Origin of the sequence: Silvania sp. (genome assembly GCF_051656365.1) — a bacterium.
GTDB lineage: Bacteria > Pseudomonadota > Gammaproteobacteria > Enterobacterales > Enterobacteriaceae > Enterobacter > Enterobacter hatchlandensis.
Genome location: NZ_JBOGBT010000052.1, coordinates 1 through 45,231, shown reverse-complemented (window position 1 = coordinate 45,231; position 45,231 = coordinate 1). Strand labels below are relative to the sequence as shown.

The window sequence follows — 45,231 nt, the reverse complement described above, 5'->3', positions numbered from 1 at the left end:
TACTGGGTGTGTCCAAGGCGAATGTCCTCTTAGCGTAATCGTGCGCGCATGTTACGCCAGCAGTCACGGCGGCGTCAACACGCAAGGGAACGCTGAAGAGCATTAAATCCCCTTCAACGTATAAGCCTGGCAGATTATTAAAAAATAGTGATATTTTTCTGAATGTTAAACGGTTTCCAGTCGCGCATAAGCCGCCACCAGCCATTTGATCCCCTGCCCCTGGAACGCCACCTGCAGGCGGCTGTGCTCACCGCTGCCTTCCAGATTCACGATGGTGCCTTCGCCAAATTTGGCATGACGAACGCGCTGGCCGAGCTTATAACCGGTGTCGTTTTCTGAGATTGGCGCACCGAGGCGCTGATGGCTAACCGGACGGCTAATGCTGGCCCGCAGGCGCACTTCTTCCACACAGGCTTCCGGCAGTTCACCGACAAAACGCGACGGACGATGGTAAACCTCTTTGCCGTACAGACGGCGGGTTTCGGCGTAGGTGAGGGTCAACTTTTGCATGGCGCGGGTCACGCCCACGTAGGCCAGCCGACGCTCCTCTTCCAGACGACCGCCTTCATCCAGCGACATCTGGCTCGGGAACATCCCCTCTTCCATCCCGACGATAAACACCTGCGGGAACTCCAGCCCTTTGGCCGAGTGCAGGGTCATCAGCTGGACCGCGTCCTGCCAGGTGTCGGCCTGCCCTTCGCCCGCTTCCAGCGCGGCATGGGACAGGAACGCCTGTAGCGGCATCAGGTCTTCTTCTTCATCGTTGTAGCTGAACTGACGCGTTGCCGTCACCAGCTCCTCTAAGTTCTCGATACGGGTCTGGCCTTTTTCGCCCTTCTCCTGCTCGTACATCAGGCGCAGGCCGGAGTCTTTAATCACCCGGTCGGTCTGAACGTGCAGCGGCATATCGGCCGTCTCCTGCGCCAGGGCTTCAATCAGCTCCAGGAAACGCTGCAGCGCGCTGGCTGCGCGCCCGGCGAGGGCTTTCTCCTGCAGCAGCTCGCGGCAGGCCTGCCACAGCGTCAGCTGCCTGTCGCGGGAAGTCTGGCGCACCACGTCAAGGGTACGATCGCCGATGCCGCGGGTCGGGGTGTTCACCACGCGCTCAAACGCGGCGTCATCGTTACGGTTGGCAATCAGGCGCAGATACGACAGCGCGTCTTTGATCTCCTGGCGTTCGAAGAAGCGCATTCCGCCATAAATGCGGTACGGCATGCTCACCTGCAGTAGCGCCTCTTCCAGCACGCGCGACTGGGCGTTGCTGCGGTACAGGATGGCGCACTGTTCAAGCGCGCCGCCGTTGTCCTGCCAGGTCTTGATGCGGTTCACCACAAAGCGGGCTTCATCCAGCTCATTGAACGCGCAGTAAAGGGAGATCGGTTCCCCGTCGACGCCGTCGGTCCACAGCTTTTTACCCAGACGACCGCTGTTGTTTTCGATCAGGGCGTTCGCCGCGCTGAGGATGTTGTTGGTCGAGCGGTAGTTTTGCTCCAGGCGGATGGTCTCGGCACCAGGGAAATCATTCAGGAAGCGCTGGATGTTCTCGACCTGCGCCCCGCGCCAGCCGTAGATGGACTGATCGTCGTCGCCGACGATCATCACCTTGCTGGAATCCCCCGCCAGCAGGCGGATCCACGCGTACTGAATGTTGTTGGTATCCTGGAATTCGTCCACCAGGATATTGGTAAAACGTTCGCGGTAGTGCTGCAGAATGTGCGGCTTGTTGAGCCACAGCTCGTGGGCACGCAGCAGAAGTTCGGCAAAATCCACCAGCCCGGCGCGATCGCAGGCTTCCTGATAGGCCTGATAGACCTTCTGCCAGGTCTGCTCTATCGGGTTGCCAAAGCTCTGGATATGATGCGGGCGCAGCCCTTCGTCTTTCTGGCCGTTGATGTACCACATCGCCTGGCGCGGCGGCCACTGCTTCTCATCGAGGTTCATGGCCTTGATCAGCCGCTTCAGCAGGCGGAGCTGATCTTCGCTGTCGAGGATCTGGAAGTCCTGCGGCAGGTTAGCATCCATATGGTGCGCACGCAGCAGGCGGTGCGCCAGCCCGTGGAAGGTACCCACCCACATGCCGCCCTGGCTGCTACCCATCAGTTGGGCGATACGGTGGCGCATCTCTGCCGCCGCTTTGTTAGTGAACGTGACCGCCATAATGGAGTACGGCGAGCAGTTTTCCACGCTCTGCAGCCACGCGATACGGTGCACCAGCACGCGCGTCTTACCACTGCCTGCCCCTGCCAGCACCAGCATATTGGTTCGCGTTGCGGCAACCGCGTCACGCTGTTTGTCATTAAGGCTGTCGAGCAGGTAAGAAACGTCCATTGGCACCGCCAGAAGTCATCTGCCCGGTTGCGGTTTGCAGGCCGGGCATACTGTTAATTTATACAATACTACTGGTGATTATATCAGCGTGGTGAGGGATGCCAACCGCGAAATTTCAACGTGTGGCAGCAGGCGGCTGTCGTGGGTCTGCATCAGATCGGCGTTTTCCGGTTTGATCCAGCAGGCCTGCATACCGCAGCGGATCGCCCCGGCGACATCGGTGGTCAGGTCATCGCCGACGTGCAGGATTTCACCCAGCGGCAGGCCGAGCTTGTCGGCGGCCAGATGGTACATGTCGTTAAAGGGCTTGGAACGGCCGTGGGGACCCGCGCGCAGGACGAAATCAAAGTAGTCGCCCAAACCGAACAGCTCTGGCTGGGCGTTACCGTTGGTGATCGCCACCAGTGGCCACTTCGCGGCCAGCTTCGCCAGCGTGTCGTGAGTCTCCTGCGGCACGTCGATACGGCTGCGCCAGGTGGCGAAGTGCGCCATGGACGCCTCTGCGCCTAGCGCGGCCTCAGCGGCGGTGAGACCGGCATTCAGCATCGCCTGCTCCACGGCACGACGGCGCCATTCGGTGACGTCATGATAGATTTCCGGCTCGGTTTGCCGTAACGCCTGACGCAGGCGGTGAAACTCTTTGTTCTCCAGCGCGTTTAACGCCGGATGGTAGTTTTGCACAAACGCCAGCGCTTCCCGCTCGGTACGCAGGATCACCTCGCGGTTGTCGTAAAGGGTGTCATCAAGGTCGAACGTCAGTGCAGAGATTTGGCCTAATGGACGATAAAAACGCATTATTTCCCCCGTTTGGCGCGTGGATGCGCCGCGTCGTACACCGAGGCAAGGTGTTGAAAATCGAGATGGGTATAGATTTGGGTGGTCGATAAATTGGCGTGGCCCAGCAGCTCCTGCACCCCGCGCAGATCGCCGCTGGACTCGAGCATGTGCGTGGCGAACGAGTGGCGCAGCTTGTGGGGATGAACATGGCTGTTCAGCCCCTGCTTAATGCCCCACTCGGCAAAGCGTTTTTGCACATTACGCGCCGAGATACGTTTGCCCAGCTTCGACAGGAACAGGGCATTTTCTTCGGTGCCAAACAGCCCGCGCAGATCCAGCCAGTGCTCAATCCACACCACCGCATTGCGGCCAATCGGCAGGCGACGCTCTTTGCTGCCTTTGCCCATCACCCATACTTCGCCGGTCTCCAGATCGAGATGTTTGATATCAAGGTTTACCAGCTCCGAAAGACGCAGCCCGGCACCGTACATCACTTCCAGCATCGCCCGATCGCGCACCGCCAGCGGATCGTTCAGATCGATATCCAGCAGGCGGTTAACGTCATCAACATCGATATTTTTTGGCAGATGGCGCGGCGCTTTAGGTGCCGCGATCCCTTTGGCCGGGTTCGCCTTGAGCTCGCCCTGGCTGACCATCCAGTCGAAGAGGCTGCGTAATGCGGAGAGCCGCAGCGCCAGGCTGGCAGGGCCGAGCCCTTTACGGCGGCTACGCACGGCAAACGCCCGCACGGTGGCGGCATCGCAGTGTTGCCAGCTGCTCAGGTTCATCTCAGCGGCCAGCTGCATGATCGCATCAAGCTGGCGCTGATAGTTCAGTAAGGTGACTGGGCTGAGCTGGCGTTCCACGCCGAGGTAGCGCAGAAAACGCGTCACCGTCGGCGCAAGGAGATCGCTCATACGCGCTCAATCCAGCGTTCCAGCAGCTCGGGCAGCATCTGCGCGATTTCCTGGAGTAACTGCGTCCCTTGTCCCTGCTGATAATGCTGCGGATCGCGGCTGGAAAATAGCATGACGCCGAGATCGCCTTCGCGCCCCATCAGCGACATCGCCACCGAGCCGATGGCTTTCGCTTCCGGCAGAACCACCAGCAGCTCAGGTCCGTTTAGTGGCCCAAGATAGTGATTCTCAGGACCCAGACGCTGAATACGCAGCGGCTCAAACGCCTGACGCTGCAATGCCAGGTGAGTAAACCCGGACGGCGCACCAATGCGCCAGCGATCCGGGAACAGGCGAATCGTTGCGCCCGCCAGCCCCAGCTCCTTACCCCAGCGATGAAAGCGCATCAGAAACTCATCCAGACTGCTGGCTGAGGCCAGCCGCGATTGCAGGTTCAGCAGGCGATAAAACAGGCCTTCATTACTGCTGGCCTGCTCCATCAGCAGCGAGATGTTCTCTTCAAGATGGTTGATGTGATTGCGCGAGCGCGCCATATGCCATTCGACCAGCGATACCGTTCCGCGAATCGGATGCGGCACGCGCATCTCTTCCACCACCCGGGCATTACGAATAAAAAACTCAGGATGGCGCAGCAGATAATCGACAACCGCCCGGTCGTCCATTGCCGTCAGCGTCTCCTGCAGTTCTTCTCCTGGTTGTTTCATAGATGGATAAACCCGTCATAAACTTGTGTTGCCGGGCCAGTCATATACAGCGGCTGACCCGGGCCTTTCCAGGCGATATCAAGACGTCCGCCCGGTAAATCCACGCGCACCTCTTCCGCCAGTAAACCCTGCGCGATCCCGACGGCGACGGCTGCACAGGCGCCGCTACCGCAGGCCTGCGTCTCGCCCGCCCCGCGTTCAAATACGCGCAGGCGAATGTGTTCCCGGGTGAGCACCTGCATAAAGCCGATGTTGGCGCGTTCCGGGAAGCGCTCATGGCTTTCCAGTACCGGACCGAGGGTTTCGACAGGTGCCGTCGCCACATCTTCAACCTGGATCACGCAGTGCGGATTGCCCATCGAGACCACGCCGCACAAGACTGTCTGTTCGGCCACGCGCATGATATAGGTCTTTTCCGCTTTATTAGCGCGAAACGGCACCTGGGACGGCTCAAAGTTAGGTTCACCCATGTTTACCCGCACCAGCTCGTCGTCGGTGACGCTCAGGACCATGCGCCCGTTGGCGGTACTGACACGAATATCGCGTTTATTGGTGAGGCCTTTCAGACGCACAAAGCGGGCAAAACAGCGCGCGCCGTTGCCGCACTGGGACACTTCGCTGCCGTCGGCATTGAAGATGCGATAATGAAAATCGAGATCCGGATCGTAAGGTGGTTCAACCACCAGCAGCTGATCAAAGCCTACCCCCAGGTGCCGATCGGCCAGGCGGCGGATCAGCTCCGGAGAGAAGAAGACATTCTGCGTTACCGCGTCGACGACCATAAAATCATTGCCAAGGCCATGCATTTTAGAGAACTGCATTATTCACTCCATTGCGCGGATCAGAACGCTCGTCAGTAATTCACCTGGCTGGGACCGCCCGCATCGCCACGATCGTTACGACCCGGCACTGAGGTTTCCATGGTGCTTTCCGCTTTTTTGGTTGGCGGCGGCGCAGTTTTATCCGCTGGCGGGAAATAGAGCGGCCCTTTCAGACCACAGCCCGTCAGGCTAAACAGAGTGAGGAGAACGGCAAGCGTTCGAAAAACGTTTTTCATTATGGGTTGCCTGTAAGTTCGTGCTTTCTGTTTCTATCATCGCAGGAGAGGCCACAAAAGCAAGAGTTTGCCGCTAACCTGCAACGGGAATTATTTAGCGTTATACTGCCGCCATCACGAAAAACAGGAACAGAACCATGAATGACAGTGAATTCCATCGCCTTGCCGATAACCTGTGGCAGACCATCGAAGAACGCCTGGACGACTGGGATGGCGACAGCGACATCGACTGTGAAATTAACGGCGGTGTGCTGACCCTCAGTTTTGAGAACGGCAGCAAGATTATTATCAATCGTCAGGAGCCGCTGCATCAGGTGTGGCTGGCCACCAAACAGGGCGGCTACCATTTCAACCTGAAAGGCGACGCGTGGATTTGCGATCGCAGCGGTGAGGCATTCTGGGATCTGCTGGAGCAGGCGGCTACCCAGCAGTCAGGCGAAGCGGTCAGCTTCCGAGGTTAAAAAAACAAAAACCTTCTCTTAAAGAGAAGGTTTTTTCGTCTTTACACCCTCTCCCCGTGGGAGAGAGCCAGGGTGAGGGCATCAGACCGCTCTCATGAAAAATACTGCTGCAACAGCGGAGTAGCCTCCTGATTGGCAGGTGCGGCAGCGGTAATCGCCTGAGTGCGGAACGGTATCACCTGCGCCCGGCCATCGATCTTCACAATCTGATAGAACTGCGGCAGGTTGAAGTTAATAAAACTTGAACCGTAGGTGAAACGGTCATGCGAGGAAGAGTAGAAGCGGCTGACGTCGCGCACCAGGTCTTCTTTACTGCCTTCGCAGTGGTGATACACCTCGGCGCGGTTGGTCTCATCCAGAATATAGATATTGAAACCTGACTCGTCCCCCGCCTCTTCGAAGAAGAACTGAATAATCCCTTCGCTGGCAAAGCCATCCACCACCTGCGGCAGTTTGACGTGGTTGGTTTCAACCTGAACCGACAGACCGTGCAGCTTGTTGTGCGAAATAGCGCCATAGAACTCGATGGCGTTTTCCAGCTTCTGCACCGAAACGTTCAGACGTTCAAAGAACAGACCCCAGGTTTGCCCGGAGACGCGCAGCGCTTTGAAGCGTCCGGTTTCCTGACGGGTGCTGGAGAGGCGTAAATCGATGCACTCAGAGACCAGTTGCTGGACGCGGGTACGGATAAGACCGCGCAGATGCTGGCTGTAGCAGAACACTTCTACGCTGTCCGGTGGCGCCGCATCCTGATGCATCTTACCGAGGATGGTTTTCAACGCTTCGATCATCGCCTGCTCGCCGTTGAAGTGCAGGGTACGCACTTCATTCCACGAGTTGCGGTACAGAAGGTCCACGCTGCCCACCAGGCAGTTTTGCTGCTCACCAAAGCTGAATACATCCAGCTTGCGGAAATCGAAATGTACCACCTGATTGCGGAACGCCGCCGTTGGGTCATATTCCAGGTTAACGATGATCGCCAGGTGACGAATTTCACACGGGCTGTAGAGCGCTTTTGGCGTCGGCGCTGGCAGACGCAGCGGGAAGTGGTGCGATACATCGGCGACCATTTCCTGCAGTTTCGCAAGATCGACCACCTCGTTGCCTTTAATGAACAGGCGGGTACGGGAGGTCAGCAGGCCGTTAAACCAGGCCCACGCCACCAGCTTGTTCAGGTAACGGTTATACTCCAGCGGCTGATGGCTGACGATCGAATCCATATTCGGCGCGCGGTTGTAGAGATACCAACCGGTCCGGTTTGCACGACCTGGCGGAACATAGATGAAAGTCAGGTTCGGTTCGGACAGGTCCGGCGAAATCTGCGGGTTCACCAGAGTAACTTTACCCGGCAATGCTTCAAACGCGGCGTACAGCTTACGGGTCAACACCCCGATATCCTGCGGGCTGGCAGAGACGCTAAGGTTGTTACGGCGGGCAAAGCGGATCAGGTTTCGGTAGCTCTGCATCATGGCATCGAGCAGTTCGTTATGCGCTTCACGCACCTGATCGATTTTCCAGTTGGCGCGGTTATCGAGCATTGACAGACGCTCTTCGTCCCATCCCCACTCTTTTACTAACTGACTGAGCACTTCACGACGCCAGCCAACGCACGCGCGTTCACGGCTGAGCTTTTCACAGACTTTGAGATAGAAACATCGGCGAACCAGATCCAGACGGGTTGGATCGTCAATGGCTTTCAGGTATTCGGTAACGCGCTCGAGCATCATGCAGTAAGCATCGAGCCCGAAGGAGACGATTTCGCCGTCATGCAGACGCTGTTTGATGTCTTTCGCCAGCAGGCGAGGCGTCGGGTATTCCCACGAATAGGCTTCGAGCAGCAGGGTTTTCAGCACCGCTTTGTACGGTGAATCGATACTTTTATACAGCTGCCACAGGCTCGCGCCGAAATACTCTTCGGCGGACAGGGAGCTTAAGCCGCCCAGATCCAGCCACTCGTTCGGCGTCAGTACCCCCTGGGAGTAAAGCATCATGACGTAATCGTCGTAATGCTCTTCTTCATCGCACGGCACCATATTCCACAGAATACGCTTACCGGCCAGACGCACGGCGGTACGATAAAATTCATCCAGCAATAAGATGTGCTGCGTCGAACCGCAGTCTTCACCACCCAGACTGCCGCTTTCATTATGGCGGAAACGGTTTTCATCGATCAGGAAGAAGCTGACTTCCACGCCGAGCGACGCGGCCCAGCTCTCCAGCAGGCTGCACTTACGCTGCAACAGCTGGCGCTCTTCGTTATCGAGCCATGACTGATGACAGACCCAGATATCCAGATCGGAAGAACAGCTCTGCCCGACCGATGAGGTGCTGCCCATGGTATAGAGGCCGGTGATCGGCAGTTCGCCTTTTGGCGATTCCTGCGGCGGCATGCCACGGTAGAGTTCCAGCTCGTTCAGATAGTGCTGTTGGGTTTCATCAGGCGTGAAGATGCAGATGCCCTGGGGAACGTTACCATCAAGGTAACCCGGCATCAGCGGATGGTGATAATGCAGCAATGTCGGCAGTAGACTGTAAACCTGTTGGAAAGCAGGTCCCATGGCAGCAAGCGCGCGATCGACACGCAGTTGATTGATGGCATCCAGTCGCTGTTTCAGAGTCTCAATGTAGAGGTACAAGAGTATCGCCTGATGTTTAGAAGCTCTAATCTTCAGTCGGACCGAGGATTATGCATTCACAGAATTCAGAAATAGCTGTCAGCCTTTTCGCCCTTGTCTTTATGGTCTGAGAGACGAAAAAATGGTCTAAAACGTGATCAATCTAACACCTTGCCGATTGACCGTAAAGAAAGATGCGCTACATACAAGTGTAGCACCGTTCTGTACCTGTAAATTCCTGAATACGGCTGCAGGCAACTTGCGTCGCCGCCTTGTCCTGATTCCCTTCAACGTCCGTAAAACTGACAGTCCAGAGACAACAATGTTAGGATGGTCAGCAGACGATTAAGACGGTAACAAGCATGTTAGACAATGTTTTAAGAATTGCCACACGCCAAAGCCCACTTGCGCTCTGGCAGGCACAATATGTGAAGCAGCGCCTCGAAGCCTGCCATGCGGGTTTACGCGTTGAGCTGGTGCCGATGGTCACCCGCGGCGATGTGATTCTTGATACCCCGCTGGCGAAAGTCGGCGGTAAAGGCTTGTTTGTAAAAGAGCTGGAGATGGCGCTGCTTGAGGATCGCGCCGATATCGCGGTTCACTCAATGAAAGACGTGCCGGTTGATTTCCCCGAGGGGCTGGGACTGGTGACCATTTGCGAGCGTGAAGATCCCCGTGACGCCTTTGTTTCCAACCACTACGACTCGCTGGCGGCGCTGCCCCAGGGCAGCGTGGTTGGCACGTCAAGTTTACGCCGCCAGTGCCAGCTGGCCGAGTGTCGTCCTGACCTGATTATTCGCTCGCTACGCGGCAACGTCGGCACCCGCCTCAGCAAACTGGATAACGGTGAATATGATGCCATTATTCTGGCGGTTGCAGGCCTGAAGCGTCTGGGGCTGGAATCGCGAATTCGCGTGGCGCTCTCCCCCGAGCAGTCGCTGCCAGCCGTCGGCCAGGGTGCCGTCGGCATTGAGTGCCGCCTCGATGATACGCGCACCCATGCACTGCTGGCGCCCCTCAACCACCATGAAACGGCGATCCGTGTGCAGGCCGAGCGCGCCATGAACACGCGTCTGGAGGGGGGATGTCAGGTACCGATTGGCAGCTATGCTGAATTAATCGATGGCGAACTGTGGCTACGCGCGCTGGTTGGCGCTCCCGACGGTTCGCAGATGGTGCGTGGCGAACGTCGCGGTAAACCGCAGGATGCAGAAACGCTGGGCGTTTCGCTGGCGGAAGAGCTGCTCAACAATGGCGCCCGCGAAATCCTCGCTGACGTGTATAACGGAGAACCCCCGGCATGAGTATTCTTGTCACCCGCCCTTCTCCCGCTGGAGATCAGTTAGTGAGCCGTCTGCGCGCACTGGGGCAGGTGGCCTGGAGCTTTCCGCTGATTGAATTTTCCCCTGGCCGGGAGCTGCCGATGCTCGCCGGTCATCTTCGCGCGCTGCAGGCAGACGATCTGCTGTTTGCCCTGTCGCAACATGCCGTAGAGTTTGCCCACGCCCGGCTACAGCAGGACGGCCAGCGCTGGCCTGATGAGCCAGGCTATTTTGCTATTGGCCGGACCACCGCTCTGGCGCTGCATACCGAAAGCAGTCAGGATGTTCGTTATCCACTTGATCGGGAAATCAGCGAAGTCTTGCTACAATTACCTGAATTACAATCTGTTGCAGGGAAGCGCGCCCTGATTCTGCGCGGTAACAGTGGACGCGATCTGCTGGGCGATACGCTCCGTGAACGCGGGGCCGAAGTGATATTTTGTGAATGTTATCAACGTTGTAATAAGTACTATGACGGGGCGCAAGAGGCCATGCGCTGGCAGTCGCGCGGCGTCACCACCCTGGTGGTCACCAGCGGTGAAATGCTCCAACAACTCTGGTCGCTTATCCCGGAATGGTATCGTGAAAACTGGTTACTCCACTGTCGACTGCTGGTCGTCAGTGAGCGTCTGGCGAACCTCGCCCGGGAACTGGGCTGGCAAGATATTCGGATCGCTGATAACGCCGACAACGATGCGCTGCTGCGCGCATTACAATAACTCTCAAATGGGAAGCCATAATGACGGAACAAGAAAAATCCTCCGCCGTGGTTGAAGAGACCAGGGAGACTGTGGATGTCACGCCACAGCCAGAGACAACTGAGAAAAAACAGGGCAGCAACAAATCCAGCCTGGCGCTGAGCGCGATAGCGATCGCCATTGCGCTGGCCGCAGGCGTTGGCCTGTATGGCCTGGTGAAAAAACAAGCCACCAACCAAGCCACCACCAGCGATGCGCTGGTCACGCAGATAACCGCTCTGCAACAGTCTCAGCAGGCGCAAAAAGCGGAGCTGGACGCGATCATCAAACAGCAGGCCGCGCAGCTGACCGATGCCAGTCGCCAGCAGGCCGACCTGACCAAACAGCTGGATGAGATGCAGCAAAAAGTGGCGACCATTTCCGGCACAGATGCCAAAACCTGGCTGCTGGCGCAGGCTGATTTCCTGGTCAAACTGGCCGGGCGTAAGCTGTGGAGCGATCAGGATGTCACTACCGCCGCAGCCCTGCTGAAAAGCGCGGATGCCAGCCTCGGTGACATGAATGACCCTAGCCTGATCGCCGCCCGTCGTGCGCTGACCGAAGATATCGCCAGCCTGGCGACCGTCTCACAGGTGGATTACGACGGCATCATTCTGAAAGTGAACCAGCTGTCGAACCAGATCGATAACCTGCGCCTGGCAGATAATAACGACGACGACTCCCCGATGGATTCCGACAGCAGTGAGCTTTCCAGCTCACTGAGCGAATGGCGCATTAACCTGCAAAAAAGCTGGCAGAACTTTATGGACAGCTTTATTACCGTTCGCCGTCGCGATGAAACAGCCGTACCGCTGCTTGCCCCGAATCAGGATGTCTACCTGCGCGAGAACATTCGTTCCCGTCTGCTGGTGGCCGCGCAGGCGGTGCCACGCCATCAGGAAGAGACCTATAAACAGGCGCTGGATAACGTTTCGACCTGGGTACGCGCTTACTACGATACCGATGATGCCACCACCACGGCCTTCCTCGACGAAGTGGACAAGCTAAGCCAGCAAAACATCACCATGAACGTGCCGGATAAACTGGAAAGCCAGCCGATTATGGAAAAGCTGATGCAAACGCGAGTGCGTAACCTGTTGGCCCAGCCGGGCGTCGCGGCGGAACCTGCTGCTGAGGCACCGGCACCGGCGCCAGCACCGGCCCCTGACAGCGCACCACAAGGAGAGTAATCATGATTAAAGTCTTATTACTCTTCGCGCTGCTGATCGCCGGGATCGTGCTCGGCCCAATTCTGGCGGGTCATCAGGGCTATGTGCTGATCCAGACCGATAACTACAACATTGAAACCAGCGTCACCGGTTTAGCGATCATTCTGATCCTCGTGATGGTGGCTTTCCTGGCGATCGAGTGGATCCTGCGCCGTATTTTCCGCACCGGCGCGCATACCCGCAGCTGGTTTGTCGGCCGCAAGCGCCGCCGTGCGCGTAAGCAGACCGAACAGGCCCTGCTGAAGCTGGCCGAAGGCGATTATCAGCAGGTTGAAAAGCTGATGTCGAAGAATGCCGATCATGCCGAACAGCCGGTGGTAAATTATCTGCTGGCAGCAGAAGCAGCGCAGCAGCGTGGGGATGAAATCCGCGCCAATCAGCATCTGGAGCGCGCATCCGAGCTGGCAGAGAAAGATCCGATCCCGGTCGAGATCACCCGTGTACGCCTGCAGCTGGCGCGCAATGAGAATCACGCTGCTCGCCACGGTGTCGATCACCTGCTGGAGATCGCCCCGCGTCATCCGGAAGTGCTGCGTCTGGCCGAGCAAGCCTATATCCGCACCGGCGCATGGGGCTCGCTGCTGGACATTATCCCGTCGATGGCAAAAGCCGAAGTGGGTGATGATGAACAGCGCGATGACCTGCAACGTCAGGCCTGGATTGGTCTGATGGACCAGGCGCGTGCCGATCAGGGTAGCGATGGTCTGAAAACCTGGTGGAAAAACCAGAGCCGTAAAACGCGCCAGCAGGTACCGCTGCAGGTAGCCATGGCGGAACATCTCATTGAGTGTGACGATCATGACACGGCGCAGGGCATTATTCTGGATGGCCTGAAGCGTCAGTACGACGATCGGCTGGTGATGGTGATCCCGCGTCTGAAAACCAATAATCCGGAACAGATCGAGAAAATGCTCCGTCAGCAAATCAAAACCGTGGGCGACCGCCCGCTGCTGTGGAGCACCCTGGGTCAGTCGCTGGCGAAACATGGCGAATGGAAGGAAGCTAGCCTCGCTTTCCGCGCCGCGCTGAAGCAGCGTCCGGATGCGTTTGATTACGCCTGGCTTGCCGACACGCTGGATAAGCTGCACATGCCGGAAGAAGCCGCCGCAATGCGTCGCGATGGCCTGCTGCTGACGTTGCAGAACAATCCCCCGCAGTAACTCAACAGGAGGCCAGACGGCCTCCTTTTTTATCCCCTTCTCACAAACGCTTTCTGCTGCTACATTTTCTGCAACCTCACTCAGGATCGCATCCGCCAATGTAACGACGTCCTTTCATTAAACATTTTTCCTGCACGCGCCTTGCCGCGTGGACTTAATCGTTTTTGAAAGGATTGTTCATGAATACGCTTTTGTATGCGCTTGTTAGCGCGCTCCGCTGTCATCGCTGGCTGCGAATGCTGGCCTGCGCCTTTCTCTTTACTTCCCTGGGAAATGGCTTAACTCAGGTTCTGGTCTTTGGTCTGCTGCTGGACTGGCAGGCTCCCGCTTCGCTGTTAACCCTGGCATACCTGTTTGCGACGCTACCCGGATTTTTGGGCAGCCTGGTCGGGGAGAAGCTGTGCCGCTCTTTTTCACCCATCACACTGCTGGTAGCAACAGAGTGCCTGGGTTTAACCGCCCTCCTGTTTCCGCTGCTGGGGATTCATTTTCATAGCATCACGGCGCTGCTGGCAGTTCAGTCCACCGAAGCCTTTCTAAGCGGAATGAGCTGGCCAGCGCTCACCTTGCTGTTCAAGCGCGGGCTGTCAGAGGCCGAATTGCCTGCAGCAACCTGTCTGGAAAATATTATTTTTGCGTCTCAGGTGCTGGCAGGGACAGGGCTGGGCATCGTACTTTTCCATTCTCTTCCTGCCATGACCCTGGTTGGGATCGACGCACTCACGTTTGCTGGCTCGTTGCTGATGCTGGTGCTTGCAGGTAGATCACTGCCTTCTCTTGCCCCCCATTACGCAGCAGAAACCGCCCGACCCGTCGCGGTGCGCTGGCGGACGCTGGCACCCCAGCAAAAGCGCAGTCTTTTGCTGTTACCCGCCCTCGCCGCCGTGGGATCGCCGGCCATGGCGTTGCTTCCTGCGCTGGCGCAGCAAATTGAACCGGAAGACGCCGCAGGCCTGGCGCTGCCCTTACTCTTCGCCCGCAGCCTGGGGCAATTGTGCGGCCCCCTGCTCCTGAAAAGAGACAGCTTGCCGCACTTTGCCAGCCAAAACCGACTCCTGCTGCTCTGTCTTGGTCTCTTTTTGATCGCTTACGGCGTGATCCCTTTGTTATCTGGCGTGCAAATACTGGGGGTGGTGTTTCTCGCCCATCTGGCCTCCAACATTGTCTTTGCGGCTGGCACGTTTAGCTTATTAAGCAGCTTTCAGGCAACCGAGGTCTCTTCTGCCAGCGGAAAAGCATGGCGATGGCAAACCGTCAGCGCCTCGTTGTTTACCTGCATCGCCGCGCTGGTTGCCGCCTCGCTGGGGCCGATGCAGGCGTTGTATAGTGTGTCGACGGGGGCGTTACTGATGGTGGCGGGGATCATGCTGCGATATCGCCAATAAAGAATAAAAAAACGCCTGCTAAAAAGCAGGCGTTAAAAAGGTCATTTGACAACTTGTGGTGCTTCACTCAACGTTGTGCCCAGGGTGTTTGATGAGGCCGAAGCGACATCTGTCAGTGGACGATAAGCACCGTAAATGGCTCTGCATCATTCCGGAGTTTATGAGGCCTAAGGCGAGCATAAGAGGTGGAATGAGCATCTACATAGATATTATTGCACGCAACGTGCCAACGTTGCATGCAGAAGTTGTACATCGCGCAACTTTTTAAGATAAAAGGAATTTATGCCACGCCGGCAGCATTGAGGTAGCAGAAAGCACCTGTGCGATCGGCAAGTTGTCGCCTGAGAGCGACACTAATCAAGGCAAAAGAAAATCTTATTATTTTTCATATGGATAAGTGTCACCTATTCGCGACAGGCTGAGACATCGCTGTCGGCAATTAACAACACGGGCAGGAATAGCAGAAAACAAAAAACCCCGCCGAAGCGGGGTTCAAAATTGGTCGGCGAGAGAGGATTCGAACCTCCGACCCACTGGTCCCAAACCAGTTGCGCTACCAAGCTGCGCTACTCGCCGTTTTACTGCTTTTTTGAATTTTTAGTTCAATTCAATATAAGTCGTGGTGCGAGGGGGGGGACTCGAACCCCCACATCCTAAGGACACTAACACCTGAAGCTAGCGCGTCTACCAATTCCGCCACCTTCGCAATTCACAACCTATCTAATAATGGGGTGGCTAATGGGACTCGAACCCACGACAACTGGAATCACAATCCAGGGCTCTACCAACTGAGCTATAGCCACCACAACTTTATTCTTTCACGCGGTTCTGCCTACTTAACAGACCACCGCAGCTCCAGCACCGGGTGAATGGTGCGCCCGACAGGATTCGAACCTGAGACCTCTGCCTCCGGAGGGCAGCGCTCTATCCAGCTGAGCTACGGGCGCTTAGCGCCGTTGCGGGGCTGGATATTACGGAGGTCTCGCTCTGCTGTCTAGTGCTTTTTTTAAAATAAATGCGCATTTGATTATACATTGCGCATTTTGCCGATTATTCCTTCGTTTTCAGACTTTCTACATGGCGACCCAAGCCAAAAAGCTTGTATCCGAGCGAAACGACAGCCATGAAGATCGCACCGACAAACAGCGACATGCGGGTGTCTTCATTGAAATACATCCCGATCAACACGCAGATCAGGAACGCCATCGTCAAATAGTTTGCCCACGGGAACAGAATTGAGCGGAACGGATGGCTGGCGATCGCTTTTTTATGCGCCTGACGAAAACGTATCTGGCTAATCAGGATCACAAACCACGGCACCATACCCGGCAGCACGCTGGCGCTGTAGACATAAACAAACACCCGCTGTGGGTTCGGAATGATGTAGTTCAGGCAGGACCCCACCAGCAGGATGAGGATAGAAACCGCCACGCCCGCCACCGGCACACCCACGCGCGACACTTTTCCCATCGCCGCCGGGAGCTGACGGTTCTTCGCCAGCGCGTACAGCATACGCCCGCAGCTGTACATCCCGCTGTTACAGCCAGACAGTGCAGCCGTCAGTACCACAAAGTTAATAATGCCCGCTGCGGCAGTAATACCAATCTTCGCAAAGGTCAGCACGAACGGGCTGCCGGTGGTGCCAATCTGGTTCCACGGGAAGATGGTAACAATAACGAAAATGGCGCCCACGTAGAAAATCAGGATCCGCCACAGCACTTTACCAACCGCGCTGCGCAGTGTGACCTGAGGGTTTTTCGCTTCACCTGCGGTGATGCCGATAAGCTCAACCCCCTGGTAAGAGGCTACCACGATACAGAGCGCCGTCAGGAAGCCCTTCCACCCGCCGGCGAAGAAGCCACCGTGCTCGGTCAGATTACCAAAACCGACAGCCTGCCCGCCGTTGCCGAGACCAAAGAAGATCACCCCAAGGCCGACCACAATCATCACGATAATGGTGGTCACTTTAATCATCGCAAACCAGAACTCGATCTCGCCGTACAGGCGCACGGCGGCAAGGTTGGCCAGTGCCACCAGACCCACGGCAATGAGCGCGGGTATCCACTGCGCCATCTCAGGGAACCAGAACTGCACGTAGACCCCAATGGCGGTGATCTCCGATATCCCGACCGCCATCCACATAAACCAGTACGACCACGCAGTGAGGTAGCCGAAAAACGGGCTCATATAACGGTGTGCGTATACGGCAAACGAACCGGCAACCGGTTCAAGGAACAACATTTCGCCCATCGATCGCATGATGAAGAAGACGAACAGTCCAGCGACGATATACGCCAGCAGGACCGACGGCCCCGCCCATTTCAGGGTGCTGGCGGAGCCCATAAACAGGCCTACGCCAATCGTCCCCCCCAGGGCGATAAGTTCGATATGACGAGCTTCCAGCCCACGCTGAAGCTCCGGTTTTTTCTCTGCCATAAATCCTCGGTTGTGCTTGCTATTTTCCCGGCCTGCGCCGGTTATTGTTATGGGTAAAGATGTGCTATCGCAGGCTATGCAAAATCGACCGTCAATGTTTACGGTTGGTGCAAAAACAGCCTGGTGCGGTAGTGAGGGGAGGAATGGTTTCTTAAAATCGGTGAAATGGCAAATGATGCGTTAAAAAAATGAATGTATTGCACATAAAACCAGCAGATTCTGCCGGGGATGTGCAGCGCGAAGCGTCTGTCGCGCTGCAGCGGGAAATTACAGGCGACCGGAGTAGTGCCAGCCGAGATAACGCAGCAGACGCAGCTGGCGGGTGATGCGGCTGGGCTGCGACAGCAGCCGATACAGCCACTCCAGGCCCAGGTTCTGCCACACTTTTGGCGCGCGCTTAACGTGGTCGGTAAAGACGTCGTAGGTGCCGCCTACGCCCATATACAGCGCATCCGGACACACCTGACGGCAGTCGCGCATCAGGATCTCCTGGCGCGGCGATCCCATCGCCACGGTGACAATCTTCGCCCCGCTGTCGCGAATACGCGCGAACAGCGCCTGCTGCTGATCGGCGCTGAAGTAGCCATCCTGACTGCCAACGATGTTTACCTGCCACTGCGCGCGCAGTTTCTGCTCTGTTTGCGCGAGGATTTCGGGCTTGCCGCCAATCAGAAAGACCGGCGTTCCGTCTATGCCCGCTCGCGCCATCAGCGCCTCCCAGAGATCGGCCCCTGCTACGCGGGAGATATTGGCATCCGGATATTTTTTACGCACCGAGCGCACCACGCTGATCCCGTCGGCATATTTAAACTCAGCCGCCTCGATCAGGTCGCGGACCTGGGCGTTATCCTCAATGGTAAGCATTTTTTCTGCATTGATGGCCACGAGGGTACCGGTTTTTATCCTGCCACCGGCGCACAGGTAGTCCAGCGCGTGTTGCATATCGCGCCAGCCGATCAGCTTCAGGCCACGCAGGTCATACTGCGGCGCAGAGGTATTATCCGTCATTACTATCCTTAATCAGACTCGCGAAAGCGTCCTGCCGCTTGCCGGTTCACGTTTATGCACTAACCCGGCAACGTCGAACATCCAGTACAGCAGCTTCGCCATCAGCAGGCAGGCGCCAAAAACCACCATAAAGAAGACCACGCGGGAGACAAACGAATCCAGCCCCTCACGCGCCAGCACGATCATATTGAAAATGGCACCGAAACAGAAACTATGCAAAATCGCGGCCTTATAGCGGTTCGTCTCCCGGTTACCCAGCGTATACAGCCAGTCGAACCATTTGATGATAAGCCCCACGGCAATGGCACCCGGCAGGATAAACCAGCCACCGCCCATTACCACCAGCGACCCAATCAGCGTCGGCGAAATCGCCAGCCCCGAGTGGTTGTTAAGCACTTCCCAGGTGAAATAGTTGGCAGTATTCAGCACGATGCCCGGCCTGTCAGGCCAGAGCCAGGTGGGAATGAAGACATAGAAATCGCGCACAACAGGCGCCAGCCCCTGGAAGTCGATTTTGTCGTAGTTCTGCAGCAACAGGGCTAAGTTTTCCCACGGCGAGAAGGTATCGCGAGTCAGATACAGGAAAGTGTAAAATGCCTCGTCACCACTCACATTCATGCCATAGCGCTTCAGCGCCAGCCAGAACATGCCGACAATCCCCATCACCCCCGCCGCAGCCAGCATCCACAGTGAAATCCAGCCGCGAATGATGCCGATAAACAGGAAGATGGCGAAGGCGATGATGATATTCGCGCGCGTGCCGCCGACAATCATGTAGGTCAGCAGGCCAAACGCCAGGGTGCTGACGAGGAAGAACAGCCACGCCCGTGCATCCTGGCGCAGAAAATAGACCACCAGCATCGCCGGGATGAAGAAGTAGAAGAAGCGCTTAAGCGCCACGCCGGAGACTTCACTGGAGAAGATCTGGCTGTAGGAGTTGAGCTTAAACAGCAAAAAGCCGTTGTGCATAAAGAAGATACCGACAGTGAACAGCGCAATCAGCATCAGCATCACCCAGGTGAGATGCGTCTCCACCCGGTTCATGGTAAACAGCGGCCTTCGGGGCGCGGTGTGGCCAGCGGGTTTTAGCCGCGTCTTGTAGGCGACGTAGTAGACCGCATAGAAGCAGGTGGCCGACAGCAGCGCCTGCATCAGGATCTCCGGCGGTACGACCCCCACGTCGAAGCGGAACACCAGAATACTGGTCAGCGGGAAGCCGAAGTAAAAGGTCAACAGGAACAGCAGCGAGAAGAAGACGTTGAAGTTAAAGCGCACCCGGCGGAACTCAAACCAGGTCAGGGTGGCGATAAACAGCGCGCTCAGCAGCCAGATGACTAGCAAGCCGCTAAATTGCAACTGGCTCATGCATTGTCTCCTGAGGCGATCCGCAGCGCCTGATGCCACGGCGTGAGGTAGTTAGGGCGGAAGAAATCGATCGCGTTTTTATCCACCTGCGCCAGCTGTCGCTGTGCTTCCCGCACCACCGCCTCATTGAGGTCGTCAGTGGTGAAGAGTACCGGAATGTGCTGCTCTGCCATATCCTGCCAGAACGGGTTATCGCGGTTAAGTACGCACGGCACGCCGGCCTGAATCAGCAGGCATAGCGTGCCAATCCCCTGCTGGCGCGCGAAAATAAAGTAGCCAAGATCGCACTCGCGCAGCAGCGCGAGGTAGTCGTCAAAGGCCAGCTTTTCGCTGAGGATCTGCAGATTCTCCGGACTAAACAGCGCCAGCCCGTTCTGACGGACCTCATCAATGTACGCCGCGTTATTAGCAGGATAGCCCATCGGCACAACCACGTTGACCGTATCACCAAATTGCTGATGGACCGCCTTCAGGGCGGCACTGTGCTCATTGCTGCGATCCCCGGAATTGCCCACCAGAATCGTCAGCTTGCCCGCGCGTTTCGCCTCGTTGGCTAACCCGTTCAGCGCCGGATCCATGCGGGTCGGAAAATAGAGCCGTTCACCGCGTACGTTGGGATGACGCTGGGCAAAATAATTAAGGTCACCGCGGGTGGCAAAGACGCGACCCACGCGTCCCTGCGCCATGCGACGCAGCGGGTAGAAGAGACGGAACTTCCATCCCTGGGAGACTTCATACAGATCGGCACCCCAGATATGCCAGTTAAACTGGGCGGGCTTAATGCCACCACTCAGCAGCGCCAGCCACAGGCCGGTATTAAACTGCCCATGGAAAAAGAAACGCTGCTGGCGATCCGCTTTGGCTTTGGCGATCACCGCTTTAGCCAGCGTTGCTTTGTCTGGCCAGAAGGTCAGCTGCAGTGCCGGGCACGCGGCGCTCAGCCCATTATCGTGCCCCGCCACCATAAATTCGCGCGCCAGCTCGCTGCCGGGTGCCAGTTCGTCATTAAAGAACCGCAGAACGGTCTGGTTATGGTGTGGGATATCCGATCCCAGGACGTGAATCAGTGCAGTCATGCGCGTTTATGCCAAAGTAAAAAGACGCCGCAACAGGCAGCAAAATAGACAATGTAGGTGGCCATATAGGCCTGGGCTGCCCCCAATGCGCCGTGCGCGGGGATCAGCCAGTGTGAGAAAGCGGTGAGCAGCGCGAACTGGCTGATTTCGGCCAGAATATAGAGCCGCAGCGAAGCTTTGGCGATCACCAGATAGCCAAAGACGTAAGCGCCTACTTTCAGCACATCGCCCACCAGTTGCCATGCAAACAGATCGCGCATGGCGATAAATTTGGCTGAGAACAGCAGCCAGATCGCCACATCGCGCAGGAGCCAGACGGTAAAGCTGGCCGCAGCCACCGCCGGAAGCACAAAGCGCAGCGCGCGCAAAATCTCGCGGGTGATCGCCTGTCGGGTGGTCAGCCGCGACAGTGTTGGCAGGAGATAGACGCTAAACGAAGCGGTGATGAACTGCAGGTAGGCATCAGAGATGCTGCTGACCCCTTGCCAGATCCCCACCTCATCCCAGCTGTAATGCGCCGCCAGCAGGTTTCGCATCATCACGTAGGCTACTGGCAGGGTCACTGAGGTGATCATCGCCATCAGGGTAAATTTACCCAGTTGCCCCGCCAGCATGCTATCCCACCGGGGTTTCAGATAGTGGAGCGGGATGGTGCCTCTGCGTATTAACATTATCGCGGCCGGGACCACCACCAGCGCCGGAACCAGCGCCAGGCCGAGCAGTGCGCCTTCGTAACCGCCCAAACGATAACAGGCGTAATAGGCAACAACCCCAATCAGGCTGCCGACGATCAGCGCCAGCGCGTTCCCGGCGGCATCGCGAAAGCCCTTCATCAGGGCCAGCAGCAGGTTAGCCCAGGCGATGCCCATCTGCACCAGTGCGACCAGCCGCACCAGCCCCTGATAATCTGGATGACCAAAGAGGCCCTGACTGACAGGCGCAGCCGCCAACAGGAACACCGCCGCCAGCAGGGTGGAAAAGCCCAGCACCATTGCTGACGAGGTGCCCACCACCTTGCGCAGCTGTGCCGCATCGTCGTGATATTGTGCGACGTATTTGGTCACGCCGTTGAAAATGCCCGCCCCGGCCAACACGCCCAGCACGGTGACCAGCTGGCGGAAGTTACCCGCCTGCCCGACGCCCGCAGGGCCAAACGACACGGCCAGCAGTTTAACGACTAACAAGCCTACGCCGATCTTGACGAGTGTGGACGCGGCGGTCCACACCGATGCTTTCGCCAGAGACATATCAGCCGAAGTAACTCAGAAGGGTATTAATGACCGTGCGCTGATTGACCGCAGCGAGGTTGTAGAACAGCGGCAAGCGGAGTAACCGCTCACTTTCTTTAGTCGTAAAGCGATCGTCGCCAATGAACTCGCCAAAGGCTTCGCCTGCCGGACTGGAGTGCAGCGGAATGTAGTGGAACACCGCCATGATCTCGGCTTCTTTCAGATACGCGATCAGCGCGCTGCGATCGTCGTTATCCCGCAGCTTGATGTAGAACATATGCGCGTTGTGCACACAGTCAGCCGGAAGGGTTGGCAGTTCGATACGGCCTTTACGCGCCAGCGGAGCCAGCGCATCGTAGTAGGTCTGCCACAGCGCCAGACGCTGCTGGTTGATGCGGTCGGCCGCTTCCAGCTGAGCCCACAGGTACGCCGCCTGCAGATCCGCCATCAGGTAGCTGGAACCGATATCGCGCCAGGTGTACTTATCCACCTGCCCACGGAAGAACTGGCTGCGGTTGGTGCCTTTCTCGCGGATAATTTCAGCGCGTTCGATCAGCGCGCGGTCGTTAATCAGCGTTGCGCCGCCTTCACCGCCCGCGGTGTAGTTTTTGGTTTCGTGGAAGCTAAAGCAGCCGATATGACCGATGGTGCCCAGCGCGCGACCTTTGTAGGTGGACATCACGCCCTGGGCGGCATCTTCTACCACGAACAGGTTGTGCTTTTTAGCGAGAGCCATGATGGTGTCCATCTCGCAGGCCACGCCGGCGTAGTGCACCGGCACAATCGCCCGGGTCTTGTCGGTGATCGCCGCTTCAATCAGCGTCTCGTCAATGTTCATGGTATCCGGGCGGATATCTACAAAGACGATTTTCGCCCCGCGCAGCACGAAGGCATTTGCCGTCGAGACGAAGGTGTAGCTCGGCATAATCACTTCATCGCCAGGACCGATGTCCAGCAGCAGCGCTGCCATCTCCAGCGATGCGGTGCAGGATGGGGTCAGCAGAACCTTCGCACTCTGGAAGCGTTGCTCCATCCACTGCTGGCAACGGCGCGTATAGCCGCCATCGCCACACAATTTGCCGCTGCCCATCGCAGACTGCATGTAATCGAGTTCGGTGCCCACCACGGGAGGCGCATTAAATGGGATCATCTTGTCACCTGTATAGCCAGTAAGCGGTCGATTCAATGTTGCCACCGCTTGCAATGTAACGTTTAAGCGCGGCGGTGTTACCCATCTGGGTCGCCACCCGCAACGTGGAAAGCTGCTGCTGCTGGGCCCAGCCCAGCGCCGCCTGCATCAGTTTCTCGCCCATCCCGCGCCCGGCCAACAGGCCGATACGCGCTTCTGTATCGTTCAGCTGACGCAGAGAGACAAAACCCTGGATGACGCCATCCGGGGCGCGGAATACGAGGCAAAGATGGTCGAAGGTGCCTTTCACCGCATTCTCGATCCACTGGGCATAGAAGCGACCGCTGTCATCGGGAGCGTACCATGGCGCGCGAAAGCGGCTCTGGGCGAAAGCCTGCGCGGCAAGCTGGCGCAGCGCAGGAATATCCTGTTCCGTCGCCTTTTCCACACCCGGACTTAGGTGTTGCGTCACGGCAATCGCGAGATCGACTTCGCCTTCAACCAGCCGGAACCCCTGCTGCTGGAGCGCGTCCAGCCAGTCGGCACGGGTGGCCGGGATTTTTGCCTGCACGCGTTGCCAGGGCGTAAAATCGGAGGCGATCAGCGGCGAGGCATCATCCGAGACCCGCACAATCGCGCTGGGTAGAGAGAAAAACTGACTTTCCCAGTCCAGCGGCTGTAACGTGCCGTGCAGCTGACTCAACGCCAGACACCTTTGGTATCAACGATATAATTTTGCTGCACGGCATCACCGGGAATCGCTTTAAATTGATTGTGATCCACCAGCAGCACCAGCACATCCGCCCCGGCCAGCGCGTCATCCACGCTTGTCAGGGTGCAGTGACCGGCCAGCTTGTTCGGCAGCGTATGGATATTCGGCTCAACCACCTGCGTTTCGCCGCTGTGCCAGTGGGCGATCATTTCCGCAATTTCCATCGCCGGGCTTTCACGCAGATCGTCAATGTTCGGCTTAAATGCCAGGCCAAAACAGGCGATGGTCAGCTCATTCGCGCGCTTGCCGCTCTGGGTCAGGCAATCGGCAACGGTGGCTTTCACCTGATCCAGCACCCAGTGCGGTTTGCTGTCATTCACTTCGCGGGCAGTGCGGATAAGACGCGCCTGGTTGGGGTTTTGCGCCACGATGAACCAGGGATCGACCGCGATGCAGTGGCCACCGACCCCAGGACCAGGCTGCAGAATATTGACGCGAGGGTGGCGATTCGCCAGGCGAATCAGTTCCCAAACGTTAATTCCCTGATCGGCGCAAATCAGCGACAGCTCGTTGGCAAATGCGATATTGACGTCGCGGAAGCTGTTTTCCGTCAGCTTACACATTTCTGCGGTGCGGGAGTTGGTTACCACGCACTCACCTTCCAGGAAAATGTTATACAGCTCGCTGGCGCGGGCGGAACAAACCGGGGTCATCCCGCCGATCACGCGGTCATTCTTAATCAGTTCAACCATCACCTGCCCCGGTAGCACGCGCTCCGGGCAGTAGGCGATGTTAATATCTGCCTGTTCACCCGTCTGCTGCGGGAATGTCAGATCCGGGCGTGCGTCGGCCAGCCACTGGGCCATCTGCTCGGTGGCGCCAACAGGTGACGTCGATTCCAGGATCACCAGCGCGCCTTTTTTCAGCACCGGGGCGAGGGATTTGGCTGCCGCTTCGACAAACACCATATCCGGCTCGTGGTCGCCTTTGAACGGCGTCGGCACGGCAATCAGGTAAGCATCGGCGACCACAGGCGTAGTGCTGGCCTTCAGGAATCCTCCCTCAACGGCCACTTTCACGACCTTGTCGAGATCCGGTTCAACGATATGAATTTCACCGCGGTTGATGGTGTCAACCGCATGCTGGTTAATATCCACGCCCACTACCTGTTTTTGACGTGAGGCAAATGCCGCCGCCGTTGGCAGCCCAATGTAGCCAAGACCAATGACAGAAATGGTAGTAAAACTCATAGCGATACCCGATTGTGTTTAAGTGCGTACAAAATACGGTCACAGGCTTGTCCGTCCCCATAAGGGTTATGGGCGCGGCTCATGGCCTGGTACTCTCCGTCGTCGTGCAGCAGGCGCGTCACCTCTTCAACGATCAGCCGCGAATCGGTGCCTACCAGGCGTACCGTTCCCGCTTTCACCGCTTCCGGGCGTTCGGTGGTTTCACGCATCACCAGCACCGGTTTGCCCAGTGACGGCGCTTCTTCCTGAATCCCGCCGGAATCCGTCAGGATCAGCCAGGCATGATTCATCAGCCAGACGAAGGGCAGATAGTCCTGCGGCTCGATCAGAATGACGTTTTCAACGTGGCCAAGAATACGATTGACCGGCTCACTGACGTTGGGATTGAGATGCACCGGATAGACGATCTGCACATCTTCATTTTGTGCGGCGATTTGCGCCAGCGCGTGACAAATTTGCTCGAAGCCCTGGCCAAAGCTTTCCCGGCGGTGGCCCGTAACCAGAATCATTTTTTTGCCGTTGGCGAGGAATGGATACCGCTCGGCAAGCTCACCGCGTAGGGTGTCGCTTGCCAGCACCCGATCGCGCACCCAGATCAGCGCATCAATCACCGTATTGCCGGTCACAAAGATATGCTGGTCAGCGATATTTTCCCGGCGCAGGTTTTGCCGTGAATTCTCGGTCGGCGCGAAGTGATACATCGCCAGATGCCCGGTCAGTGTCCGGTTTGCCTCTTCTGGCCACGGAGAATAGAGATCGCCGGTACGTAACCCGGCTTCCACATGACCCACCGGTATACGCTGGTAAAAGGCCGCCAGGCTGGTGGCGATGGTGGTAGTGGTATCGCCATGAACCAGCACCACGTCAGGCTTAAATGACTCCAGAATGGGTTTTAACCCTTCCAGAATACGGCAGGTAATTTCAGTTAATCCTTGCCCCGGCTTCATAATATTGAGGTCGTAATCGGGAACAATAGAAAACAGATTAAGGACCTGATCGAGCATCTCACGGTGCTGCGCAGTCACGCATACCTTCGCTTCAAAATCAGGATCATTTGCCAGCGCATGCACCAGAGGCGCCATCTTGATGGCTTCCGGCCGTGTACCAAAGACGGTAAGTACTTTCACATCGATTCTCTTCGATTAGGCGATGAAGGCCATGAGCCTTCATCGTAGATGGCGTTCTTAAATTTTGCGACGACGCGTTAAGGCCACGCCAGCGCCAATTAAAGCACCCACAATCCCCCACATAATCATCAGGAATGCGCGACGTGGACTATCGCGTTTTACAGGTTCTTCAGGAGTTCGCAAATAACGATAGGTCTGAAAACGTGGGTCCAGTGTCGGACCCACGTTGAGGGTAGTCAGCATGGCGCGGTTTTGGTCGTAGTCCAGGTCAAAATCAGGCCCTACAGCCTGCAGGTTTTCCAGTCGTGCCTGTAGCATTGGGCGACCAAGCAGGAACATTTCTGAGTCAGGCAGTTCATCAGCAGGGACGTCAGTTGCACTGCGGGAGATATTGCTTTTCTCCGCCACTTTCAGCGCCTGCTCAATGGTGTGGATCCGACGGGTAAAGATCGCTTTGGCCACCTCTTCCTGACGTTTCACCTGCGCTTTCATCTGGATAGTCCTCGCCGACCACGCACCTTTCAGCTCATCATTAAGATGGCTTGCCGCCCGCTGGCTGGCAAAAGCGACGTACTGGCGCAGCAGGTTGTTAGCATCCGGTGCGGTTTCGGCGATCAGCTTGACGCTGTCGTTAATGTTGCGCAGCGGGTCGCCCGCCATAAACTGGATGTTATTGATCAGCTCATCAAGAAGGGCGGCATCCTCTTTGCTGTTGCCGACTCTCCGCTGTTTGAAATAATCCGTCTGGTTCCAGAAATCGCGACGCGTATCCCAGGAGGCGAGCTGCATCACGAACTCTTTATAAGACTCATCCATAACCGAAGGTAGGTCTGTCGGCGTAAGATTCGCTTTGACATCCAGATTGCGCAGAAACTGCTGTTGGGAGTAAAAACCCCCAAGCATGTTCACTGTCGGACGATCGGTGATAGCCGTTGCGCTCCATTCCTGTCTGGCGAAAAAGGTATAAGCCAGTGCGAGTAGCGCAAAGCCCAGCGCGACTCCTGCAATCCAAAACTTGCCCGCCCATAACACGCGGAACAAGCCACGAACATCCAGCTCATTCTCAGTCACCACAACATCTGCTCCCGCCAACGGTTGAGTCATTACAATCCCGATTTACTTAGTTAAAGTTGGGTTATTGCCATTATTTCGACGCATCCTGCGTTTTACACGTTTAATAAATCGCGCCACTTTCCATGCACGCTTAATGCAATAGCCGTACAGGAAAAAGGCAAGCAAGAATAATACCAACATTACCCATTCAGGAACGATATGCAAATATTCTGCTGCAACACCAATTCCGGCCAGAAGCGCAGCCGCCAGGGTGATGAGGACAAATGCCTGACGCGAGGTGAAGCCCGCTCGCATAATCAAATGGTGGATGTGTTGACGGTCTGGCGAGAAAGGACTCATGCCCTTACGCAGACGGCGGTACATAATCGCCACCATGTCCATCAGCGGGATGGCAATAATCCACAGCGCAGTTACCGGGCTTATCGGATGGGTATTCCCCTGGGTCGTTTCCAGCAGGATCCAGATAACGGTAAATCCGATTAACGTACTGCCTGCATCGCCCATAAACACTTTGTAGCGGCGCCCAAGTACGCCAAGGTTCAGGCAGATATACGGCAGAATGGCGGCGATCATCGCAAAACACCACATCGACAGGCTGTACTGCCCGTCAAACCACAGGATGATGCCGATCGCGGCGAACGAGACGCTGGAAAGACCGCCCAACAGGCCATCAATGCCGTCGACCATGTTAAAGGCGTTTATCGCCGCCCACACGGCAAACAGCGTCAGAAAATAGCCGAACGGGCCGAGCACCATCTCCCAGGTACCAAAGATGTAGCCAAGGCTACTGAGATAGAGCTTGCCGACGACCATCATCACTACGCCGATGCCCGCCTGAACAGCGGCACGGAACTTCACGCTAATGTCGAATCGGTCATCAAGGGCACCCACCAGCACCAGCACACCGGCACAGGCCAGATAGAGTGCAGCGTGCGGGATGTAGTAATCCGCAATCGCAAAGGTGAAGCAGATCCCGGCATAAACAGAGATCCCGCCAACCAGCGGAATCAGACCTTGATGGCGTTTACGAAAATTGGGTTTATCCACCAACCCCACACGTTTCGCCACCTTACGGGCGAAAAACAAAAAGCAGGTGGTGAAAAGAAAAATACTGACTAGCTCAGTCACCGCAGTGAGTAGATTCACAATGGATGCTCTCAACGAAAGTTAATCCTGGAAGTATAACCTTGAAGGCCCGGCTCCAGAAGGAAAAAGCAGACCTCTCACAAGTCCCTTTGTTTATTTTTCAAACAATTAATTTTTAACTTTGACGAACATTCCTATTTTCTGACTCGTCAGTAAACAGGGGCTGTCTGAAATTACAGCGTATAAGCCACAAAAGAAAAACGCCACGTAAAAACGTGGCGTTTGAGTCTTTATTTAGATTACGAGCGTTTCATCATATCGAAGAAATCGTCGTTGGTTTTGGTCATCGCCAGCTTATTAATAAGGAACTCCATCGCATCGATTTCACCCATTGGATGGATGATTTTGCGTAGGATCCACATTTTCTGCAGCTCTTCCTGAGTGGTGAGCAGCTCTTCTTTACGGGTACCGGAACGGTTGTAGTCGATAGCCGGGAAGACGCGTTTTTCAGCGATTTTACGAGAGAGGTGCAGTTCCATGTTACCTGTACCTTTAAACTCTTCGTAGATAACCTCATCCATTTTAGAGCCGGTGTCGACCAGCGCTGTCGCGATGATGGTCAGGCTGCCGCCCTCTTCCACGTTACGTGCCGCACCGAAGAAGCGTTTTGGACGATGCAGGGCGTTCGCGTCCACACCACCGGTCAACACTTTACCGGAAGCCGGAACCACGGTGTTGTAGGCACGTGCCAGACGGGTGATGGAGTCGAGCAGGATGATAACGTCTTTCTTATGCTCAACCAGACGCTTCGCCTTCTCGATCACCATCTCGGCAACCTGAACGTGACGTGATGCCGGTTCGTCAAAGGTCGAAGCAATCACTTCGCCTTTCACCAGACGCTGCATCTCAGTCACTTCTTCCGGACGTTCGTCAATCAGCAGCACCATCAGCACGCAGTCAGGGTGATTATAGGCAATGCTCTGCGCGATGTTCTGCAGCAACATGGTTTTACCCGCTTTTGGCGGTGCCACAATCAGACCACGCTGACCACGACCAATCGGAGAGGCCAGATCCAGCACACGAGCGGTTAAGTCTTCAGTAGACCCGTTACCACGCTCCATACGCAGGCGAGAGTTCGCGTGCAGCGGCGTTAAGTTTTCAAACAGGATTTTGTTACGCGCATTTTCCGGTTTGTCGTAGTTAACTTCGTTAACTTTCAACAGCGCAAAGTAGCGTTCACCCTCTTTAGGAGGACGAATCTTACCTGAAATGGTGTCACCGGTGCGGAGGTTGAAACGGCGGATTTGGCTGGGAGAAACGTAGATATCATCAGGACCGGCGAGGTAGGAGCTGTCTCCAGAGCGGAGGAAACCAAATCCATCCTGCAATATTTCCAGCACACCGTCGCCAAAGATATCTTCGCCACTCTTTGCGTGCTGCTTCAGGATGGCAAAAATGATGTCCTGCTTGCGCATACGGGCCTGGTTTTCCAGCCCCATATTTTCGCCGAGAGTGATCAGCTCAGAAACCGGCGTATTCTTTAATTCGGTAAGATTCATAATGGTGTGGGTTCTTAAACTCGGGGTAATACTCGAACTTAATTTGTGAATGGTATGGCAGGGTCATCCATGCCTGTTAGCGGCCATCAACTCATGTCTGTTCGCTGTCTGCTTACAGGGAAAGCACAGAACTGAAACGACAAGACGGATTGAGTGACAAGCCCGGAATCTATCCACTTCTCGCACTGTGTATCGCAACAACGGGAAGTATCGGGTCAAACAAGATTCAAACAACAAGGTATGTTTAAAACGTAGTCATAGCTAACTTAGCACGACTAATGCCGGGCGTCCAGAGATCCAAACAATTTAGAAACCCCGGACGCACAGCCGAGAAACCTTACGCCAGATTAGCGTCCAGGAACTCTTTCAGTTGACCTTTGGACAGTGCGCCCACTTTGGTCGCCGCGACTTCGCCGTTTTTAAACAACAGCAGCGTCGGGATGCCACGGATACCGTACTTCGGTGCGGTGCCCGGGTTCTGGTCGATGTTCAGTTTAGCAACGGTCAGTTTGCCCTGATATTCGTCGGCGATCTCATCCAGAATCGGGGCGATCATTTTGCAAGGACCACACCATTCAGCCCAGAAATCGACGAGGATCAGCCCGTCAGCTTTAAGTACGTCCGTGTCAAAACTGTCGTCAGTCAGGTGAATAATTTTATCGCTCATATATAACTCCACAGGAATAAGCCTGGCGCGTTGATGTAGCATCCATCAACGACGTGTTGATGGAGCATTAACCAACTAAAGGTTGACTTTATTTCACCGGATACGCTTTCGTAAAGCAATAGTAAGCTGATATTCTACCACACTATGAGCAAAACACATTTAACAGAACAGAAGTTTTCCGACTTCGCCCTGCACCCAAAAGTCATTGAAGCCCTTGAAAACAAAGGGTTTCATAACTGCACGCCCATTCAGGCTCTCGCCCTCCCGCTCACGCTGGCAGGTCGCGATGTTGCAGGGCAGGCGCAAACCGGTACTGGCAAAACGATGGCGTTTTTAACGTCAACGTTTCATTATTTACTTTCTCACCCGACAATTGCTGACCGTAAAGTTAACCAACCGCGCGCGCTGATCATGGCCCCGACGCGAGAACTGGCGGTACAGATCCATGCTGACGCAGAACCTCTGGCGCAAGCCACTGGCTTGAAACTCGGCCTGGCCTACGGCGGTGACGGTTATGACAAACAGCTGAAAGTGCTGGAAAGCGGCGTCGATATTCTGATCGGCACCACAGGCCGCCTTATCGACTACGCCAAACAGAATCACATCAACCTTGGCGCGATCCAGGTTGTGGTGCTGGATGAAGCCGATCGCATGTACGATCTGGGCTTTATTAAAGATATTCGCTGGCTGTTCCGTCGTATGCCTGTCGCGAACCAGCGCCTGAACATGCTGTTCTCCGCAACGCTGTCCTATCGCGTGCGCGAACTGGCGTTCGAGCAGATGAACAACGCCGAGTACGTCGAAGTAGAACCGGAACAGAAAACCGGCCACCGTATTAAAGAAGAACTCTTCTACCCTTCTAACGACGAAAAAATGCGCCTGCTGCAGACGCTGATTGAAGAAGAGTGGCCAGACCGTGCGATCGTTTTCGCCAACACCAAGCACCGCTGCGAAGATATCTGGGGCCACCTGGCTGCAGACGGACACCGCGTAGGTCTGTTGACCGGCGATGTTGCACAGAAAAAACGTCTGCGCATTCTTGAAGAGTTCACCCGTGGCGATCTGGATATTCTGGTAGCAACGGACGTTGCCGCACGTGGTCTGCACATTCCGGCCGTAACGCACGTCTTCAATTATGACCTGCCTGATGACTGCGAAGATTACGTTCACCGTATCGGCCGTACTGGTCGTGCAGGTGCCAGCGGCAACTCAATCAGCCTCGCCTGTGAAGAGTACGCGCTGAACCTGCCGGCGATTGAAACCTATATCGGGCACTCCATTCCGGTCAGCAAGTACAACCCGGATGCCCTGATGAGTGAGTTACCACCGCCGAAGCGCCTGACTCGCGCGCGTTCCGGCAATGGCCCGCGCCGTTCCAGCGCACCGCGTAATCGTCGTCGTTCAGGCTAAAAAATATGCTCCGTTCCGCCTCGCTCTATGCAGCTATTGATTTGGGTTCGAATAGTTTTCATATGCTGGTTGTGCGCGAGGTGGCGGGAAGCATTCAGACGCTGACGCGTATTAAGCGCAAGGTCCGCCTCGCAGCGGGCCTCGGCGCCAATAATCATCTCTCTCCTGAAGCAATGGAGCGCGGCTGGCAATGTCTGCGTCTCTTTGCTGAACGCCTGCAAGATATTCCCTCCCTGCAAATTCGCGTTGTCGCGACGGCAACCCTGCGGTTGGCGGTGAATGCCGGGGAGTTTATTGCGTCCGCAGAGGCGATCCTGGGCTGTCCTGTCCATGTGATCAGCGGTCAAGAAGAGGCCAGGCTTATTTACCAGGGTGTGGCGCATACCACCGGTGGCGATGAACATCGTCTTGTCGTTGATATCGGCGGCGCAAGCACGGAACTGGTCACGGGTAACGGGGCGCAGGCCACCTCCCTGAATAGCCTGTCGATGGGCTGCGTTACCTGGCTTGAGCGCTACTTTACCGATCGCAACCTGGCGCAAGAAAACTTCGATGAAGCCGAAAAAGCCGCACGGGAAGTCTTACGTCCGGTGACCAATGCGCTGCGTTACCATGGCTGGAAAGTCTGCGTCGGTGCCTCTGGCACGGTGCAGGCGCTGCAGGAAATCATGATGGCGCAGGGGATGGACGAGCGCATCACACTGGCCAAACTCCAGCAGCTGAAGCAGCGCGCCATCCATTGTGGACGCCTGGAAGAGCTGGAAATCGAAGGTCTCACGCTGGAGCGCGCGCTGGTATTCCCCAGCGGGCTGGCGATTCTGATTGCTATTTTCACCGAGCTGAACATTCAGTGCATGACCCTTGCGGGGGGTGCGTTGCGGGAAGGTCTGGTCTACGGCATGCTGCATCTGGCGGTGGATCAGGATATTCGCAACCATACGCTGCGCAATGTTCAGCGTCGGTTCATGGTGGATATCGAACAGGCGCACCGGGTGGCGAATCTTGCGGTGATTTTTCTCGATCAGGTTGAAGATGAGTGGCATCTTGAGCCCATCAGCCGCGAACTGTTGTTAAGCGCCTGTCAGCTGCATGAGATAGGTCTGAGCGTAGATTTTAAGCAAGCCCCGCAGCATGCCGCCTACATGGTTCGCAACCTCGATCTGCCCGGCTTTACCCCCGCGCAAAAGAAACTGCTGGCGACGCTGGTTTTAAACCAAACTAACCCCGTTGACCTCTCTTCGCTCCACCAGCAAAATGCGGTGCCGCCGCGCGTGGCGGAACATCTTTGTCGTCTGCTACGTCTGGCGATAATCTTTGCCAGTCGCCGTCGGGATGATTTGCTTCCAGCCATTACAATGAATGTGGCAGGTGAAAAGCTCGAGCTGACGATGCCAGAAAAGTGGCTGGATAATCACCCGCTGGCATCAGAAATGATCGAGCAGGAATGTCAGTGGCAGAGCTATGTGCACTGGGTGCTGGACGTTCAGTAATCCGCTATTCGCCCGGTGGCGCTATGCCTGCCGGGCCTTCAACACTAACGACCTTTGGCTTTCTCCATCATCGCCCGAATATTAGCGATACTGGCCTGGCCTTTATGCATTCGCTCCTCAGCGGTAATCACTTTTCGCTCCTGCTCCCAGATGATGTCGTCCTGCGGCAACTCCAGCAGGAAACGGCTTGGCTCCGGACGTACCGTTTCGCCATACTGACGGCGCTCTTTGCAGAGGGTAAACGTCAGCTCTTTCTGCGCACGCGTAATGCCCACGTAGGCCAGACGGCGCTCCTCATCGACGTTCTCTTCTTCGATGCTGCTCTGATGCGGCAGTAAGCCCTCTTCCATGCCCACCAGGTAAACGTACGGGAACTCAAGTCCCTTGGACGCATGGAGCGTCATCAGCTGCACCTGATCCGCTTCCTCCTCGCTTTCACCGCGCTCCATCATATCCCGCAGCGTAAAACGCGTAACGACCTGAGTCAGAGTCATCGGCTCATCGATATCCGATCCTTCCAGCATCTCGGTCATCCAGCTAAAGAGCTGATTGACGTTTTTCATCCGCATTTCTGCCGCTTTCGGGCTGGCCGAGGTCTCATACAGCCAGGACTCATAGTCAATGCCGCGGATCAAATCGCGTACTGCGGAAATGGGCTCACGCTCACTCAGCTGTTGGATCTCGCCCAACCAGTGGGTAAAGCGCGTCAGCGATTCATAGCCACGTCCAGCCAGCGTCTGGCTCAGCCCCATATCGAAGCTGGCAGTAAATAAGCTTTTGTTGCGGGTCATCGCCCACTCGCCGAGTTTTTGCAATGTTGCCGGGCCAATCTCGCGCTTCGGCGTGTTCACGATGCGTAAAAAGGCGCTGTCATCATTTGGATTGGTCAGCACCCGCAGGTAGGCGAGCAGATCTTTGATTTCAGGGCGTGAGAAGAACGACGTCCCGCCAGAAATTTTGTACGGGATACGGTTCTGCATCAGCATCTTTTCAAAGACCCGCGACTGATGATTGCCGCGATAGAGAATGGCGTAATCTTTATAATTAGTTTTATTAATAAAGTGATGCGCGATCAGCTCGCCAGCCACGCGCTCGGCTTCATGATCTTCGTTATTGGCGCTTAATACCTTCAGTTCGCTGCCGTAGCCCAGCTCGGAGAAGAGGCGTTTTTCGAAGACATGCGGGTTATTGGCGATCAGGATGTTTGCCGCTTTCAGAATACGCCCCGATGAGCGGTAATTTTGCTCCAGCTTGATGACCTGCAGAGCCGGGAAATCCTTGCTCAACAGCACCAGATTTTGCGGACGAGCGCCGCGCCAGGAGTAGATTGATTGATCGTCGTCGCCCACCACGGTAAAACGTGCCCGCTGTCCTACCAGCAATTTCACCAGCTCGTACTGACTGGTGTTGGTGTCCTGGTATTCATCCACCAGCAGATAGCGGATCTTGTTCTGCCAGCGCTCGCGCACCTCTTCATTACGTTGCAGCAACAGCGTGGGCAGCAGGATCAGGTCGTCAAAATCCAGCACATTGCAGGCCTTGAGGTGATCGTGGTACAGGCTGTAGCAGTGGGCGAAGATCCGATCCCGCTCGCCTTTGGCACTCACCGCTGCCTGGGCGGGATCCATTAGATCGTTCTTCCAGTTAGAGATCGTCGAGATCAGCTGCTGCAGCACCACTTTGTCGTCTTCAATCAAGCCTTCTGTGAGTTCCTTGAGCAGCGCAACCTGATCGGTGTCGTCAAACAGAGAAAAGTTCGATTTCATTCCCAGGGCGGCGTATTCGCGCTTAATGATATCCAGGCCCAGCGTATGGAAGGTGGAGATCATCAGGCCACGTGCCTCTTTACGTCCCAGCGTTTGCCCGACGCGCTCTTTCATCTCACGCGCGGCTTTGTTGGTAAAGGTCACCGCCGCGATATGGCGTGCCTGATAGCCACAACCACGGATCAGGTGGGCGATTTTATTGGTAATCACGCGGGTTTTACCGGAACCAGCCCCTGCCAGCACCAGGCATGGTCCAGTAACAAATTCGACCGCTTGTTGTTGTCCAGGGTTTAAACGCATAGGAATATTGCTCAATCTTCGAACGGGGTGGGGATTGTAGCAGAAAGCCGGGCGCAGATTTACCGGCTAATGATAAAGTGAAGAAAAGCGATAAACCCCGAGAGCAGAACCATGAAAAAGACCGCAGCGGCCCTGCACATTCTGGTAAAAGAAGAGAAGCTGGCACAGGAGATCCTTGCCAAGCTTGAACGCGGCATCAGCTTCGATCATCTGGCCAAACGCTACTCCCGCTGTCCGACCGGGCGCAACGGCGGCGATCTGGGGGAGTTTAAGCAGGGGATGATGGTGAAGCCATTTGATGAGGCCGTCTTTAGTTGTCCACTGTCAAAACCCTACGGACCGGTGAAAACCAAATTCGGTTACCACATCATCAAGGTGCTATTTCGACGATAAGCCATGCTAAAATCGCCAGCCATATTTCCCGCTTTGAAGGCGCACATCATGGCAAAAACAGCAGCAGCACTGCATATCCTTGTTAAAGAAGAAAAACTGGCTCTGGAACTTCTGGAGCAGATTAAGAACGGCGGTGACTTCGAGAAGCTGGCGAAGAAACACTCCACCTGCCCGTCCGGTAAAAAAGGCGGCCACTTAGGTGAATTCCGTCAGGGCCAGATGGTTCCGGCGTTCGATAAAGTCGTGTTCTCTTGCCCGGTGCTGGAGCCAACTGGCCCACTGCACACCCAGTTCGGATACCACATCATCAAAGTGTTGTATCGTAACTAATATAAAAAACCCGGTGGCGCTAGCGCCTACCGGGCTTTTCATGTTCTAGGTCGAGTAAGCGAAGCGCCACCCGACGACTTTTATTAGCCTGCTACCGCGATACGTTTCATATCGGTCATGTAGCCACGCAGTTTATGACCTACGCTCTCGATCGCATGGCTGCGAATCGCTTCGTTTACGTCACGCAGCTGGGCGTTGTCTACTGCGCCATCTGCAACAGCTTTACCGAGATCGCCTGCCTGCAGGGTAGTCATGAACTCTGTCAGCAGCGGTACGCAAGCGTAAGAGAACAGATAGTTACCGTACTCCGCGGTATCAGAGATAACCACGTTCATTTCATACAGACGCTTACGGGCGATGGTGTTCGCAATCAGCGGCAGCTCGTGCAGTGATTCATAGTAAGCGGACTCTTCGATGATGCCGGAATCAACCATGGTTTCGAATGCCAGCTCAACGCCTGCTTTCACCATGGCAATCATCAGAACGCCTTTATCAAAGTATTCCTGCTCACTGATTTTGCCGTCAAACTGTGCAGCGGTTTCGAACGCGGTTTTACCGGTCTCTTCACGCCAGGTCAGCAGGTTTTTGTCGTCATTGGCCCAGTCAGCCATCATGCCGGAAGAGAACTCGCCGGAGATGATGTCGTCCATGTGTTTCTGGAACAGCGGCGCCATAATCTCTTTCAGCTGTTCGGACAGCGCATAAGCACGCAGTTTCGCCGGATTAGACAGACGATCCATCATCAGGGTGATACCGCCCTGCTTCAGCGCTTCGGTGATGGTTTCCCAGCCGAACTGAATCAGTTTTTCTGCGTAAGTCGGGTCGGTGCCTTCTTCCACCAGCTTGTCGAAGCACAGCAGAGAGCCCGCCTGCAGCATACCGCACAGAATTGTTTGCTCGCCCATCAGGTCAGATTTCACTTCTGCCACGAAGGAGGATTCCAGCACGCCCGCACGGTGGCCACCGGTTGCAGCTGCCCAGGCTTTCGCAATCGCCATGCCTTCGCCTTTTGGATCGTTTTCCGGGTGAACCGCGATCAGCGTCGGGACACCGAAACCACGTTTGTACTCTTCACGGACTTCGGTACCCGGGCACTTCGGTGCCACCATGACGACGGTGATGTCTTTACGGATCTGCTCGCCCACTTCAACAATGTTGAAACCGTGGGAATAACCCAGGGCGGCGCCGTCTTTCATCAGCGGCTGTACGGAACGCACAACGTCGGAGTGCTGTTTGTCCGGCGTCAGGTTAACCACCAGGTCCGCCTGCGGGATCAGCTCTTCGTAGGTACCGACTTTGAAACCGTTTTCGGTCGCTTTGCGCCATGAAGCGCGCTTCTCAGCAATCGCTTCTTTACGCAAGGCGTAAGAGATATCCAGACCGGAGTCACGCATGTTAAGGCCCTGGTTCAGGCCCTGTGCGCCACAGCCAACGATGACCACTTTTTTACCCTGAAGGTAGCTTGCGCCATCAGCAAATTCATCGCGCGCCATGAAGCGGCATTTGCCCAGTTGCGCCAGCTGCTGACGCAGGTTCAGTGTGTTGAAGTAGTTAGCCATGGTGATACCTCGTGATGTTGTACTGTCTTATTGTTCGGTTCGCTTATGCGAGAATGAACTTACTATATGACAGGAAATTTATTGCGGAAATTGATATATTCACAACGTCACGTTGCAATTTCTGCAACGTAAAATCGTGGGGTGTCAGCGGTGGATTTACGCGATCTGAAAATGTTCCTGCATCTGGCGGATAGCCGCCATTTTGGCCGCAGCGCGCGGGCGATGCACGTCAGCCCATCAACGCTCTCCCGACAGATTCAGCGCCTGGAAGAGGACCTCGGTCAGCCGCTATTTGTGCGCGATAACCGCACGGTCACGCTCACTGAAGCAGGGGAAGAGCTACGCACTTTTGCCCAGCAAACGCTATTGCAGTATCAGCAGCTGCGCCACACTATCGATCAGCAGGGCCCGTCGCTCTCTGGCGAACTGCATATCTTTTGCTCGGTGACGGCGGCATACAGCCATCTGCCGCCGATACTCGACCGCTTTCGCGCCGAACATCCCTCGGTAGAAATTAAACTCACCACCGGCGATGCCGCCGACGCGATGGAAAAAGTGGTGACCAACGAAGCCGATCTGGCGATTGCCGGCAAGCCGGAAACCCTGCCGGGCGCGGTGGCGTTCTCGATGCTGGAGAATCTGGCGGTGGTCTTGATCGCCCCGGCGCTGCCGTGCCCGGTGCGTAATCAGGTGTCGGTCGACGAACCTGACTGGTCAACGGTGCCCTTTATCATGGCCGATCAGGGTCCGGTGCGTCGTCGCATCGAACTGTGGTTTCGCCGTCACAAGATCAGCAATCCATCGATTTATGCCACGGTGGGCGGGCATGAGGCGATGGTGTCGATGGTGGCGCTCGGCTGCGGCGTGGCGCTGCTGCCGGAAATCGTGCTGGAAAACAGCCCGGAGCCGGTGCGCAACAGGGTGATGATTTTAGAGCGTAGCGATGAAAAAACGCCGTTTGAGCTTGGTGTCTGCGCACAAAAAAAGCGGCTACATGAGCCGCTCATTGATGCGTTCTGGAAATTGTTACCTAATCACTAACCCGCAAGGAAGAACCTGAACGCCGGGTTGTGCGTCTCATCGTGACAGTCATAACCCAGCTCGTTGAGCCGCGTTTCGAAATCTGGCTCGTGCTCGCCCAGTTCGAATGCCGCCAGCACGCGACCGAAGTCAGTGCCGTGGCTGCGGTAGTGGAACAGGGAGATATTCCAGTGCGTACCCAGGGTATGCAGGAATTTCAGTAACGCGCCGGGGGATTCCGGGAACTCGAAGCTGAACAGACGTTCCTGTAACGGCTTCGACGGACGCCCGCCAACCATATAGCGCACGTGCAGCTTCGCCATTTCGTCGTCAGACAGATCCACCACGCTGTAGCCGCCTTCGTGCAGCAGGGAGAGGATCTCCTTGCGCTCTTCGAGCCCGCGACTCAGACGCACGCCGACAAAAATGCAGGCGTCTTTGGCATCAGCAAAGCGATAGTTAAATTCCGTTACCGAACGGCCACCCAGCAGCTGGCAGAACTTCAGGAAGCTGCCTTTTTCTTCCGGGATGGTCACGGCCAGTAGCGCTTCACGTTGTTCACCTAACTCGCAGCGTTCAGAGACGTAGCGCAGGCCGTGGAAGTTAACGTTGGCACCCGACAGAACGTGCGCCAGACGTTCACCGCGAATGTTATGCTGAGCGATGTATTTTTTCATCCCTGCCAGCGCCAGCGCGCCCGATGGCTCCGCCACCGCACGCACATCTTCGAACAGGTCTTTCATCGCCGCGCAGATTGCATCGCTGTCGACGGTAATGATGTCGTCGAGATACTCCCGGCAAACGCGGAAGGTTTCATCCCCGATGCGCTTCACCGCCACGCCTTCGGCAAACAAACCCACACGCGGCAGATCCACCGGATGTCCGGCGTCCAGCGCCGCCTTCAGGCAGGCGGAATCTTCTGCTTCCACAGCAATGACTTTGATTTGCGGCATCAGCTGTTTAATCAGCACCGCGACGCCTGCCGCCAGACCGCCACCGCCGACCGGCACAAACACGCGATCGAGATGGGCGTCCTGCTGCAGCAGCTCCAGTGCCAGGGTACCCTGTCCGGCGATCACCATCGGATGGTCGAACGGCGGTACCCAAGTGAAGCCCTGCTGCTGCGACAGTTCAATCGCTTTGGCTTTCGCTTCGTCAAAGTTGGCGCCGTGCAGTAAGACTTCGCCACCAAAACCACGTACCGCATCCACTTTGATATCGGCAGTCGCTACCGGCATAACGATCAAGGCTTTTAGCCCCAGACGCGCGGCAGAGAAAGCGACGCCCTGAGCATGGTTGCCCGCAGACGCTGTAATCACACCACGCGCTTTTTGCTCTTCAGTCAGCCCGGCCATCATTGCGTAGGCACCGCGCAGCTTGAAGCTGTGCACCGGCTGCCTGTCTTCGCGTTTCACCAGGATAACGTTATCCAGTCGCGAGGACAGCTTCTCCATCGTTTGCAGCGGTGTAACCTGTACCGCTTCATAGACCGGTGCACGCAGCACCGCCCGGAGATATTCCGCCCCTTCAGGGGCGGCGGATAAGGGTTGGGATTCGGCCATCATTAGCCCCCAAGTTTGGATTTATCGCGTACAGCGCCTTTATCTGCACTGGTGGCGAGGGTCGCGTAAGCGCGCAGGGCGAAGGAAACTTCACGCTGCCGATCTTTCGGCGTCCAGGCTTGATCCCCGCGCGCTTCCTGCGCTTCACGACGGGCTGCCAGCTCCCGATCGCTCAGCTGCAGCTGAATGCCGCGATTCGGAATATCAATCGCAATCAGGTCGCCATCTTCAATCAGCGCAATGTTACCGCCGCTGGCCGCTTCCGGTGAAGCGTGACCAATGGAAAGTCCCGATGTCCCGCCAGAGAAACGACCATCGGTGATCAGAGCGCAGGCTTTGCCCAGACCCATCGATTTGAGGAAGGTGGTCGGGTAAAGCATCTCCTGCATCCCCGGTCCGCCTTTCGGCCCTTCATAACGGATCACCACCACATCTCCGGCGACCACTTTACCGCCGAGAATGGCTTCTACCGCATCGTCCTGGCTTTCATAGACTTTTGCCGGACCGGTAAATTTGAGGATGCTGTCATCCACACCTGCGGTTTTTACGATACAGCCATTTTCGGCCACGTTGCCGTACAGCACCGCCAGGCCACCATCTTTGCTGTAAGCATGTTCCAGCGAGCGGATGCAGCCTTCAGCGCGATCGTCATCCAGGGTATCCCAACGACAATCCTGCGAGAACGCCTGGGTAGTACGAATACCCGCCGGGCCCGCGCGGAACATGCTTTTCACGGCTTCGTCTTTGGTCAGCATGACGTCGTACTGATCCAATGTTTGCGGCAACGTCAGGCCAAGAATGTTTTTCACCTCACGGTTCAACAGTCCAGCGCGATCCAGCTCGCCCAGGATCCCCAGCACGCCACCAGCACGGTGAACATCTTCCATGTGGTATTTAGGGGTGCTTGGCGCGACCTTACACAGCTGCGGCACTTTGCGGGACAGCTGATCGATGTCGGTCATGGTGAAATCAATTTCTGCTTCCTGCGCAGCAGCCAACAGGTGCAGAACGGTGTTAGTGGAACCGCCCATGGCGATATCCAGCGTCATGGCGTTTTCAAACGCCGCTTTGTTGGCGATATTGCGCGGCAGTGCGCTGACATCATCCTGCTCATAGTAGCGTTTGGTCAGTTCAACGATGCGCTTACCGGCACTGAGGAACAGCGCTTTACGATCGGCGTGCGTGGCCAGCAGTGAACCATTCGCCGGCTGGGATAAGCCCAGCGCTTCGGTCAGACAGTTCATCGAGTTGGCGGTGAACATACCGGAACAAGAGCCGCAGGTCGGGCACGCAGAACGCTCAACCTGTTCGCTCTGTTCGTCGGACACTTTCGGGTCGGCGCCCTGAATCATCGCGTCAACCAGGTCGAGCTTGATGATTTTATCGGAAAGCTTGGTCTTACCTGCTTCCATTGGGCCACCGGAGACGAAGATCACCGGAATGTTCAGACGCAGGGAGGCCATCAGCATCCCCGGGGTGATTTTGTCGCAGTTGGAGATACAGACCATCGCATCGGCGCAGTGGGCGTTAACCATGTACTCCACCGAGTCGGCAATTAGCTCGCGCGACGGCAGTGAATAAAGCATGCCCCCGTGCCCCATCGCGATCCCGTCATCCACGGCGATGGTATTAAACTCTTTTGCCACGCCGCCAGAAGCTTCAATCTGTTCGGCAACCAGCTTCCCGAGATCGCGAAGGTGAACGTGACCCGGTACGAACTGGGTAAAAGAGTTGACCACGGCAATGATCGGCTTACCGAAGTCGGCGTCGGTCATCCCGGTGGCGCGCCACAGCGCGCGGGCACCCGCCATATTGCGGCCATGAGTGGTGGTGGCGGAACGGTACTTAGGCATGCGTTATTTACTCCCGTCTATCTGGTAAATGGGACGGTGCGTGCCGTCCCATATTTAAGCGTATTAGTTAACCTGATCCAACCAACCCCATTTATCTTCGGTTTCACCGGTGAAGAGGCCAAAGAAAGCGTCCTGAATACGTTTGGTGACCGGACCACGGCGGCCTTCACCGACCTGAATACCGTCAACGCTGCGTACCGGGGTGATCTCTGCCGCGGTGCCGGACATGAAGACTTCATCTGCAAGATACAGCGATTCGCGGGAAAGCACCTGCTCACGCACTTCGATCCCCAGATCCTGCGCCAGCTTGATGATAGCGTCACGGGTGATGCCCGGCAGAGCAGATGAGGTGAACGGCGGAGTGAACAGAATGCCGTCTTTCACCTCGAAGAGGTTCTCGCCCGCACCTTCGGAGATGTAGCCGTTCACATCCAGCGCGATCCCTTCCTGGTAGCCGTGACGGCGCGCTTCGCTGCCAACCAGCAGAGAAGAGAGGTAGTTACCGCCCGCTTTTGCGGCGGTAGGGATGGTGTTTGGTGCCACGCGGTTCCAGGAGGAGACCATGGCATCGATCCCTTGCTCCAGCGCTTCTGCACCCAGGTATGCCCCCCACGGGAACGCTGCGATGATCACATCGGTGGTGTAACCTGCTGGCGGGTTGACGCCCATACCGACATCCCCCACGAACACCAGTGGGCGAATATAGGCGCTGGTCAGGCTGTTTTTACGAATGACGGCGCGGCAGGCCTCCATCAGCTCGTCAACGCTCTGAGAAACCGGGAAGCGATAAATTTTGGCTGAGTCACGCAGACGCTGCATGTGTTCGCGGTGGCGGAACACCACTGGACCTTTGTGAGAATCGTAGCAACGGATACCTTCAAACACAGAAGTACCGTAGTGCAGGGCGTGGGACATCACGTGGACTTTAGCGTCCTCCCAGCGGATCATCTCACCATTGGACCAAATGAAATCAGCTTTTTTCGTCGTCATTTCTCTTCCTTTTGCGCTCAGGCGCGGATTTGTTGTGTTTGTGATGAGGCTGCACGCTGCTGGATCTCAACCCGGGCGACGTCGACCAATTTGCTCAACTGGCTAAACAGTAAGTCGACGGGGCGCTGGCTGGCAACGGTCAATTCAATATTTATGTTCTGGGCATCGGTGGCGGTTTCCATATTCATCGAACAAATCTGGAATCCACGATGGCGTACCACGCGCAATACACGTTCTAACGTTTCCGGGTTGAAGCGAGCCAGCACGGCGACCTGATGATGCATCATGATAATTTCTCCAGCATTTGTGAGTTACTGGCGCCGGGCGGCACCAACGGCCAGACATTCTCAAGCTCGTCGATTGAGACATGAAGCAGGTAAGGCCCCTTGCTTGACAGCATTTCATCAAGTGCCGCTTCAACCTGGTCTTTACGGGTGATGTGCTGGCCAGGGATACCGAAAGCGCTGGCCAGAACGAGAAAATCGGGGTTATCGGTGAGGGTGGTTTCGCTGTAACGCTCCTCAAAAAAGAGCTGCTGCCACTGGCGCACCATGCCTAAACGCTGGTTATCCAGCAGCACGATTTTCACCGGTAACTGCTTGCGCTTGATGGTGCCCAGCTCCTGCACGTTCATCATAAATGAACCATCACCGGAGACGCAGATCACCGTATCGTTCGGGCGTGCTACCTGGGCACCCACGGCGGCAGGCAGACCGAAGCCCATCGTGCCTAACCCGCTTGAGGTGATGAAGTTTTCCGGGCGCGTGTAGGTCATGTGCTGGGCCGACCACATCTGATGCTGGCCCACGTCGGTGGTCACCACGCTGTCTGCCGGTTTGCGATCAGACAGCTGCTTCAGCAGCAGCGGCGCATAGATGGCTTCGCCCGGATGATCGTAGCGCCAGGCATGCTCACCGCGCATCTCAGCGGCGTGCTGACGCCACGCGTCAATCGCTAAAGGCTGCTGTAAGGCTGGCAACAGCGCATTGAGGTCGCCCTGCAACGCCACATGGGTCTGGCGCAGTTTGTTCATTTCTGCCGGGTCGATATCCATATGAATGACTTTTGCATTCGGCGCGAAGGTATTCAACTTGCCGGTTACGCGATCATCAAAGCGCGCACCCACGGCGATTAACAGATCGCACTCCTGCACGGCGAGGTTTGCCGCTTTCGTACCATGCATCCCCAGCATCCCGAGGTAGTACGGATAGTCGGCATCAACCGCGCCCAGCCCTTTCAAGGTACAAGTCGCAGGCATTTGGGTTGTGGCGATAAACTCGCGCAGGGCGGGAACCGCCTGTGCCATACCGACGCCACCGCCAACGTAGAGAACAGGTTTTTTCGCCTGCACCAACATCTGACTGGCTTCGTCGACCTCAGCGAACGGGAAAGTGCCGTCGCTCTCGACAGTAGAGAAGTGTGGCTCCAGATCGCCCACAGCAATCTGAACGTCTTTAGGAATATCGATCAGAACCGGACCAGGACGGCCTGAGTTTGCCACCTCAAAGGCTTCCGCCATGACGCGCGGGAGCTCTTCGAGAGATTGCACGAGGAAACTGTGTTTAGTACAAGCCAGTGACAAACCGAGAACGTCCACTTCCTGAAATGCGTCAGTACCAATAAGAGGGGAGGCTACCTGGCCGGTGATGGCCACAACAGGAACGGAATCAAGCAGCGCATCAGCCAGGCCGGTGATCAGATTGGTTGCGCCCGGGCCGGAGGTCGCCATACAGACGCCGGTTTTACCCGTTGCGCGTGCATAACCAATGGCCGCCATCGCCGCACCCTGCTCATGTCGGCACAACAGATGTTCCACGCCGCCGTCATACAATGCATCATAAATCGGCATAATTGCGCCACCCGGGTAACCGAAGATTGTCTCGACACCCTGCGCTCGCAACGCATGTACTACCCACTGTGCGCCATTCATAGTTAGTTCCCCGTCGTAAATCGGTAGAAACAGAATTTTATGCTATCGGACATCATCTGCTCCTCAGTTATATTTTAAGGTCATAAAAAAACCCCCGGACCTTTCGGTGCGGGGGTCTTAGTTCGTTAAGGCTTGATTTCTAAGCCTTTCCTCGTCCAAGTGCAGCCCCGCACGGTGGGATAATAATCACCACCACGCTAATCACGACCAGGCTAATC

Annotated in this window: 40 protein-coding genes and 4 tRNA genes; 11 read left to right on the top strand and 33 right to left on the bottom strand. The window is 56.2% G+C overall.

Annotated elements, in window-relative coordinates:
- Nucleotides 1-165: 165 nt before the first annotated feature.
- From uvrD to lptM, 6 genes are all read right to left on the bottom strand, one after another.
- A complete protein-coding gene (gene uvrD / locus ACRDD5_RS11030; RefSeq protein ID WP_438676780.1) occupies nucleotides 166-2,328 on the bottom strand; it encodes a DNA helicase II in 2,163 nt (720 codons plus the stop codon).
- A gap of 78 nt (nucleotides 2,329-2,406) precedes the next feature.
- A complete protein-coding gene (yigB, locus tag ACRDD5_RS11025; protein WP_438676779.1) occupies nucleotides 2,407-3,123 on the bottom strand; it encodes a 5-amino-6-(5-phospho-D-ribitylamino)uracil phosphatase YigB in 717 nt (238 codons plus the stop codon).
- Complete coding sequence (xerC, locus tag ACRDD5_RS11020; protein ID WP_438676778.1) at nucleotides 3,123-4,022, bottom strand: tyrosine recombinase XerC; 900 nt, start codon at nucleotides 4,020-4,022, stop codon at nucleotides 3,123-3,125. The genes yigB and xerC overlap by 1 nt, the downstream gene beginning before the upstream one ends.
- The gene (locus tag ACRDD5_RS11015; RefSeq protein WP_271280669.1) at nucleotides 4,019-4,726 is read right to left on the bottom strand and encodes a DUF484 domain-containing protein; all 708 of its coding nucleotides are present in this window, start codon (nucleotides 4,724-4,726) and stop codon (nucleotides 4,019-4,021) included. The genes xerC and ACRDD5_RS11015 overlap by 4 nt, the downstream gene beginning before the upstream one ends.
- A complete protein-coding gene (dapF, locus tag ACRDD5_RS11010) occupies nucleotides 4,723-5,547 on the bottom strand; it encodes a diaminopimelate epimerase (RefSeq protein ID WP_271266082.1) in 825 nt (274 codons plus the stop codon). Before dapF ends, ACRDD5_RS11015 begins: the two co-directional genes overlap by 4 nt.
- Nucleotides 5,548-5,579: 32 nt before the next feature.
- Nucleotides 5,580-5,783 carry an LPS translocon maturation chaperone LptM gene (gene lptM / locus ACRDD5_RS11005; RefSeq protein ID WP_271280670.1) on the bottom strand — a complete coding sequence of 68 codons (204 nt, stop codon included), beginning with the start codon at nucleotides 5,781-5,783 and terminating at the stop codon, nucleotides 5,580-5,582.
- 137 nt (nucleotides 5,784-5,920) lie between these two features.
- Here lptM and cyaY point away from each other — a divergent pair, with 137 nt between their 5' ends.
- Entirely contained in the window at nucleotides 5,921-6,244 is a 324-nt protein-coding gene (cyaY, locus tag ACRDD5_RS11000; protein WP_271280671.1) for an iron donor protein CyaY, read from the top strand.
- Between the two features lie 92 nt (nucleotides 6,245-6,336).
- On the opposite strand, the gene cyaA is transcribed toward cyaY, so the two are convergent.
- The gene (gene cyaA, locus ACRDD5_RS10995) at nucleotides 6,337-8,880 is read right to left on the bottom strand and encodes a class I adenylate cyclase (RefSeq protein ID WP_271280672.1); all 2,544 of its coding nucleotides are present in this window, start codon (nucleotides 8,878-8,880) and stop codon (nucleotides 6,337-6,339) included.
- Between the two features lie 341 nt (nucleotides 8,881-9,221).
- Between cyaA and hemC the strand changes: the two genes are divergently transcribed.
- From hemC to ACRDD5_RS10970, 5 genes are all read left to right on the top strand, one after another.
- On the top strand, nucleotides 9,222-10,163 hold the full coding sequence (gene hemC / locus ACRDD5_RS10990) for a hydroxymethylbilane synthase (protein ID WP_271280673.1): 942 nt from the start codon (nucleotides 9,222-9,224) through the stop codon (nucleotides 10,161-10,163).
- Complete coding sequence (gene hemD, locus ACRDD5_RS10985; RefSeq protein WP_438676777.1) at nucleotides 10,160-10,900, top strand: uroporphyrinogen-III synthase; 741 nt, start codon at nucleotides 10,160-10,162, stop codon at nucleotides 10,898-10,900. The genes hemC and hemD overlap by 4 nt, the downstream gene beginning before the upstream one ends.
- 20 nt (nucleotides 10,901-10,920) lie before the next feature.
- Nucleotides 10,921-12,108, top strand: a complete 1,188-nt coding sequence (gene hemX, locus ACRDD5_RS10980; RefSeq protein WP_438676776.1) for a uroporphyrinogen-III C-methyltransferase — start codon at nucleotides 10,921-10,923, stop codon at nucleotides 12,106-12,108.
- Between the two features lie 2 nt (nucleotides 12,109-12,110).
- Nucleotides 12,111-13,307, top strand: coding sequence for a protoheme IX biogenesis protein HemY (gene hemY, locus ACRDD5_RS10975; protein ID WP_438676775.1), 1,197 nt, complete (start codon nucleotides 12,111-12,113; stop codon nucleotides 13,305-13,307).
- A 179-nt stretch (nucleotides 13,308-13,486) separates the two neighbouring features.
- Nucleotides 13,487-14,692: an MFS transporter gene (locus ACRDD5_RS10970; RefSeq protein ID WP_438676774.1), complete on the top strand. Its 1,206-nt coding sequence runs from the start codon at nucleotides 13,487-13,489 to the stop codon at nucleotides 14,690-14,692.
- 499 nt (nucleotides 14,693-15,191) lie between these two features.
- Here ACRDD5_RS10970 and ACRDD5_RS10965 read toward each other — a convergent pair.
- The 17 genes from ACRDD5_RS10965 to trxA all read right to left on the bottom strand — a co-directional run bounded on the left by ACRDD5_RS10965 (nucleotide 15,192) and on the right by trxA (nucleotide 30,410).
- Nucleotides 15,192-15,268 (bottom strand) — tRNA-Pro (locus ACRDD5_RS10965).
- A 44-nt stretch (nucleotides 15,269-15,312) separates the two neighbouring features.
- A tRNA-Leu gene (locus ACRDD5_RS10960) sits at nucleotides 15,313-15,398 on the bottom strand.
- 21 nt (nucleotides 15,399-15,419) lie between these two features.
- Nucleotides 15,420-15,495, bottom strand: a tRNA-His gene (locus ACRDD5_RS10955).
- Between the two features lie 67 nt (nucleotides 15,496-15,562).
- Nucleotides 15,563-15,639 (bottom strand) — tRNA-Arg (locus tag ACRDD5_RS10950).
- Nucleotides 15,640-15,742: 103 nt separating this feature from the next.
- Nucleotides 15,743-17,128 (bottom strand): bifunctional threonine/serine APC transporter ThrP, encoded by a 1,386-nt coding sequence (gene thrP, locus ACRDD5_RS10945; RefSeq protein WP_438676773.1) that lies wholly within the window; start codon nucleotides 17,126-17,128, stop codon nucleotides 15,743-15,745.
- A 267-nt stretch (nucleotides 17,129-17,395) separates the two neighbouring features.
- Complete coding sequence (wecG, locus tag ACRDD5_RS10940; RefSeq protein ID WP_438676772.1) at nucleotides 17,396-18,136, bottom strand: lipopolysaccharide N-acetylmannosaminouronosyltransferase; 741 nt, start codon at nucleotides 18,134-18,136, stop codon at nucleotides 17,396-17,398.
- Nucleotides 18,137-18,148: 12 nt separating this feature from the next.
- The gene (gene wzyE, locus ACRDD5_RS10935; RefSeq protein WP_438676771.1) at nucleotides 18,149-19,501 is read right to left on the bottom strand and encodes an ECA oligosaccharide polymerase; all 1,353 of its coding nucleotides are present in this window, start codon (nucleotides 19,499-19,501) and stop codon (nucleotides 18,149-18,151) included.
- Complete coding sequence (locus ACRDD5_RS10930) at nucleotides 19,498-20,577, bottom strand: TDP-N-acetylfucosamine:lipid II N-acetylfucosaminyltransferase (protein WP_438676770.1); 1,080 nt, start codon at nucleotides 20,575-20,577, stop codon at nucleotides 19,498-19,500. Before ACRDD5_RS10930 ends, wzyE begins: the two co-directional genes overlap by 4 nt.
- Nucleotides 20,574-21,824, bottom strand: a complete 1,251-nt coding sequence (gene wzxE / locus ACRDD5_RS10925) for a lipid III flippase WzxE (RefSeq protein WP_438676769.1) — start codon at nucleotides 21,822-21,824, stop codon at nucleotides 20,574-20,576. The genes ACRDD5_RS10930 and wzxE overlap by 4 nt, the downstream gene beginning before the upstream one ends.
- 1 nt (nucleotide 21,825) lies before the next feature.
- Complete coding sequence (rffA, locus tag ACRDD5_RS10920) at nucleotides 21,826-22,956, bottom strand: dTDP-4-amino-4,6-dideoxygalactose transaminase (protein ID WP_271280683.1); 1,131 nt, start codon at nucleotides 22,954-22,956, stop codon at nucleotides 21,826-21,828.
- Nucleotides 22,957-22,960: 4 nt separating this feature from the next.
- Nucleotides 22,961-23,638, bottom strand: coding sequence for a dTDP-4-amino-4,6-dideoxy-D-galactose acyltransferase (gene rffC / locus ACRDD5_RS10915; RefSeq protein WP_438676768.1), 678 nt, complete (start codon nucleotides 23,636-23,638; stop codon nucleotides 22,961-22,963).
- Nucleotides 23,635-24,897, bottom strand: coding sequence for a UDP-N-acetyl-D-mannosamine dehydrogenase (wecC, locus tag ACRDD5_RS10910; protein ID WP_438676767.1), 1,263 nt, complete (start codon nucleotides 24,895-24,897; stop codon nucleotides 23,635-23,637). The genes rffC and wecC overlap by 4 nt, the downstream gene beginning before the upstream one ends.
- Nucleotides 24,894-26,024, bottom strand: a complete 1,131-nt coding sequence (gene wecB, locus ACRDD5_RS10905; protein WP_271280686.1) for a non-hydrolyzing UDP-N-acetylglucosamine 2-epimerase — start codon at nucleotides 26,022-26,024, stop codon at nucleotides 24,894-24,896. The genes wecC and wecB overlap by 4 nt, the downstream gene beginning before the upstream one ends.
- Before the next feature lie 57 nt (nucleotides 26,025-26,081).
- Nucleotides 26,082-27,128, bottom strand: a complete 1,047-nt coding sequence (gene wzzE / locus ACRDD5_RS10900) for an ECA polysaccharide chain length modulation protein (protein ID WP_438676766.1) — start codon at nucleotides 27,126-27,128, stop codon at nucleotides 26,082-26,084.
- 12 nt (nucleotides 27,129-27,140) lie between these two features.
- Nucleotides 27,141-28,244, bottom strand: coding sequence for a UDP-N-acetylglucosamine--undecaprenyl-phosphate N-acetylglucosaminephosphotransferase (gene wecA, locus ACRDD5_RS10895; protein WP_271280688.1), 1,104 nt, complete (start codon nucleotides 28,242-28,244; stop codon nucleotides 27,141-27,143).
- 239 nt (nucleotides 28,245-28,483) lie between these two features.
- Nucleotides 28,484-29,743, bottom strand: coding sequence for a transcription termination factor Rho (rho, locus tag ACRDD5_RS10890; RefSeq protein ID WP_110276891.1), 1,260 nt, complete (start codon nucleotides 29,741-29,743; stop codon nucleotides 28,484-28,486).
- 337 nt (nucleotides 29,744-30,080) lie between these two features.
- On the bottom strand, nucleotides 30,081-30,410 hold the full coding sequence (gene trxA, locus ACRDD5_RS10885) for a thioredoxin TrxA (RefSeq protein ID WP_006179218.1): 330 nt from the start codon (nucleotides 30,408-30,410) through the stop codon (nucleotides 30,081-30,083).
- A gap of 144 nt (nucleotides 30,411-30,554) precedes the next feature.
- On the opposite strand from trxA, the gene rhlB reads away from it, so the two are divergent.
- Together rhlB and gppA are read left to right on the top strand one after the other, a co-directional pair.
- Nucleotides 30,555-31,820 carry an ATP-dependent RNA helicase RhlB gene (rhlB, locus tag ACRDD5_RS10880; RefSeq protein WP_271280689.1) on the top strand — a complete coding sequence of 422 codons (1,266 nt, stop codon included), beginning with the start codon at nucleotides 30,555-30,557 and terminating at the stop codon, nucleotides 31,818-31,820.
- Nucleotides 31,821-31,825: 5 nt separating this feature from the next.
- Nucleotides 31,826-33,310 carry a guanosine-5'-triphosphate,3'-diphosphate diphosphatase gene (gene gppA, locus ACRDD5_RS10875; RefSeq protein WP_438676765.1) on the top strand — a complete coding sequence of 495 codons (1,485 nt, stop codon included), beginning with the start codon at nucleotides 31,826-31,828 and terminating at the stop codon, nucleotides 33,308-33,310.
- 44 nt (nucleotides 33,311-33,354) lie between these two features.
- On the opposite strand, the gene rep is transcribed toward gppA, so the two are convergent.
- Complete coding sequence (rep, locus tag ACRDD5_RS10870; protein WP_438676764.1) at nucleotides 33,355-35,376, bottom strand: DNA helicase Rep; 2,022 nt, start codon at nucleotides 35,374-35,376, stop codon at nucleotides 33,355-33,357.
- A 111-nt stretch (nucleotides 35,377-35,487) separates the two neighbouring features.
- Between rep and ppiC (ACRDD5_RS10865) the strand changes: the two genes are divergently transcribed.
- Complete coding sequence (gene ppiC / locus ACRDD5_RS10865) at nucleotides 35,488-35,769, top strand: peptidylprolyl isomerase PpiC (protein WP_271280692.1); 282 nt, start codon at nucleotides 35,488-35,490, stop codon at nucleotides 35,767-35,769.
- A gap of 48 nt (nucleotides 35,770-35,817) precedes the next feature.
- Nucleotides 35,818-36,099, top strand: a complete 282-nt coding sequence (ppiC, locus tag ACRDD5_RS10860; protein WP_271266106.1) for a peptidylprolyl isomerase PpiC — start codon at nucleotides 35,818-35,820, stop codon at nucleotides 36,097-36,099.
- A gap of 83 nt (nucleotides 36,100-36,182) precedes the next feature.
- Here the strand turns inward: ppiC (ACRDD5_RS10860) and ilvC are convergent, their stop codons facing one another.
- Complete coding sequence (gene ilvC / locus ACRDD5_RS10855) at nucleotides 36,183-37,658, bottom strand: ketol-acid reductoisomerase (protein ID WP_271280693.1); 1,476 nt, start codon at nucleotides 37,656-37,658, stop codon at nucleotides 36,183-36,185.
- 150 nt (nucleotides 37,659-37,808) lie between these two features.
- On the opposite strand from ilvC, the gene ilvY reads away from it, so the two are divergent.
- Nucleotides 37,809-38,699 carry an HTH-type transcriptional activator IlvY gene (gene ilvY / locus ACRDD5_RS10850; protein ID WP_438676763.1) on the top strand — a complete coding sequence of 297 codons (891 nt, stop codon included), beginning with the start codon at nucleotides 37,809-37,811 and terminating at the stop codon, nucleotides 38,697-38,699.
- Here ilvY and ilvA read toward each other — a convergent pair.
- The 7 genes from ilvA to ilvL form a co-directional block, all read right to left on the bottom strand.
- A complete protein-coding gene (gene ilvA, locus ACRDD5_RS10845; protein WP_271280702.1) occupies nucleotides 38,696-40,240 on the bottom strand; it encodes a threonine ammonia-lyase, biosynthetic in 1,545 nt (514 codons plus the stop codon). The genes ilvY and ilvA overlap by 4 nt on opposite strands.
- 2 nt (nucleotides 40,241-40,242) lie before the next feature.
- Nucleotides 40,243-42,093, bottom strand: a complete 1,851-nt coding sequence (gene ilvD / locus ACRDD5_RS10840; RefSeq protein ID WP_271280695.1) for a dihydroxy-acid dehydratase — start codon at nucleotides 42,091-42,093, stop codon at nucleotides 40,243-40,245.
- A 63-nt stretch (nucleotides 42,094-42,156) separates the two neighbouring features.
- Nucleotides 42,157-43,083, bottom strand: coding sequence for a branched-chain amino acid transaminase (locus ACRDD5_RS10835; RefSeq protein WP_271280696.1), 927 nt, complete (start codon nucleotides 43,081-43,083; stop codon nucleotides 42,157-42,159).
- A gap of 17 nt (nucleotides 43,084-43,100) precedes the next feature.
- Complete coding sequence (gene ilvM / locus ACRDD5_RS10830; RefSeq protein WP_271280697.1) at nucleotides 43,101-43,370, bottom strand: acetolactate synthase 2 small subunit; 270 nt, start codon at nucleotides 43,368-43,370, stop codon at nucleotides 43,101-43,103.
- Nucleotides 43,367-45,013, bottom strand: a complete 1,647-nt coding sequence (ilvG, locus tag ACRDD5_RS10825) for an acetolactate synthase 2 catalytic subunit (RefSeq protein ID WP_271280698.1) — start codon at nucleotides 45,011-45,013, stop codon at nucleotides 43,367-43,369. Before ilvG ends, ilvM begins: the two co-directional genes overlap by 4 nt.
- Before the next feature lie 2 nt (nucleotides 45,014-45,015).
- A complete protein-coding gene (gene ilvX, locus ACRDD5_RS10820) occupies nucleotides 45,016-45,066 on the bottom strand; it encodes a peptide IlvX (RefSeq protein ID WP_438676781.1) in 51 nt (16 codons plus the stop codon).
- An 86-nt stretch (nucleotides 45,067-45,152) separates the two neighbouring features.
- Nucleotides 45,153-45,230 carry an ilv operon leader peptide gene (gene ilvL, locus ACRDD5_RS10815; RefSeq protein ID WP_240904696.1) on the bottom strand — a complete coding sequence of 26 codons (78 nt, stop codon included), beginning with the start codon at nucleotides 45,228-45,230 and terminating at the stop codon, nucleotides 45,153-45,155.
- Nucleotide 45,231: the final 1 nt, after the last annotated feature.

Coding starts and splice junctions, on each gene's coding strand:
- uvrD (WP_438676780.1), bottom strand. CDS start 2,328: ATGGACGTTTCTTACCTGCTCGACAGCCTTAATGACAAACAGCGTGAC.
- yigB (WP_438676779.1), bottom strand. CDS start 3,123: ATGCGTTTTTATCGTCCATTAGGCCAAATCTCTGCACTGACGTTCGAC.
- xerC (WP_438676778.1), bottom strand. CDS start 4,022: ATGAGCGATCTCCTTGCGCCGACGGTGACGCGTTTTCTGCGCTACCTC.
- ACRDD5_RS11015 (WP_271280669.1), bottom strand. CDS start 4,726: ATGAAACAACCAGGAGAAGAACTGCAGGAGACGCTGACGGCAATGGAC.
- dapF (WP_271266082.1), bottom strand. CDS start 5,547: ATGCAGTTCTCTAAAATGCATGGCCTTGGCAATGATTTTATGGTCGTC.
- lptM (WP_271280670.1), bottom strand. CDS start 5,783: ATGAAAAACGTTTTTCGAACGCTTGCCGTTCTCCTCACTCTGTTTAGC.
- cyaY (WP_271280671.1), top strand. CDS start 5,921: ATGAATGACAGTGAATTCCATCGCCTTGCCGATAACCTGTGGCAGACC.
- hemC (WP_271280673.1), top strand. CDS start 9,222: ATGTTAGACAATGTTTTAAGAATTGCCACACGCCAAAGCCCACTTGCG.
- hemD (WP_438676777.1), top strand. CDS start 10,160: ATGAGTATTCTTGTCACCCGCCCTTCTCCCGCTGGAGATCAGTTAGTG.
- hemX (WP_438676776.1), top strand. CDS start 10,921: ATGACGGAACAAGAAAAATCCTCCGCCGTGGTTGAAGAGACCAGGGAG.
- hemY (WP_438676775.1), top strand. CDS start 12,111: ATGATTAAAGTCTTATTACTCTTCGCGCTGCTGATCGCCGGGATCGTG.
- ACRDD5_RS10970 (WP_438676774.1), top strand. CDS start 13,487: ATGAATACGCTTTTGTATGCGCTTGTTAGCGCGCTCCGCTGTCATCGC.
- thrP (WP_438676773.1), bottom strand. CDS start 17,128: ATGGCAGAGAAAAAACCGGAGCTTCAGCGTGGGCTGGAAGCTCGTCAT.
- wecG (WP_438676772.1), bottom strand. CDS start 18,136: ATGACGGATAATACCTCTGCGCCGCAGTATGACCTGCGTGGCCTGAAG.
- wzyE (WP_438676771.1), bottom strand. CDS start 19,501: ATGAGCCAGTTGCAATTTAGCGGCTTGCTAGTCATCTGGCTGCTGAGC.
- ACRDD5_RS10930 (WP_438676770.1), bottom strand. CDS start 20,577: ATGACTGCACTGATTCACGTCCTGGGATCGGATATCCCACACCATAAC.
- wzxE (WP_438676769.1), bottom strand. CDS start 21,824: ATGTCTCTGGCGAAAGCATCGGTGTGGACCGCCGCGTCCACACTCGTC.
- rffA (WP_271280683.1), bottom strand. CDS start 22,956: ATGATCCCATTTAATGCGCCTCCCGTGGTGGGCACCGAACTCGATTAC.
- wecC (WP_438676767.1), bottom strand. CDS start 24,897: ATGAGTTTTACTACCATTTCTGTCATTGGTCTTGGCTACATTGGGCTG.
- wzzE (WP_438676766.1), bottom strand. CDS start 27,128: ATGACTCAACCGTTGGCGGGAGCAGATGTTGTGGTGACTGAGAATGAG.
- rho (WP_110276891.1), bottom strand. CDS start 29,743: ATGAATCTTACCGAATTAAAGAATACGCCGGTTTCTGAGCTGATCACT.
- trxA (WP_006179218.1), bottom strand. CDS start 30,410: ATGAGCGATAAAATTATTCACCTGACTGACGACAGTTTTGACACGGAC.
- rhlB (WP_271280689.1), top strand. CDS start 30,555: ATGAGCAAAACACATTTAACAGAACAGAAGTTTTCCGACTTCGCCCTG.
- gppA (WP_438676765.1), top strand. CDS start 31,826: ATGCTCCGTTCCGCCTCGCTCTATGCAGCTATTGATTTGGGTTCGAAT.
- rep (WP_438676764.1), bottom strand. CDS start 35,376: ATGCGTTTAAACCCTGGACAACAACAAGCGGTCGAATTTGTTACTGGA.
- ppiC (WP_271280692.1), top strand. CDS start 35,488: ATGAAAAAGACCGCAGCGGCCCTGCACATTCTGGTAAAAGAAGAGAAG.
- ppiC (WP_271266106.1), top strand. CDS start 35,818: ATGGCAAAAACAGCAGCAGCACTGCATATCCTTGTTAAAGAAGAAAAA.
- ilvC (WP_271280693.1), bottom strand. CDS start 37,658: ATGGCTAACTACTTCAACACACTGAACCTGCGTCAGCAGCTGGCGCAA.
- ilvA (WP_271280702.1), bottom strand. CDS start 40,240: ATGGCCGAATCCCAACCCTTATCCGCCGCCCCTGAAGGGGCGGAATAT.
- ilvD (WP_271280695.1), bottom strand. CDS start 42,093: ATGCCTAAGTACCGTTCCGCCACCACCACTCATGGCCGCAATATGGCG.
- ACRDD5_RS10835 (WP_271280696.1), bottom strand. CDS start 43,083: ATGACGACGAAAAAAGCTGATTTCATTTGGTCCAATGGTGAGATGATC.
- ilvM (WP_271280697.1), bottom strand. CDS start 43,370: ATGATGCATCATCAGGTCGCCGTGCTGGCTCGCTTCAACCCGGAAACG.
- ilvG (WP_271280698.1), bottom strand. CDS start 45,013: ATGAATGGCGCACAGTGGGTAGTACATGCGTTGCGAGCGCAGGGTGTC.